Source organism: Nocardioides sp., assembly GCF_044226765.1.
GTDB lineage: Bacteria > Actinomycetota > Actinomycetes > Propionibacteriales > Nocardioidaceae > Nocardioides.
This window is the reverse complement of sequence record NZ_JBGAGJ010000016.1, coordinates 1-56,601: the sequence shown is the minus strand read 5'-3', so window position 1 is coordinate 56,601 and position 56,601 is coordinate 1. Positions and strand designations below refer to the sequence as shown.

At 72.5% G+C, this 56,601-nt stretch carries 54 protein-coding genes (1 of these 54 only partly in view); 12 read left to right on the top strand and 42 right to left on the bottom strand.

Features of this window, described 5'->3' with window-relative positions:
• The 6 genes from truB to rimP form a co-directional block, all read right to left on the bottom strand.
• Positions 1–185 carry the beginning of a tRNA pseudouridine(55) synthase TruB gene (truB, locus tag ACILRH_RS22210; RefSeq protein ID WP_395696254.1) on the bottom strand. Its footprint begins 676 nt before the window's first position, so 185 of the gene's 861 nt are visible here — the first part of the coding sequence; it begins with the start codon at positions 183–185; the stop codon falls past the left edge of the window.
• Entirely contained in the window at positions 182–700 is a 519-nt protein-coding gene (gene rbfA / locus ACILRH_RS22205; protein WP_395696253.1) for a 30S ribosome-binding factor RbfA, read from the bottom strand. Before rbfA ends, truB begins: the two co-directional genes overlap by 4 nt.
• 136 nt (positions 701–836) lie before the next feature.
• On the bottom strand, positions 837–3,617 hold the full coding sequence (gene infB, locus ACILRH_RS22200) for a translation initiation factor IF-2 (protein WP_395696252.1): 2,781 nt from the start codon (positions 3,615–3,617) through the stop codon (positions 837–839).
• 103 nt (positions 3,618–3,720) lie between these two features.
• On the bottom strand, positions 3,721–4,008 hold the full coding sequence (locus ACILRH_RS22195) for a YlxR family protein (protein ID WP_395696251.1): 288 nt from the start codon (positions 4,006–4,008) through the stop codon (positions 3,721–3,723).
• 133 nt (positions 4,009–4,141) lie between these two features.
• On the bottom strand, positions 4,142–5,107 hold the full coding sequence (nusA, locus tag ACILRH_RS22190; protein ID WP_395696250.1) for a transcription termination factor NusA: 966 nt from the start codon (positions 5,105–5,107) through the stop codon (positions 4,142–4,144).
• Positions 5,107–5,613, bottom strand: coding sequence for a ribosome maturation factor RimP (rimP, locus tag ACILRH_RS22185; protein WP_395696249.1), 507 nt, complete (start codon positions 5,611–5,613; stop codon positions 5,107–5,109). Before rimP ends, nusA begins: the two co-directional genes overlap by 1 nt.
• 87 nt (positions 5,614–5,700) lie before the next feature.
• Between rimP and ACILRH_RS22180 the strand changes: the two genes are divergently transcribed.
• Positions 5,701–6,129, top strand: coding sequence for a hypothetical protein (locus tag ACILRH_RS22180; RefSeq protein WP_395696248.1), 429 nt, complete (start codon positions 5,701–5,703; stop codon positions 6,127–6,129).
• Positions 6,126–6,581, top strand: coding sequence for a ferritin-like domain-containing protein (locus ACILRH_RS22175; RefSeq protein ID WP_395696247.1), 456 nt, complete (start codon positions 6,126–6,128; stop codon positions 6,579–6,581). Before ACILRH_RS22180 ends, ACILRH_RS22175 begins: the two co-directional genes overlap by 4 nt.
• A 149-nt stretch (positions 6,582–6,730) precedes the next feature.
• Here the strand turns inward: ACILRH_RS22175 and ACILRH_RS22170 are convergent, their stop codons facing one another.
• Positions 6,731–7,438 (bottom strand): HAD family hydrolase, encoded by a 708-nt coding sequence (locus ACILRH_RS22170; protein WP_395696246.1) that lies wholly within the window; start codon positions 7,436–7,438, stop codon positions 6,731–6,733.
• Positions 7,435–9,213 carry a proline--tRNA ligase gene (locus tag ACILRH_RS22165; protein WP_395696245.1) on the bottom strand — a complete coding sequence of 593 codons (1,779 nt, stop codon included), beginning with the start codon at positions 9,211–9,213 and terminating at the stop codon, positions 7,435–7,437. The genes ACILRH_RS22170 and ACILRH_RS22165 overlap by 4 nt, the downstream gene beginning before the upstream one ends.
• A 60-nt stretch (positions 9,214–9,273) precedes the next feature.
• On the opposite strand from ACILRH_RS22165, the gene ACILRH_RS22160 reads away from it, so the two are divergent.
• Entirely contained in the window at positions 9,274–10,203 is a 930-nt protein-coding gene (locus ACILRH_RS22160) for a hypothetical protein (RefSeq protein ID WP_395696244.1), read from the top strand.
• Positions 10,204–10,314: 111 nt separating this feature from the next.
• Here the strand turns inward: ACILRH_RS22160 and ACILRH_RS22155 are convergent, their stop codons facing one another.
• The 8 genes from ACILRH_RS22155 to ACILRH_RS22120 all read right to left on the bottom strand — a co-directional run bounded on the left by ACILRH_RS22155 (position 10,315) and on the right by ACILRH_RS22120 (position 18,822).
• On the bottom strand, positions 10,315–11,142 hold the full coding sequence (locus tag ACILRH_RS22155; RefSeq protein WP_395696243.1) for a hypothetical protein: 828 nt from the start codon (positions 11,140–11,142) through the stop codon (positions 10,315–10,317).
• On the bottom strand, positions 11,112–11,672 hold the full coding sequence (locus tag ACILRH_RS22150; protein ID WP_395696242.1) for a DUF6318 family protein: 561 nt from the start codon (positions 11,670–11,672) through the stop codon (positions 11,112–11,114). Before ACILRH_RS22150 ends, ACILRH_RS22155 begins: the two co-directional genes overlap by 31 nt.
• A gap of 148 nt (positions 11,673–11,820) precedes the next feature.
• Complete coding sequence (locus ACILRH_RS22145) at positions 11,821–12,666, bottom strand: GNAT family N-acetyltransferase (protein WP_395696241.1); 846 nt, start codon at positions 12,664–12,666, stop codon at positions 11,821–11,823.
• A 37-nt stretch (positions 12,667–12,703) separates the two neighbouring features.
• Positions 12,704–13,840, bottom strand: a complete 1,137-nt coding sequence (locus ACILRH_RS22140) for an alkaline phosphatase family protein (protein WP_395696240.1) — start codon at positions 13,838–13,840, stop codon at positions 12,704–12,706.
• Entirely contained in the window at positions 13,837–15,105 is a 1,269-nt protein-coding gene (locus tag ACILRH_RS22135; RefSeq protein ID WP_395696239.1) for an alkaline phosphatase family protein, read from the bottom strand. The genes ACILRH_RS22140 and ACILRH_RS22135 overlap by 4 nt, the downstream gene beginning before the upstream one ends.
• A gap of 85 nt (positions 15,106–15,190) precedes the next feature.
• Positions 15,191–16,342, bottom strand: a complete 1,152-nt coding sequence (gene ispG / locus ACILRH_RS22130; RefSeq protein WP_395696238.1) for a flavodoxin-dependent (E)-4-hydroxy-3-methylbut-2-enyl-diphosphate synthase — start codon at positions 16,340–16,342, stop codon at positions 15,191–15,193.
• Positions 16,343–16,352: 10 nt separating this feature from the next.
• Entirely contained in the window at positions 16,353–17,714 is a 1,362-nt protein-coding gene (locus tag ACILRH_RS22125; RefSeq protein WP_395696237.1) for a M50 family metallopeptidase, read from the bottom strand.
• A 10-nt stretch (positions 17,715–17,724) separates the two neighbouring features.
• Complete coding sequence (locus ACILRH_RS22120; RefSeq protein WP_395696236.1) at positions 17,725–18,822, bottom strand: 1-deoxy-D-xylulose-5-phosphate reductoisomerase; 1,098 nt, start codon at positions 18,820–18,822, stop codon at positions 17,725–17,727.
• Between the two features lie 111 nt (positions 18,823–18,933).
• Here ACILRH_RS22120 and gabT point away from each other — a divergent pair, with 111 nt between their 5' ends.
• From gabT to ACILRH_RS22105, 3 genes are all read left to right on the top strand, one after another.
• Positions 18,934–20,277: a 4-aminobutyrate--2-oxoglutarate transaminase gene (gabT, locus tag ACILRH_RS22115; RefSeq protein WP_395696235.1), complete on the top strand. Its 1,344-nt coding sequence runs from the start codon at positions 18,934–18,936 to the stop codon at positions 20,275–20,277.
• A gap of 270 nt (positions 20,278–20,547) precedes the next feature.
• Positions 20,548–21,816 (top strand): cation:proton antiporter, encoded by a 1,269-nt coding sequence (locus ACILRH_RS22110; RefSeq protein ID WP_395696234.1) that lies wholly within the window; start codon positions 20,548–20,550, stop codon positions 21,814–21,816.
• Positions 21,817–21,849: 33 nt separating this feature from the next.
• A complete protein-coding gene (locus tag ACILRH_RS22105; RefSeq protein ID WP_395696233.1) occupies positions 21,850–23,637 on the top strand; it encodes an amidohydrolase family protein in 1,788 nt (595 codons plus the stop codon).
• 30 nt (positions 23,638–23,667) lie between these two features.
• Here ACILRH_RS22105 and ACILRH_RS22100 read toward each other — a convergent pair whose 3' ends face one another.
• Together ACILRH_RS22100 and ACILRH_RS22095 are read right to left on the bottom strand one after the other, a co-directional pair.
• Positions 23,668–23,799, bottom strand: coding sequence for a hypothetical protein (locus ACILRH_RS22100; protein WP_395696232.1), 132 nt, complete (start codon positions 23,797–23,799; stop codon positions 23,668–23,670).
• A 532-nt stretch (positions 23,800–24,331) separates the two neighbouring features.
• Entirely contained in the window at positions 24,332–25,249 is a 918-nt protein-coding gene (locus tag ACILRH_RS22095; RefSeq protein ID WP_395696231.1) for a LysR family transcriptional regulator, read from the bottom strand.
• A 116-nt stretch (positions 25,250–25,365) separates the two neighbouring features.
• Here ACILRH_RS22095 and ACILRH_RS22090 point away from each other — a divergent pair, with 116 nt between their 5' ends.
• On the top strand, positions 25,366–25,992 hold the full coding sequence (locus ACILRH_RS22090; protein ID WP_395696230.1) for a hemerythrin domain-containing protein: 627 nt from the start codon (positions 25,366–25,368) through the stop codon (positions 25,990–25,992).
• Positions 25,993–25,997: 5 nt separating this feature from the next.
• Here the strand turns inward: ACILRH_RS22090 and ACILRH_RS22085 are convergent, their stop codons facing one another.
• The 5 genes from ACILRH_RS22085 to ACILRH_RS22065 all read right to left on the bottom strand — a co-directional run bounded on the left by ACILRH_RS22085 (position 25,998) and on the right by ACILRH_RS22065 (position 33,644).
• The gene (locus ACILRH_RS22085; protein ID WP_395696229.1) at positions 25,998–29,525 is read right to left on the bottom strand and encodes an ATP-binding cassette domain-containing protein; all 3,528 of its coding nucleotides are present in this window, start codon (positions 29,523–29,525) and stop codon (positions 25,998–26,000) included.
• Positions 29,526–29,636: 111 nt separating this feature from the next.
• The gene (locus ACILRH_RS22080) at positions 29,637–30,461 is read right to left on the bottom strand and encodes an ABC transporter permease (RefSeq protein WP_395696228.1); all 825 of its coding nucleotides are present in this window, start codon (positions 30,459–30,461) and stop codon (positions 29,637–29,639) included.
• Positions 30,461–31,309, bottom strand: a complete 849-nt coding sequence (locus tag ACILRH_RS22075; RefSeq protein WP_395696227.1) for an ABC transporter permease — start codon at positions 31,307–31,309, stop codon at positions 30,461–30,463. The genes ACILRH_RS22080 and ACILRH_RS22075 overlap by 1 nt, the downstream gene beginning before the upstream one ends.
• Before the next feature lie 47 nt (positions 31,310–31,356).
• Positions 31,357–32,583 (bottom strand): ABC transporter substrate-binding protein, encoded by a 1,227-nt coding sequence (locus tag ACILRH_RS22070; protein WP_395696226.1) that lies wholly within the window; start codon positions 32,581–32,583, stop codon positions 31,357–31,359.
• On the bottom strand, positions 32,580–33,644 hold the full coding sequence (locus ACILRH_RS22065) for an ABC transporter ATP-binding protein (protein WP_395696225.1): 1,065 nt from the start codon (positions 33,642–33,644) through the stop codon (positions 32,580–32,582). The genes ACILRH_RS22070 and ACILRH_RS22065 overlap by 4 nt, the downstream gene beginning before the upstream one ends.
• 136 nt (positions 33,645–33,780) lie before the next feature.
• Here ACILRH_RS22065 and ACILRH_RS22060 point away from each other — a divergent pair, with 136 nt between their 5' ends.
• The 3 genes from ACILRH_RS22060 to glsA all read left to right on the top strand — a co-directional run bounded on the left by ACILRH_RS22060 (position 33,781) and on the right by glsA (position 36,516).
• Positions 33,781–34,551: a FadR/GntR family transcriptional regulator gene (locus tag ACILRH_RS22060; protein WP_395696224.1), complete on the top strand. Its 771-nt coding sequence runs from the start codon at positions 33,781–33,783 to the stop codon at positions 34,549–34,551.
• Complete coding sequence (locus tag ACILRH_RS22055) at positions 34,548–35,234, top strand: cache domain-containing protein (protein ID WP_395696223.1); 687 nt, start codon at positions 34,548–34,550, stop codon at positions 35,232–35,234. Before ACILRH_RS22060 ends, ACILRH_RS22055 begins: the two co-directional genes overlap by 4 nt.
• Positions 35,235–35,478: 244 nt before the next feature.
• Entirely contained in the window at positions 35,479–36,516 is a 1,038-nt protein-coding gene (gene glsA / locus ACILRH_RS22050) for a glutaminase A (protein WP_395696222.1), read from the top strand.
• Here glsA and ACILRH_RS22045 read toward each other — a convergent pair.
• The 3 genes from ACILRH_RS22045 to ACILRH_RS22035 all read right to left on the bottom strand — a co-directional run bounded on the left by ACILRH_RS22045 (position 36,507) and on the right by ACILRH_RS22035 (position 39,926).
• Complete coding sequence (locus ACILRH_RS22045) at positions 36,507–36,941, bottom strand: hypothetical protein (protein WP_395696221.1); 435 nt, start codon at positions 36,939–36,941, stop codon at positions 36,507–36,509. The genes glsA and ACILRH_RS22045 overlap by 10 nt on opposite strands.
• A gap of 16 nt (positions 36,942–36,957) precedes the next feature.
• Positions 36,958–37,824 (bottom strand): alpha/beta fold hydrolase, encoded by an 867-nt coding sequence (locus ACILRH_RS22040; RefSeq protein WP_395696220.1) that lies wholly within the window; start codon positions 37,822–37,824, stop codon positions 36,958–36,960.
• Positions 37,825–37,898: 74 nt separating this feature from the next.
• On the bottom strand, positions 37,899–39,926 hold the full coding sequence (locus ACILRH_RS22035) for a hypothetical protein (RefSeq protein WP_395696219.1): 2,028 nt from the start codon (positions 39,924–39,926) through the stop codon (positions 37,899–37,901).
• Positions 39,927–40,063: 137 nt separating this feature from the next.
• Between ACILRH_RS22035 and ACILRH_RS22030 the strand changes: the two genes are divergently transcribed.
• Together ACILRH_RS22030 and ACILRH_RS22025 are read left to right on the top strand one after the other, a co-directional pair.
• Positions 40,064–41,419: a polysaccharide deacetylase family protein gene (locus ACILRH_RS22030; protein ID WP_395696218.1), complete on the top strand. Its 1,356-nt coding sequence runs from the start codon at positions 40,064–40,066 to the stop codon at positions 41,417–41,419.
• Positions 41,420–41,476: 57 nt separating this feature from the next.
• Positions 41,477–42,868, top strand: a complete 1,392-nt coding sequence (locus ACILRH_RS22025) for a polysaccharide deacetylase family protein (RefSeq protein WP_395696281.1) — start codon at positions 41,477–41,479, stop codon at positions 42,866–42,868.
• Here ACILRH_RS22025 and ACILRH_RS22020 read toward each other — a convergent pair.
• From ACILRH_RS22020 to ACILRH_RS21945, 16 genes are all read right to left on the bottom strand, one after another.
• Positions 42,846–43,628 carry an IclR family transcriptional regulator gene (locus tag ACILRH_RS22020; protein ID WP_395696217.1) on the bottom strand — a complete coding sequence of 261 codons (783 nt, stop codon included), beginning with the start codon at positions 43,626–43,628 and terminating at the stop codon, positions 42,846–42,848. The genes ACILRH_RS22025 and ACILRH_RS22020 overlap by 23 nt on opposite strands.
• 228 nt (positions 43,629–43,856) lie before the next feature.
• Positions 43,857–45,308: an aldehyde dehydrogenase gene (locus ACILRH_RS22015; protein ID WP_395696216.1), complete on the bottom strand. Its 1,452-nt coding sequence runs from the start codon at positions 45,306–45,308 to the stop codon at positions 43,857–43,859.
• Positions 45,298–45,546, bottom strand: coding sequence for a 2-hydroxymuconate tautomerase (locus ACILRH_RS22010; RefSeq protein WP_395696215.1), 249 nt, complete (start codon positions 45,544–45,546; stop codon positions 45,298–45,300). The genes ACILRH_RS22015 and ACILRH_RS22010 overlap by 11 nt, the downstream gene beginning before the upstream one ends.
• Complete coding sequence (locus ACILRH_RS22005; RefSeq protein ID WP_395696214.1) at positions 45,546–46,370, bottom strand: 2-keto-4-pentenoate hydratase; 825 nt, start codon at positions 46,368–46,370, stop codon at positions 45,546–45,548. The genes ACILRH_RS22010 and ACILRH_RS22005 overlap by 1 nt, the downstream gene beginning before the upstream one ends.
• A complete protein-coding gene (gene dmpG, locus ACILRH_RS22000; protein ID WP_395696213.1) occupies positions 46,370–47,506 on the bottom strand; it encodes a 4-hydroxy-2-oxovalerate aldolase in 1,137 nt (378 codons plus the stop codon). The genes ACILRH_RS22005 and dmpG overlap by 1 nt, the downstream gene beginning before the upstream one ends.
• Positions 47,507–47,509: 3 nt before the next feature.
• Positions 47,510–48,490 carry an acetaldehyde dehydrogenase (acetylating) gene (locus ACILRH_RS21995; protein ID WP_395696212.1) on the bottom strand — a complete coding sequence of 327 codons (981 nt, stop codon included), beginning with the start codon at positions 48,488–48,490 and terminating at the stop codon, positions 47,510–47,512.
• Positions 48,487–49,293, bottom strand: a complete 807-nt coding sequence (locus ACILRH_RS21990) for a 2-keto-4-pentenoate hydratase (protein ID WP_395696211.1) — start codon at positions 49,291–49,293, stop codon at positions 48,487–48,489. The genes ACILRH_RS21995 and ACILRH_RS21990 overlap by 4 nt, the downstream gene beginning before the upstream one ends.
• Positions 49,294–49,345: 52 nt before the next feature.
• Complete coding sequence (locus ACILRH_RS21985) at positions 49,346–50,203, bottom strand: IclR family transcriptional regulator (protein WP_395696210.1); 858 nt, start codon at positions 50,201–50,203, stop codon at positions 49,346–49,348.
• 49 nt (positions 50,204–50,252) lie between these two features.
• On the bottom strand, positions 50,253–51,353 hold the full coding sequence (locus tag ACILRH_RS21980; protein ID WP_395696209.1) for an NADH:ubiquinone reductase (Na(+)-transporting) subunit F: 1,101 nt from the start codon (positions 51,351–51,353) through the stop codon (positions 50,253–50,255).
• A 29-nt stretch (positions 51,354–51,382) separates the two neighbouring features.
• Entirely contained in the window at positions 51,383–51,745 is a 363-nt protein-coding gene (locus ACILRH_RS21975) for a phenol hydroxylase subunit P4 (RefSeq protein WP_395696208.1), read from the bottom strand.
• 1 nt (position 51,746) lies between these two features.
• Complete coding sequence (locus ACILRH_RS21970; protein WP_395696207.1) at positions 51,747–53,288, bottom strand: YHS domain-containing protein; 1,542 nt, start codon at positions 53,286–53,288, stop codon at positions 51,747–51,749.
• A gap of 22 nt (positions 53,289–53,310) precedes the next feature.
• Positions 53,311–53,601: an MmoB/DmpM family protein gene (locus ACILRH_RS21965; protein ID WP_395696206.1), complete on the bottom strand. Its 291-nt coding sequence runs from the start codon at positions 53,599–53,601 to the stop codon at positions 53,311–53,313.
• A gap of 1 nt (position 53,602) precedes the next feature.
• Positions 53,603–54,622, bottom strand: coding sequence for a hypothetical protein (locus tag ACILRH_RS21960; RefSeq protein WP_395696205.1), 1,020 nt, complete (start codon positions 54,620–54,622; stop codon positions 53,603–53,605).
• An 82-nt stretch (positions 54,623–54,704) separates the two neighbouring features.
• Entirely contained in the window at positions 54,705–55,136 is a 432-nt protein-coding gene (locus ACILRH_RS21955) for a hypothetical protein (RefSeq protein ID WP_395696204.1), read from the bottom strand.
• A complete protein-coding gene (locus tag ACILRH_RS21950; RefSeq protein WP_395696203.1) occupies positions 55,133–55,594 on the bottom strand; it encodes a heme-binding protein in 462 nt (153 codons plus the stop codon). The genes ACILRH_RS21955 and ACILRH_RS21950 overlap by 4 nt, the downstream gene beginning before the upstream one ends.
• A 35-nt stretch (positions 55,595–55,629) precedes the next feature.
• Positions 55,630–56,532 carry a catechol 2,3-dioxygenase gene (locus ACILRH_RS21945; RefSeq protein WP_395696202.1) on the bottom strand — a complete coding sequence of 301 codons (903 nt, stop codon included), beginning with the start codon at positions 56,530–56,532 and terminating at the stop codon, positions 55,630–55,632.
• Positions 56,533–56,601: the final 69 nt, after the last annotated feature.

The following is a 56,601-nucleotide window of genomic DNA, read 5'->3' as shown; positions in this document are numbered from 1 at the left end:
ACCAGGTGCCCGAGCAGCCGGGTCGCCCGGTTGACGCCGAGCACCAGCACCCCGGTCGCCATCGGGTCCAGCGTGCCGGCGTGCCCGACCTTGCGGGTGCCGAGCAGCCGCCGGGCCCGGGCGACGACGTCGTGCGAGGTCATCCCACCGGACTTGTCGACGACGACGAGGCCGGACCCCGTCACGTGTCCTGAGGAGCCGACGAAGGTGGCGTCTCGACGGGCTCGTCGTCGAGGTCGCCGTCGGGGTCGCCGTCGGGGTCGCGGTCGAGGCCGTCCTCGTCCTCGCGCGGCTTCTTGTACGGGTCGGGCTCGCCGGCGTACGCCGAGCCGCGCTCGGCCGCGAGGGCCTCGTCGCGCGCCTTGGCCTGGGCGAGCACCTCGTCGAGGTGCCGCGCGCTCTCCGGGAGCGCGTCGTGGATGAAGGTCAGGGTGGGCGCGTGCCGCATCCCGAGCTGCTTGGCCACCTCGGAGCGGATCAGGCCCTTGGCCGACTCCAGCGCCGCGGCCGACGCCTCGCGGGCGCCCTCCTCGTCGCCGAGGACGGTGTAGAAGACCGTCGCGATCTGGGTGTCACCGGAGACCCGGACGTCGGTGATCGTCACGAACCCGAGACGCGGGTCCTTGATCCGGCGCTCCAGCATCTCGGCGACGATCACCTGGATCCGGTCGGCGATCTTCCGGACACGGGGACTGGCCATGGTTCCTTCCTACCTCAGTTGGTGTTCCCGTGCCCCGGGCGGATGCCTCGCAAGGCGGAGGGCCGAAGGCGGCCTTCGAGCGAAGCGGGCCGTCGAGGCCCGACAACGCAGCGAGGCGCCGCCCGGGGTGCGGGAATCAGCTGCGCGGGATCTCCTTCATCTCGAAGGCCTCGATGACGTCGCCTTCCTTGATGTCCTGGAAGTTGCGCAGCACCAGACCGCACTCGAAGCCCTCGCGGACCTCGGACGCGTCGTCCTTCTCGCGCTTGAGCGACGCCAGGTCGAGGTTGTCGGCGACGACGGAGCCGTCGCGGATGACCCGCACCTTCGCGTTGCGCCGGATGACCCCGCTGGTGACCATGCAGCCGGCGATGTTGCCGATCTTGGACGAGCGGAAGATCGCCCGGATCTCCGCCTGGCCCAGGGTCGACTCCTCGAACTCCGGCTTGAGCATGCCCTTGAGCGCGGCCTCGATCTCCTCGATGGCCTGGTAGATCACGGTGTAGTACCGGATCTCCACGCCCTCGCGGTCGGCCAGCTCGGTCGCCTTGCCCTGCGGGCGGACGTTGAAGCCGATGATGATCGCGTCCGAGGCCGCCGCCAGGTCGACGTTGGTCTCGGTGATCGCACCGACACCGCGGTCGATGACCCGCAGGGTGACCTCGTCGCCGACGTCGATCTTCGCCAGCGCGTCCTCGAGCGCCTCGACCGAGCCGGACACGTCGCCCTTGAGGATGAGGTTGAGCTCCTGGCTCTCGCCCTTCTCCATGGAGGCCATGAAGTCCTCGAGCGTACGACGCACGCGCCGCTTCGCCTGCATGGCGGCCCGCTCGCGGGCCTCCCGCTTCTCGGCGATCTGGCGCGCCATCCGATCGTCCTCGACCACGATGAAGTTCTGGCCCGCGCCGGGGACGGCGGACAGGCCGAGCACCATCGCCGGCCGCGACGGACCGGCCACGTCGAGCTCGTTGCCGAACTCGTCGAGCATCGCGCGGACGCGGCCGTGGGCCGGACCGGCGACGATCGAGTCACCGACGTGCAGGGTGCCGCGCTGGACCAGGATGGTCGCGACCGGGCCGCGGCCGCGGTCCAGGTGCGCCTCGATGACCAGGCCCTGCGCCTCGCGGTCGGGGTTGGCGTGCAGGTCCAGCGACGCGTCGGCGGTCAGCACGATCGCCTCGAGCAGCTTGTCGAGGTTCAGCTCGGACTTGGCCGAGACGTCGACGAACATGGTGTCGCCGCCGTACTCCTCGGGCACCAGGCCGTACTCGGTCAGCTGGCCACGGACCTTGGTCGGGTCCGCCTCCGGCTTGTCGATCTTGTTGACCGCGACCACGATCGGCACACCGGCCGCCTTGGCGTGGTTGAGCGCCTCGACGGTCTGCGGCATCACGCCGTCGTCGGCCGCGACCACGAGGACCGCGATGTCCGAGGACTGCGAGCCACGGGCACGCATGGCGGTGAACGCCTCGTGACCCGGGGTGTCGATGAAGGTGATGCGGCGGTCCTCGCCGTCGACGTCGGTGTGCACCTGGTAGGCACCGATGTGCTGGGTGATGCCACCGGCCTCGCCCGCGACGACGTTGGCGTTGCGCAGCGCGTCGAGGAGCTTGGTCTTGCCGTGGTCGACGTGACCCATGACGGTGACGACCGGCGGACGCGGCTCGTAGTGCTCGCTGTCGTCCTCGTCGTCGCCGAACTCGATGTCGAAGGACTCGAGCAGCTCGCGGTCCTCGTCCTCCGGCGACACGACCTGGACGACGTAGTTGAGCTCCTCGCCGAGCAGCTCGAGGGTCTCGTCGTTGACGGACTCGGTTGCGGTGACCATCTCACCGAGGCTGAACAGCATCTGCACCAGCTGGGCCGGCTCGACGTTGATCCGCTCGGCGAAGTCGGTCAGGGACGCACCGCGCGGGAGCCGGACGGTCTCGCCGTTGCCCTTGCGGACGCGGATGCCGCCGATCGTCGGGGCCTCCATGGCCTCGAACTCCTGGCGACGCGCCCGCTTGGACTTGCGACCACGACGCGACGGGCCGCCGGGGCGACCGAAGGCACCCTGGGTCTGGCCACGCTGGCCGGGACGACCACCACCGGGGCGACCGCCACCGGACGGGCCGAAGCCGCCGGGACGACCCGGGGCACCGGCGCCGGCACCGGCGCCGCCACGGCCCGGCGCACCGCCACGGCCGGGCGCACCGCCACGGCCGGGCGCACCGGGACGACCCGGGCCGCCGGGACGACCGCCGGGACCCTGACCGAACGCGGCCGGGGACTTGGGCATCATCGCCGGGTTGGGGCGCGGCATGCCCGGACGTCCGCCCTGGCCGGCGGCCGGGGGCCGCGGCGGCCGGTTGTCGCCGCCACCTGTGGTGGGGGCGGGACGGTCGGTCGGGGCGGGCCTGCGGCCCATGCCCTGGCTCGACGCGAACGGGTTGTTGCCCGGGCGCGGCGCGCCGGGACGACCGACCGGCCGGGGCGCGGGCGCCTTCGGCGTCGGGCCGGCCGAGGCCGCGGGAGCGGCCGGGGCCTCCGGCTCGGCCGGCGGCTCCTCGGCCCGGGGGGCCGGCTTCGGGCCGGGCTTGGGGGCGGCGGGTGCCGCAGGGGCCTCGGCGGCGGGCGCCTCCGGGGCAGGAGCCTCGGGGGCCGCCTCGGGAGCCGGGGCCGGCTTCGCGGCGGCGGCCTTCTTGGCCGGGGCGGGCTTCGCCGCCGGCGCCGCAGGCGCCTCCGCCGGGGCGGCCGAGGCCTGCTCGGCCTTCAGCTTGTCGCCGTACTCCTTGCGGAACCGCATCTCCGCCGGGAGCTCGACGGTCGAGCTCGCCGACTTGACGAACTCCCCCATCTCCTTGAACTTCTCGAGAACGAACTTGCTCTCGACTCCGAACTCCTTGGCGAGCTCGTGAACTCGGGTCTTAGCCACGCTTCTCCTTCTGGCCGCAAGACCCGGTTCCAGTCCGTTGCTGGGGGTGACGTTGCGACCGTTAGTGGTTGTGCACGCTCATCGCGAAGTACTCATCGAGTGCTCATGAGCTGCTGCTCCAGTCTCTGTCGGTCAACGATCGGTCGGTTCCGGCTGCGTCGAGGTAGTCGCCCACCGGTGCGCTGGAGAGCCCGGTCGTGACCCGGAGGGCCCGGCCGAACGCCTTCCGGCGCACCGCGAGGTCGTAGCACTCGGTCGTGGGGTGCAGGTGCGCTCCACGGCCGGGTCCGGTGCCCTTCGGGTCGGGCACGACGGCCGGGTGGCCGTGCGTGTCCGAGCCGACGGTCACCCGCAACAACTCAGCCTTGGCGGCTCGTGTCCGGCATCCCACGCAGGTCCGGACAGGTCCCGCAGGAGCGGGTCGGTCCGGGCAGGCAGAAGGGATGTGTTCACGCGCCACTGGTCCGCAAGCCTACCCCGCAGGGGCCACTGATTTCGAACCGGGAGGCTCAGGCGTCACCCGGCTACTCGTCGTCGGACCGGATGTCGATCCGCCAGCCGGTGAGCCGCGCGGCGAGGCGGGCGTTCTGGCCCTCCTTGCCGATCGCGAGCGACAGCTGGAAGTCCGGGACGACGACCCGGGCCGACCGCGCGGCCGCGTCGACGACCTCCACGGAGGTGACACGGGCCGGCGAGAGCGCGTTGCCGACCAGCTCTGCGGGGTCGTCGGACCAGTCGACGATGTCGATCTTCTCGCCGTGCAGCTCGGCCATCACGGCCCGGACCCGCTGGCCCATCGGGCCGATGCACGCACCCTTCGCGTTGACCCCGGGCGCCGTCGAGCGCACCGCGAGCTTGGTGCGGTGCCCCGCCTCGCGGGCGAGCCCGGCGATCTCGACGGTGCCGTCGGCGATCTCGGGCACCTCGAGCGCGAAGAGCTTCTTGACCAGGTTCGGGTGCGAGCGCGACAGCGTGACCTGCGGCCCGCGCAGACCCTTGCGCACCGAGACGACCAGGCACTTGATCCGGGTGCCGTGCTCGTAGCGCTCACCCGGCACCCGCTCCCCCGGCGGCAGCATCGCCTCGAGCTTGCCGAGGTCGACCAGCACGTCGTCGGGGTTGCGGCCCTGCTGGATGATCCCGGAGACGATGTCGCCCTCCTTGCCGGAGAACTCACCGAAGCGGACGTCGTCCTCGGCGTCGCGGAGCCGCTGCAGCATGATCTGCTTCGCCGTGGTCGCGGCGATCCGGCCGAACCCCTCGGGCGTGTCGTCGTACTCACCGACGGTGTTGCCCTCCTCGTCGACCTCCGACGCGAGGACCGTCACGTGGCCGGTCTTGCGGTCCAGCTCGACGCGTGCGTGCTCCTGGGCGCCCGGGGTCTTGTGGTACGCCGTCAGCAGCGCCTGCTCGATCGCCTCGACGAGCACGTCGAAGGAGATCTCCTTCTCCCGCTCCAGCATCCGCAGGATGCTCATGTCGATGTCCATCAGGCCTCCTCGTCCGACGAGACGTCTCCGGCGGCACCGGGTCGGTTGAACTCCACCTGCACGAGCGCCTTCTTCACGTCGGCGTAGGCGACCTCGCGCCGCTGGCCGCTGACGTCGAGGGTGACCCGCTCGTCGTCCGACGCGACGATCCGGCCGGTCGCTGTCGCGCCGTCACCGGTCGTGACCTTGACCAGTCGCCCGGCGTTGCGGCGCCAGTGGCGCGGCAGGGTCAGCGGGCGGTCGACGCCGCGTGAGGTCACCTCGAGGGTGTAGGGCTGCTCGCCCATCACCTCCGACCCGTCCAGCACCCGGTTGACCTCCCGGGTCGCCTCGGCCACCTCGTCCAGCGTGACCCCACCGTCCTTGTCGACGGCGACCCGCAGGATCCGGCGCTTGCCGGCCGGGGTGATCTCGACGGCCTCGATGTCGAGGCCCAGGGCACGCAGGGGGTCGTCGAGCTCGGCCTCGATCCGTGCCCTGGTGGCGTCCTGGTTGGCGCTGCTCACGGGTGGGCGACCTCCTTGTGCTGTTGTTGATCGACCACCATAGCGGCTGGGGAGCGGGCCGCGCGGCCACTGGATAGGGTCGCCCTCGTGCCTGCCGTCCCCCGCCCCACGCGCCGCTCGGCGCTCGCCCTGGCGGCGGTCGGTCTGGTGGCGCTGACCGGGTGTGACGACGGCGGCGGCGACACCCCCGGCGCGACGCCGGCGCCCGATCCCGACGTCGACCTGGTCGATCGCGTGCGGGGCCGCCTGCGGCGCGCCGAGCGCCTCGCCGTCGCTGCCGGTGACCCCGGGTGGGCCCGGCTGCACGCCGCCCACATCGAGGCGCTCGACGGTCGGCCGGCCCGCTCCGGCCCGGCACCCGGCCCGGTGAGCGCCGCCGCGCTGCGGGCCCGGGAGGAGCGCCTGGCCGAGGAGCTCGCGAACGCCGCCGTGGCGGCGGCCAGCGGGGCCCTGGCCCGGCTCCTCGCCTCGATGAGCGCCGCCGTGTCCCAGCGGCTGGCCGCGGAGGCCACGTGAGCAGCGCAAGCCCCGAGGCGAGCACGCTGGACGCCCTCCAGACCACGCTGGCCGCCGAGCACGCGGCCGTCTACGCCTTCGGCGTGCTCGGCGGCCGCACCTCCAGCAGCGCCAGCCCCGACCTCTTCACCGCCGTCTCGTCGGCCTACGCCGCCCACCGAGCGCGCCGCGACCACCTGGTGCGCGAGCTCACCGAGGCCGGGGCCGAGCCGGTCGCCGCGGAGCCGGCGTACGACGTCGCCCGGCCGCTGGACACACCGACGCAGGTCGAGCAGGCGGCCCTGGCGCTGGAGCGGTCCTGCGCCACGACCTACGCCTACCTGGTGGCCAGCACCACCGGCGACCAGCGGCGGTGGGCGATCGACGCCCTGAGAGAGACAGCGGTCCGCGAGCTCGTCTTCCGGGGAACTCCCGAGACGTTCCCCGGAGCCGACGAGCACGCGGACCGCTGAGGCCTGGAGGCCATGAGCGGCCCCACCGGGATGTGGGGGGACTGGCGGGGAACCGCTCGTGCACAACTGTGCAACAGGCTCCCGCCGGGGCGCGACCTCTGCCCTCCCTCACGTTTTCGCATTGCACAAACGTGCAACGCAGGGGCCGATCAGGCCCAGTCGCGGACGATCCCGAGCACCTCGGCGAGGGTGTGCGCCACGGCGTCCGGCTCCCCCTCGGTGTGGCCCACCTGCTCCACCGGGATCCTGCTGTGCGGCACATGGACGGCTCGCAGCCCGGCGTGATGGGCTCCGTAGACGTCGTCGAAGAGTCGGTCCCCGACGTACACGCACCGGGCCGGGTCGGTGGCGCCGACGGCGTCCAGGGCGGCACGGAACGCGTGCGGCGACGGCTTCGTCCACGGGATCTCGCTGGTGTAGACATCACCGTCGATCAGGTGCAGGACGCCGTCGCGCCGGAAGATCTCCTCGTGGAAGGCCCGGGGCCAGATGGTGTTCGACAGCACGCCGACCTTGACGCCGTCCGCGCGGAGCGCCTCCCACAGCGGACCGACCTCGGGGTCGGTGAGCGTATGCGGCTCCCAGAACTCGTAGTAGGCCGTCAGCAGGTCCGGATCGTGGTCGAGCCCGGCCTCGGCGAACAGGTCCGCGACCGTCGCGCTCTGCTGGTGGTCGCGGGAGCGGCCCCAGATCGCCTGGTTGGCCGCGTGCAGCCGCGCCTGGGACACCTCGACGGGGTGGTCGACGTTGACGACGGCCTGGGCGAGGGCCAGTGACTCGGCGTGGAAGTCGATGTCGTGCCAGGCCGTGAGCGTGCCGCCCCAGTCGAAGACGACGGCGTCGACGCCCCGGCTCATGCCCGCACGAGGCGCACGACGTGGTCGACGACCTGGTCGGCCGGGACCTCCTCGCGCTCGCCGGTGCGCCGGTCCTTGACCTCGACGGTTCCCTCGGCGAGGCCGCGGCCCACGACCACGATCGTCGGGACGCCGATGAGCTCGGCGTCCTTGAACTTCACCCCCGGGCTCACCTTCGCCCGGTCGTCGTAGAGCACCTCGATGCCCTGGCGGTCGAGCTCGTGCACGATCCGGTCGGCGGCGGCGTGGACGTGCTCGTCCTTGCCCGTGGCCACCACGTGGACGTCGGCCGGCGCGACCTCGCGGGGCCAGGCGAGCCCGAGCTCGTCGTGGGTGTTCTCCGCGATCGCGGCGACCGCCCTCGACGGCCCGATGCCGTAGGAGCCCATGGTGACCGTCACGAGCTTGCCGTTCTCGTCGAGCACCTGCAGGCCGAGCGCGTCGGCGTACTTGCGGCCGAGCTGGAAGATGTGGCCCATCTCGATGCCCCGGGCCGCGTGGAGGGTGCCGTCCCGGCCCTCGGTGCGGCACACCGGGCAGGGGTCGCCCTCACGGACCTCCGCGGCCTCGATGGTGCCGTCGGGGGTGAAGTCACGGCCCGCGACCAGGTCGAGCACGTGGCTGCCGTCGACGTCGGCGCCGGTGACCCAGCGGGTGCCCTGGGCGACGCGGGGGTCGACCAGGTAGCGGATGCCGGACTCGTTCTTCTCCCCCAGCACGCCTGGGCCGATGTAGCCCTTGACCAGGCTCGGGTGCTTGACGAACTCGGCCTCGTCGAAGGGCTCCACCTCGATCGGCTCGAGCTGGCCCTCGAGCCGCTTCTGGTCGACCTCGCGGTCCCCCGGCAGGCCGATCGCGATCGGCTCGCGGGTGCCGTCGGGATGCTTGAGCGTCACCAGCACGTTCTTGAGGGTGTCGCCGGCCGTCCACGGGCGGTCCGCCCGCGGGAACGTCGCGTTGAGGTGGTCGACCAGGGTCTGGATGGTCGGGGTGTCGGGAGTCTGCTCCGCGTGCGCGGCCGGCACGTCGTCGTACGCCATCGGTGCGGGCGCCGGCACCTCCACCGCCTCGACGTTGGCGGCGTAGTCGCAGGTCGTACACCGCACGTACGTGTCCTCGCCGACCTCGGCCTTGGCGAGGAACTCCTCGGAGCGGGAGCCGCCCATCGCCCCGGAGGTGGCCTTGACGATGACGTACTCGAACCCGAGCCGGTCGAAGATCCGGATGTAGGCGTCACGGTGGCGCTGGTAGCTCGCCTCGAGCCCGGCGTCGTCGACGTCGAAGGAGTAGGAGTCCTTCATCACGAACTCGCGGCCGCGCAGCAGGCCGGCGCGGGGCCGCGCCTCGTCGCGGTACTTGGTCTGGATCTGGTAGAGCGCGAGCGGCAGGTCCTTGTAGGAGCTGTAGAGGTCCTTCACCAGGAGCGTGAACATCTCCTCGTGGGTGGGGCCGAGCAGGTAGTCGGCGTCCTTGCGGTCCTTGAGGCGGAAGATGCCGTCGCCGTACTCGGTCCACCGGTTGGTCGCCTCGTAGGGCTCGCGCGGCAGCAGCGCCGGGAAGAGCACCTCCTGCGCCCCGATGCCGTCCATCTCCTCACGGATCACGTCCTCGATGCGGCGCAGCACCTTCAGCCCCAGCGGCAGCCAGGAGTAGATGCCGGGCGCAGCGCGGCGGATGTAGCCCGCCCGGACCAGGAGCCGGTGCGACGGCACCTCGGCGTCCGCCGGGTCGTCCCGGAGGGTCCGCACGAACAGGCTCGACATCCGCATGATCATGGAGGGAAGGCTACTTGTCGGCCACCGCAACCTTCCTCCGGGTTATGGCGTCCTGGGAGCATGAAGACAGCGATCCTCTCGGCCCTGCTCACGATGGCGGCGCCCACCGTGACACTCCACCCCGCCCAGCTCGACCGTGGACCCGACGTCTCCGGACCGCACGTCGAGGGCCGCGTGCTCGTCGACGGCTCCACCCGCATCTCCTTCCGCGACCCCGTGGTGACCCTGCTCGGGACGTCGCGGGACCACCGGTACGTCGTGCACCTGATGACCCGGGCCGGGAACCGCGAGCGGGTGATCGCCGTCGGGGGCGGCGCACCACGGAGGGTCCTGCTGCGGGGAGTCCAGCCCGCGGAGGCGATCCTGAGCGACGATGGTCGAGACCTCCTCGCGGCACGGTGGCGGCCCGGCACGGGCACCACCACGGTGCGGGTGCTGTCCGCACGGACCGGCCGGCCCGTCGCCCATCGACAGCTGCGGGGTGCGGTGTCGCTGCTGGACGCCGACGCGAGCCGCGTGGTGCTCGGCGGCTGGCGACCGGCGCGCACCCTGGTGTGGAACTACAGATCCGGCTCCGCCCGGCTGGTCAACCACCACTCGGGCTACCTTGCCTCCCTGGCGGCCGGCCGACTCGCGTCCTACACGGGTGACCCCTACGACGGCGGCTGCTCGGTCCTGACGACCCTGGGGGGACAGCAGCTGTCGCGGTCCTGCTCCGAGCGGGTGGTCGCGATCTCGCCGTCCGGCCGCCGCGTCGCCACGGTCGGCCTCCTCTCCGACGGACCGGGCTCCTCTGCGACAAGCGTGCGCCGCGCCTCCGGCAGGCTGCTGGTGACCTACCGCGCGCCGTACGTCTTCGGCACGATCTCGTGGCAGGACGACCGCACGCTGCTGCTCGACACCCTCACCACGCGACGTGCCACCGTCGTGCGGTGCGTGCTCGACACCTGCGAGCGGGCCTCCGCGTCCCGGCCGAGCCCGATCAACTGAGCCCTCAGGGGAGCGGGCCTGCAGGTTTACCCGGTCGACCGGGTATCCCGTTGCTTGTCGGCCAACACTTCGGCCGACAAGCAACGGGACAAGCCGACAAGTCCGCGGCTGCTACTGGCCGACGAGGACCGGGCGGGCGGTGACCACGCGAAGGGCGTCGGGGCGCCCCGGAATCGTGACGGTGCCGGCCACGTCGCGCCACGGCCCGCCGTCCACCCGGAACCGCGCCGCGTAGGTCGTGTCGACGCTCGGCGCCACCCGGCCGGCGCGCAGGTAGCGGTGGGTGATCTCCAGGTCCGGGTACGCCGAGCCGGGGCTGGTCGTCGACCGCGTCGCACCATCCCCGAACCGCCACCCGAACTGCGACGGCCAGATCCGCAGCTCCACCCGCCGCCCCAGCAGCGTCACGGTCCGGCTCAGCTCGGCGCCGTCGGTGAAGAAGTTGGTGTCGAAGTTGACCAGCGTCCGCCCGTTCGGTGGCTGCACCCGCAGCTCGGACGGCGGCAGCGGGAGCCGCCGGAAGGCCGCCAGCACCAGGCCGGGGGTCACCTGCGGCGGCGCCGCTGCCGCCGGGGCGGAGTCGACCGGGCAGTTAAAGCCTCGATCAACGAACTCGCCTTCAGCGTTGAAGTAGCTCGTGGCCTCCATGATGTCGCCGTTGTCACAAAGTGCGGGTTCACCGCAAGTCTGCGACCCGCCGCGCGCACAGACGGTCGTGGCATCGGCATAAGCGATCGCGTTCGCAGGATCTGCCACTGTGTCTTGCGTTGACGACCCGCCCTGTGTGTCGGTGATCGACACGAAGAGGCCAGTTGCGTTGGGATTCACGTCTGCACCGTCATCACTCCAGACGGGAGCGGCCGACAGCGCGAGGGCGACCACCACCGCGGCCAGCAGAGCCATCGCCTTCATAGCGTCACCAGTGAACGGACGAGCCACGCACCGTTCGTCGGCTCTAGGTACATTCGCACGTCGGTGAGCCCACCTGGGTAGGTCTGGTCGTGGTGCTCGCCAGGTCGATCGACCCTCTGAGAGGTCGTCTTCACTCGATACTCGGTGGAGGCCCAGCGTTTCCCTTGCTCAGTGACGAACACCGTCTGGAACTTGGCGGGTCGGCCGACTCCCCCAATGATCCGGCCGCCTCCCTCGTACGAGCTCTGAATGAACTTGATGGCGGCGTCGCAGCCGATGCACTTGTCGCCCAGCAACCGCAGGCCGGCCACATCCCCCGTCGCCTGGGCGTAGTTGACCATCTCCCAGTAGAACCGCACGAACGCCTCCGCGGAGGCGGCGTCGGTGCCCCGGGCCGCGGCCGGCATGGTCGGCGCGGAGGGGCTGGGCGAGGTGGTGGGTGAGGTCGAGGTGCTCGACGGGGGCGCCACCCGCGGCTCGGGGTCGCTGCCCGAACAGGCAGTGACCCCGAGCACGAGTGCACCCACCACGGCGATGACCACCCGAGTTCCGGTCACGCGCCCGATCATTCCCCGGGCCGCGCGCGAGCGAAACCGGCACCCGCCCGCCTGTGGACAACGCCGCGGGGTCGTCGAGACACCCGACGTGACCCTCAGCCGGCCCCGTCAGGCGCCAGTTCTGGTGCCTCGACGGCGATGGGCCGCCTCAGAACATCACGGTCGCGAAGCGGGCGGTCTCGCGGAAGCCGACCTTCTCGTAGACGGCGCGGGCGGAGGTGTTCCAGTCGTTGACGTAGAGCGACACCGTGGGGGCGATCTCGCGGCGGACGATGTCCACGACCGCGGCCATGCCCGCGGTGGCCAGGCCCTGGTTGCGGTGGGAGGGCGGCACGAAGACGCCCTGGATCTGGGCGGCGTACGGCGTCGCGCAGGCCACCTCGGCCTTGAACACCAGCCGGCCCCGGTCGTAGCGGGCGAACGACCAGCCCCGGCTGACCAGCTGGTTGACCCGGGCCCGGTAGAGCTCGGCTCCCCCGCCCCACTCCGGCGAGATGCCGACCTCCTCGGTGTACATCGCCACGCACGCGGGGTAGAGCTCGTGGACGTCGGAGGGCAGCGAGCGCCGCACGCCCCGGTCGGGCGCGACGGCGGGCAGGCCGCTGATCTCCAGGTGCGGCTGCTCCCACCGCAGCTCACGAGGGCGGCCCCACGTGCCGGCGACGCCGTTCCAGAACGCCCGCACCGCCTCCTGCGGGCCGACGATGGTCGAGACGGTGCGGCCCCGGGTCAACGCCCGCTCGGCGAACGCGGCGGCGTCGTCGGGCGTCGCCTGCACCGGCACCAGGTTCGCGCCGACGTGGCACGCGGCCACCAGCTCGCCGTCGACGAAGCGGCCCCACATCTCACCACCGAGCCAGCGCGGCTCGAGGTTGGTGGTCGTCGCGCGGTAGTCGACGAAGGCGTTCACGACCGGGTCCCGGCGCGCCAGCACCAGGAACTCGTCGAGGTCGGCGGAGCCCAGGGGGCGGACGCCGTGACGGGTCGTGAGCACGGCCCGAGCCTACGGCCCCACGGCGGGGTCGGCGGCGCTACTGCACACGCCAGCCGTTGTAGACGTCGAGCCCGAAGGTGTCGACGCCGGGGTCGCGCGCGTAGCCGAGCTTGGGCAGGCCGAAGATCTCCTCGATCGAGCCGAGCAGGGAGTAGTGGTTGTAGGGCGTCGTGCTCCACGTGCCCGGCCGGATGAACCGCGAGACGAGCAGCGCACCGATCCGGCCGCCCCCTGGGCCGAGGATCCCCGGCATCGGCGAGTTGACCGAGGTGGCCGGGCCGCAGCAGGCGGTCGCGTCGGCCTGCGGGCCGTCGGACTCGTCGGCGGTGACGACCAGCAGCCCGTCGCGCCGGTACGCCGGCGACCGCAGGATCCGCGGCACCCACTTCTTCATCCAGGCGTTCACCGCCCGCAGCCCGCCCGGGCTGCCGTCCGCGCACGGCGCGTCGTGGCCGTCGTGGCACAGGTCCGGGGTGATGTAGACCAGGTTCGGCGTGGTGGCGGCGCGCCGCAGGTCCGCGGGCAGCCGGTCGAGCGCCACGACGTGGGCTCGGCAGTAGCGCTCGCGGTCGATGATCGCGCGGAAGTAGACGAACGGGTTGTGCCGCACCGCGTAGCCGTTCTGCGCGGTGGCGTGCTGGGTCGGGTCCCGCCGGTCGACGGCCGGGTGCTGGCAGGGCCGCTGCATGTCCTCGAGGTACCCCTTCCAGGTCCGGCCGGCGGTGCTGAGCTGCCGCGGCAGCGTCCGCACGTCGGCCGGGAAGACGCATCCGGCGCCCACCGCCTGGCCCGGGGCCGCGGTGCCGACCCGCGCGAAGGTGGAGAAGGTCTGGCAGTCCGCTTGCATCGCCGGGTTGGGTCCCTGGCCCGAGATCTGGGCGACGTAGTTGGGCTGCGACTGGTGGGCGGTGCCGTAGTAGCTGTTCAGCAGCACGCCCCGGCTCCGCAGGGTGCGGGCGAGGTACGGCGCCGCCGAGTGCGCGCCCCAGGTCTCGGCGTAGCCCTTGTTCTCGATGTTGATCACGAAGACGTGGCGCACGGGCGGCACCCAGCGCGGCCGCGCCGATGCTGACGCCGCGGGTGCCGCGACGGGGCCTGCGTCCTCGGCGGTCGCCGTGGGCACGGCGAGCCCGGCGGTCACCAGCGCGACGGCCGCGACGAGCCGGGCGATCACCGCGGCACCCGCATGCCGAGGTCGCGGGCGAGGTGCTTGAGCGCCGCCCAGTCGTCGGACTTCGACTCGTCGGGTGCGCACCCCGCCGGCGTGACCGCGGGGACGTCGTACGTCGGCGAGGCGGTGCGCGGCCCGTGGGAGAAGTCGAGCGCCTCCGCGATGTTGCGGGCGTTGCGGTCGCGGGGCGTCAACGGCTTCAGGCCCCACCGCCACTCGATCATCTTCAGGACCGACGTGTGGTCGTAGACCTGATGGGACACGTGGCCCCGGCGCGCGAGCGGCGAGATCATCAGGGCCGGGACCCGGAACCCCCGCAGGGCCGTCGCCCGCGAGACGTCCGGCGCCCGTCCCGGCCTGACGTGGTCGAAGAACCCGCCCCACTCGTCGTAGTTGATGACCAGCACGGTCCTCTCCCAGCCCGGTCCGGAGCGGACCGCGTCGTACACCTGGTTGAGGAACGCCTGGCCCGCCCGGATGTCGGCCAGCGGGTGGTCGTCGTTGGAGCGGCCGTCCTCCTCGTCGAGGAAGCGGGGGTCGACGAAGGAGACCGCCGGCAGGGTGCCGGCCGCCGCGTCGAGGAGGAAGGTGGCGAACGGCGTCGAGATGTCGAGGTGCTTCTCGTACCAGAGCGCGGTGAAGGGGATGTCGCTGAAGTAGTACTTCCCGCTGACGCCGGCGGCCGCGAGCCGGTCCCAGATCGTCGTGAGTGTCGAGCGGTCGGTGTTGTTGTGCAGGCGGTCGGTCCGCGCGGCGTGCTGGTAGAAGCGGTTGGGGTAGGTCTCGGCCATGACCGCGGAGAAGTACCGGTCGAAGACGGTCCAGTCGCGGGCCGCCCCGCGGTAGAACGCCAGATCGGCGTCGGTGTAGTAGCCGATCGCCATCAGGTCGTTCTTCCCCGACCGTAGGAAGCCGTCGCAGCGGCCGCCGTTGAGCTGGATCCGGCCACCCTCGTAGGAGTGGTCGGGGTCCTCGAACCCGCAGCCGTCGTACGCCGTCAGGTGGTGGGTCCGGTGCCGGCGACCCTTGCGGTCGACGTAGCTGAGCCCGGCCTGCCGGCCGTCGGCGCCGGGCAGCCAGCCGAGGTAGTGGTCGAAGGACCGGTTCTCCATCATCACGAGGACGACGTGCTCGATCCCGGACTCGTGCGGGGCGGGGAGCGGCGGTACGCCGGCGGTGGCGGGCCACCAGCGCGCCGCGCCGGCAGCAGCGGCGGCGACGCCGGAGACCGACGCGGCGCCGAGGAGGTTCCTGCGGGAGAGGGGCACGGTCGGAGTCTGCGCTGCGCGGCAGCTCCCGAAACCGGTGCGACCCGGTGTTCGCCCGATGTTCAGACCGGGTTCGGCGTCGGGTCTAGGAGATGGTGACCTGCGCGGACGAGCCGTCGACCGACTCCATGCCCTCGGCGATCCGCATCGCCTCCTCGATGAGGGTCTCCACGATCTGCGACTCAGGCACGGTCTTGATCACCTCGCCCTTGACGAAGATCTGCCCCTTGCCGTTGCCGGAGGCGACACCGAGGTCGGCCTCGCGGGCCTCGCCCGGACCGTTGACGACGCAGCCCATCACCGCGACGCGAAGCGGGACCTCCATGCCCTCCAGGCCCGCGGTCACCTCGTCGGCGAGCTTGTAGACGTCCACCTGGGCGCGGCCGCACGACGGGCAGGAGACGATCTCGAGCCGCCGGGGGCGCAGGTTGAGGGACTCCAGGATCTGCAGCCCGACCTTGACCTCCTCGACCGGCGGGGCCGAGAGCGAGACGCGGATGGTGTCGCCGATGCCCTTCGAGAGCAGGGCGCCGAACGCCGTCGCGGACTTGATGGTGCCCTGGAAGGCCGGCCCGGCCTCGGTGACACCGAGGTGCAGCGGCCAGTCGCCGCGCTCGGCGAGCATCTCGTACGCGCGCACCATCACGACCGGGTCGTTGTGCTTGACCGAGATCTTGAAGTCGTGGAAGTCGTGCTCCTCGAAGAGGCTGGCCTCCCACACCGCCGACTCGACGAGGGCCTCGGGGGTCGCCTTGCCGTACTTCTCGAGCAGCCGCTTGTCGAGGGAGCCGGCGTTCACGCCGATCCGGATCGAGGTGCCGCGGTCCTTCGCGGCGGCCGCGATCTCCTTGACCTGGTCGTCGAACTGCCGGATGTTGCCGGGGTTGACGCGCACGGCGGCGCAGCCGGCGTCGATCGCGGCGAAGACGTACTTGGGCTGGAAGTGGATGTCGGCGATCACCGGGATCTGCGAGTGCTGCGCGATCTCGGGCAGCGCGTCGGCGTCGTCCTGGCTGGGGCACGCGACGCGCACGATGTCGCAGCCCGCCGCGGTGAGCTCGGCGATCTGCTGCAGCGTCGTGTTGACGTCCGCCGTCAGGGTCGTCGTCATCGACTGAACGGAGATGGGGAAGTCACTCCCCACGCCGACCTTGCCGACCTTGATCTGACGGGTCTTGCGACGGGGGGCGAGCACCGGCGGCGGGGCCGCGGGCATGCCCAGGCTGATCTCGGTCATGCGTTCGATCCTAGGACTCGAGGTGAATCGGGACGACGAGGTCCCCGACGATCAGCACCACGCCCATGACGAGGAGCACAGCAGCCACGCAGTAGGCGATCGGCAGCAGCTTGGCGACGTCCACGTAGCCCGGGTCCGGCCGGCCGCGCAGGCGCGCGAACCCGCGCCGCAGTGCCTCCCACAGCGCCCCCGCGATGTGGCCGCCGTCGAGGGGCAGCAGCGGGATGAAGTTGAACAGCCCGATGAACAGGTTGAACGCCGCGACCAGGCCCAGCAGGAAGACCGCCTTCTCGGCGACCGGGAAGCCCTGCTGGGAGACCGCCTCGCCGGCGATCCGGCCGCCGCCGACGATGCTGACCGGACTGTCGGCCGCGCGGTCCTGGACGCCCGCGATCGCCTCGGCGACGCCCCACACCTTGACTGGGAGGGTCGCCAGCGCCCGCACGCTCTGCTCGGCCATCCCGCCCATCTGCTGCAGGGTGTAGATCGGTCCGCCCGTCTCGATCACCACGTGCGTCGTGGGGGTGACGCCGAGGAAGCCGACCTGGCGCAGCGTCTGGTCGGTCTGCGACGTGGGCCGCGCCTCCACCGTCGTGCTGGTGGTGCCGGTCAGCTGCCGGCCGTCGCGCTCGTAGCCGATGACGGCGGTGCCGTCGTCGTTGCCGCGGATCAGCCCGCGCAGCTGGTCCCAGCCGGTCACCGGGGTGCCGTTGAAGCTGGTGATCACGTCGCCGGGCCGCAGGCCGGCCTCGGCCGCCGGGCTGACCGGGTCGGTGTCGGTGCAGGTAGTGCGGTTGTCGGCGTACGGGATGACGCACTGGGAGACCTCGTCGATGACCGGCTGCCCGGCGTCGGCCTCGGCGGTGCGCTGGCCGTAGAAGGCGAAGATGCCCCAGAAGATGAAGAACGCGATGAGGATGTTGACCGTCGGACCACCGGCCATCACGACGACCTTCTTCCACCAGGTCATCTTGTAGAAGAGGCGGTCGCTGTCCTCGGGCCGGATGGTCTCCCACTCGGCGGCTCGGGCGTCGGAGACCAGCTGGGTGAACAGCCCGGTGTTGGACTTGCGGACCATGACGACCTGCTGGCCGTCGGCGTCGGTCGTGACCTCGTCGGCAAGCTCGGCCGCACCCGGCGGCAGCATCCCGACGATCTTGACGAATCCGCCCAGCGGCACCGCCTTGACGCCGTACTCGGTCTCACCGACCTGCTTGCTCCAGACGGTCGGGCCGAAGCCGATGAAGTACTGGGTGACCTTCCCGCCGAACCTCTTGGCGGGGATCATGTGGCCGAGCTCGTGCAGGCCGATCGAGGCCAGGATGGCGAGCACGAACAGCAGCACGCCCACGACGTAGAAGACGGTGCTCACGCTCTCCCTTTCACGGGGCCTGCTCGATCAGCTGTCGGGCCGTGTCGCGGGCCCACGCGTCCGCGTCGAGGATGTCCTCGAGCGTCACCTCCGAGGGTACGTCGTGGCGGCTGAGAACCGCCTGAACCACCTCCACGATCCCGGTGAACGCCAGCCGGCCGTCGCGGAAGGCGGCCACGCACTCCTCGTTCGCGGCGTTGTAGACCGCCGGCGCGGTGCCGCCCCGCTCCCCCGCCGCCCGGGCGAGCGCGACCGCGGGGAAGGCCCCGTCGTCGAGGGGGAAGAACTCCCAGGTCTCCGGGCGTGTCCAGTCCACGCTCGGGGCGGCGTCGGGCACCCGGTCGGGCCAGGACAGGCCGAGCGCGATCGGGATCAGCATGGTCGGGGGGCTGGCCTGCACGAGCGTGGAACCGTCGACGAACTCGACCATCGAGTGCACGACGCTCGTCGGGTGCACCACGACCTCGATCCGGTCGAACGGGATCCCGAAGAGCAGGTGCGCCTCGATCACCTCCAGCCCCTTGTTGACCAGGGTGGCCGAGTTGATGGTGATGACGGGGCCCATGTCCCAGGTCGGGTGCGCCAGCGCATCGGCCGGCGTCACGTCGGCGAGCTCGGCCCGCGTCCGGCCGCGGAACGGTCCGCCGCTCGCGGTCAGCACGAGCCGGCGTACCTCCGCAGGCGTCCCGGCGCGCAGGCACTGCGCCAGGGCGCTGTGCTCGGAGTCGACCGGCACGATCTGTCCGGGCTTCGCCCGCTCGAGCACCAGCGGGCCGCCCATGATGAGCGACTCCTTGTTCGCCAGCGCGAGCGTCGTGCCGGCGTCCAGCGCCGCCAGGGTCGGGCGCAGCCCGACCGCCCCGGTGATCCCGTTGAGCACGACGTCGCAGTCCCGCGAGGCCGCCTCGACGCTCGCGTCCTCCCCGAGCCCGGACCACAGCGCGGGGTACGACGCCGACCACTCGGCCACCTGCTGCTCGAACAGCTGCGGGTTCGACCCGCCCGCCGTCAGCCCGACCACCCGGAACCGGTCCGGGTTGGCGCGCACCAGGTCGAGCGCCTGGGTGCCGATGGACCCGGTGCTGCCGAGGATGACGACGTCTCTCACCGACCCAGTGTCCCGTACGCCTCCCGGTCCACTGAATCCGCTGCTCCTGCAACGGATTCGTCAGCGCCACGCCCTCCCGAGAACGGAACCGGTTGGTCTACGCTCCTCGGCATGACCGATTCTGCTGTCGGCGGCCCCACGCTCCCCCAGGAGCGCCGCCTCGTCACCGCGATCCCCGGCCCGGCCTCCCTGGAGCGGCTGGACCGCAAGAAGGCGTACGTCGCCGACGGCGTCGGCACCACCCTGCCCGTCTTCGTGGTGGCGGCGGGCGGCGGCGTCCTCGTCGACGTCGACGGCAACTCGCTGATCGACCTCGGCTCCGGCATCGCGGTCACCTCGGTCGGCAACGCGGCGCCGGCGGTGACCCGCAACGTGCACGCACAGGTGGACGCGTTCACGCACACCTGCTTCATGGTGACGCCGTACGACGGCTACGTGGACGTGTGCGCCGCCCTGGCCGAGCTCACGCCCGGTGACCACGCGAAGAAGACCGCGCTGTTCAACTCCGGTGCGGAGGCGGTCGAGAACGCGGTGAAGATCGCCCGCGTCGCGACCGGCAAGGACGCGGTCGTCGTCTTCGACCACGCCTACCACGGGCGCACCAACCTGACGATGGCGATGACGGCCAAGAACATGCCGTACAAGAACGGCTTCGGGCCGTTCGCCGGCGAGGTCTACCGCGCGCCGATGTCCTACCCGCTGCGCGACGGCCTGTCCGGCGAGGACGCCGCCCGCCGCGCGATCGACGTGATCGACAAGCAGGTCGGCGCCGCCAACCTCGCGTGCATCGTCATCGAGCCGATCCAGGGCGAGGGCGGCTTCGTCGTGCCCGCTCCCGGCTTCCTGCCCGCCCTCGCGGCGTGGGCCGCGGCGAACGACGTCGTCTTCATCGCCGACGAGATCCAGTCCGGCTTCTGCCGCACCGGTGACTGGTTCGCCAGCGACCACGAGGGTGTGGTGCCCGACATGATCACCACCGCCAAGGGCATCGCCGGTGGCCTCCCGCTCGCAGGCGTGACCGGACGCGCCGAGCTGATGGACTCCGTCCACGTCGGCGGCCTGGGCGGCACGTACGGCGGCAACCCGGTCGCCTGCGCCGCGGCCCTCGGCGCGATCGAGGAGATGAAGGACGGCGCGCTCCACGTGCGGGCCCGCGAGCTCGGCGACCGGATGCACGCGCGCCTCGAGGCCATCGCGGTCGACCACGACGTGATCGCCGAGATCCGCGGACGCGGAGCGATGATGGCGATCGAGCTGTGCGCGCCGGGCACGACCGACCCGGACCCGGCGCGGACAGCGGCCGTCGCGGCGTACTGCCACCAGCACGGCGTCGTGACCCTCACCTGCGGCACCTGGGGCAACGTCTTCCGCTTCCTGCCGCCGCTGTCGATCAGCGACGCGCTGCTCGACGAGGCGTTCGACGTCGTCGCGGAGGCGTTCGCCGCCACGGCGTAGCCGCCGGCTGCCGGGTGCGGCTGTCGGTTACCGGCCGCTGCGGCCGCACCAGCCGCCGCAGCTTCATCATGGTCTGCTGCTGGACCTGCACTTTCCACGGCCTGCCCACCATGGGAGGTGCAGGTTCGCCTGCATCCCGTGATGAAACTGCGACGGCCGGGGACCACAGGTGCGAGCCCGGCCCCGCCGCACGCTCGACCGGTGCAGACCAGTCGGCCGCCGGGCGCAGGTCACACCTTGGGCCACCCGGAGAACGGGTACCCCGACCCGGTGACGTCCGATCTCGTCTACCTCGTCGCCGGCGGCTGCCTGCTGCTGGCCGTGGTGCTGCCCGAGCTGCTCGACCGGTGGGCGGTGTCGGCGCCGATGGTGCTGGTCGGCGTCGGGCTGCTGATCGGGCTCACGCCGCTGCCCGACGGGATGCCCCTGGACCCCCAGTCCAACCGCGCCACCATCGAGCACGTCACCGAGCTGGCCGTGCTGGTCGCGCTCATGGGCGTCGGGCTCGCCCTGGACCGCCCGCTGGAGGTGCGACGGCTGGCCTCCTGGCGGCGGTGGGGTGCCACCTGGCGGCTGCTCGGCATCAGCATGCCGCTGGCGATCGCGGCGGTGGCGCTGCTCGCCTGGGCGCTCGGGGTCCCACCCGCCGTCGCCCTGCTCCTCGGCGCCGCGCTCGCACCGACCGACCCGGTCCTCGCCTCCGACGTCCAGGTCGCGGGGCCGCAGACCGGCGACCTCGAGGTCGACGAGGACGACGAGGTCCGCTTCACCCTGACCTCGGAGGCCGGGCTCAACGACGGCCTCGCCTTTCCTTTCGTGTACGCCGCCATCCTGCTCGCCACCGAGGGCGCGGTGTCCGGCTGGGCGCTGGAGTGGGTCGGCTGGTACCTCGTCGGCAAGGTCGTGCTCGGCGTGGTCGCCGGCATCGTCGTGGGACGCCTGCTCGCCTGGGCGGCGTTCCGGTCGCGGACCCGGTCGCTCCGGCTCGCCGAGCGGGGTGAGTCGCTCGTCGCACTGGCGGCGCTGGTGTCGGCGTACGGCGTCGGCGAGGTGGTCGGCGGCTACGGGTTCCTCTCCGTCTTCGCCTGCGCGATGACCTTCCGCTCCGCCGAGCGCAGCCACGACTACCACGCCGCGATGCACGAGGTGACCGAGCGGCTCGAGCGCCTGCTCACCCTGTTCGTGCTGCTGGTGCTCGGGATCGCGCTCACCCGCGGGCTCCTCGCCAGCCTGGACTGGCGAGGCGTCGTCGTCGCGGTGCTGCTGGTCGCGGCGATCCGTCCGGTCGCCGGCCTGGTCGGCCTCCGCGGCTGCCTGGAGGACGACGAGCGCCGTGCCGTGGCCTTCTTCGGGGTCCGCGGCGTGGGGTCGATCTACTACCTCGCCTACGCCGGCGGCCACGCCGAGTCGCTCGCCTCGGACTGGCTGTGGTCGACGGTGACGTTCACGATCGTGCTGTCGGTCTTCGTCCACGGCGCGCTGGCGGCGCCGGTCATGCGCCGGGTCGGTGCCGAGGTCCCGGTCCGGACGAGGTCTTGACGCGCGTCAACTAGAACCGGTTCCATCCAGGTCATGAGCTTCGACGCGATCATCAAGGGCGGCCGCTGGTTCGACGGGACCGGCGCCCCCTCCGCGGTCCGCAACCTCGGGGTGCGCGACGGGCGGGTGGTCGCCGTGACGACCGAGGACCTGGACGAGACCGGGTGCCCCGAGGTCGTCGACGCCGCCGGCAGGTGGGTGCTGCCCGGCATGGTCGACATCCACACCCACTACGACGTCGAGGTGCTCGACGGCCCGGGCCTGCCCGAGTCGGTGCGCCACGGCGTCACCACCATCCTCGTCGGCTCCTGCTCGCTCTCCACGATCCACGTCGGCGGGGTCGATGCCGGCGACCTCTTCGGCCGGGTCGAGGCGATCCCACGCCAGCACGTGATCCGTGCGGTCGACCAGCACCGCACCTGGTCCAGCGCCGGCGAGTACGCCGACGCCCTCGAGTCACTGCCGCTGGGGCCCAACGTCGCGGCCTTCATCGGCCACTCCGACATGCGCACGGCCACGATGGGGCTGGACCGGGCCACCCGCAAGGACGTGCGGCCGACCCGCCGCGAGCAGGCCCGGATGGAGCGGATGCTCGACGAGGCCCTGGACGCCGGCTTCGTCGGGATGTCGGCCCAGCAGCTGCTCTTCGACAAGCTGGACGGCGACCTGTGCCGCTCGCGCACGCTGCCGTCGACGTACGCGAAGGGCAAGGAGATGCGCGGGCTGCGCGCCATCCTGCGGCGCCGCCGCCGAGCGCTACAGGCCGGCCCCGACGCCAGCCACCCCCACACCATCGTGGTCCAGGCGCTCCACTCGATCGGCTGGCTGGGTCGCCCCGCGCTGCGCACCAGCCTGCTGTCGGCGGCGGACCTCAAGGCGATCCCGTTCATCATTCACCTGATGCGGCCGCTCGCCTGGCTGGTCAACCGTCTCGGCGCCGACTTCCGCTGGCAGCACCTGCCGGTGCCGTTCGAGGTCTACGCCGACGGCATCGACCTGGTGATCTTCGAGGAGTTCGGCTCCGGCGCGGCCGCCCTGCACCTGCAGGAGAAGATCGCGCGCGACGAGCTGATGCGCGACCCGGCGTACCGCCAGCAGTTCCGCAAGGAGTACGAGCGCAAGTACGACCCCCGTGTGTGGCAGCGCGACTTCTTCGACGCGGAGATCGTCGAGTGCCCCGACGCGAGTGTGGTCGGGAAGTCCTTCGGCCAGGTCGGCGTCGAGCGCGGCGGCAAGCACCCGGTCGACGCCTTCTTGGACCTGGTGCTCGAGCACGGCACCGCGATCCGGTGGCGCACCACCATCAGCAACCACCGGCCCGCCGTGCTCAAGAAGCTCGCCCAGGACCCGGGCATCCAGCTCGGCTTCTCCGACGCCGGCGCCCACCTGCGCAACATGGCCTTCTACAACTTCGGGCTCCGCCTGCTCAAGCACGTGCACGACGCCGAGCAGGCGGGCCGCCCGTTCATGTCGGTCGAGCAGGCCGTGCACCGGCTGACCGGCGAGCTCGGCGAGTGGTACCGGATCGACGCCGGGTTCCTGCGCCAGGGCGACCGCGCCGACCTGGTCGTCATCGACCCCGAGCACCTCGACGCCACCCTGGAGGAGTACCGCGAGGCGCCGGTGGAGCAGTACGGCGGCCTCTCGCGCATGGTCAACCGCAACGACGCGGCCGTGCCCGCGGTCTTCGTGAGCGGGCGGCGGGTGGTCGCCGACGGCGAGCCCACCTCGCTGCTGGGCCACGAGCGCACCGGTCAGTTCCTGCGCGCCGAGCGGGCCGGTGCCGCCGTACCGGCTCCGTCCGCGGCACGCAGCGCCTGACTCGCAGCGCCTGACCTCAACGCCTGACCCTCAGCGCCGTGCGCGGCGCTCGCGGACCTTGGCCACCGCGGCCTTGATCCGCGCCTGGTTCTGCGGCTTGCGGGACTCGTCGTAGAGCTTCTTGCCGATCCCGATCAGGGCGGCGGTGCGCATCAACCTCATGGCGCTCCCGTACCACCCGGGCGCTCCCGGCATGCGGCCCCGGCTGAACCCAGGCGCGCCCGCGGGACGTCATACGACCCGGCTGCCCCAGCAACCACCCCGCATGACATCCCAGGCCCGCCCCCAGGACGTCATACGACCCGGCTGCCCCAGCAACCACCCCGCATGACATCCCAGCCCCGCCCCCAGGACGTCATACGACCCCGCTGCCCCAGCAACCACCCCGCATGACGCCCCAGGCCCGCCCCCAGGACGTCATACGACCCCGCTGCTCCAGCAACCACCCCGCATGACGCCCCAGGCCCGCCCACAGGACGTCATACGACCCGGCTGTCCGGGCGACCACCCCGTATGACGCCCCAGGCCCGCCCCCAGGACGTCATACGACCCGGCTGCCCCAGCAACCACCCCGCATGACGCCCCAGGCCCGCCCACAGGACGTCATACGACCCGGCTGTCCGGGCGACCACCCCGTATGACGCCCCGCGGCCCGGGTGCAGGGAGGACCGGGGCCGGGCCGACCGGCGGGTCGTCAGGCTCCTCGGCCACCGTCACCGCCACCGCTCCCGCCGGAAGCGGCGGCGCGCGCGGACTCGACGAACGCGGCGACGAGGGGCCGGGTGTCGGTGGCGCGCCAGCACACGGCCAGGACGGCGGGGCCGAGGCCCCGGACCGGCCGCGTGACGAGGCCGTCGGGGAGGCGGGTCAGCATCAGGGCGGGCGACGCCGCCACCGCCAGCCCGGCGCGGACGGCCGCCCACGAGTCCTCGAAGCCGCTGATCCTTGCCCCCACCCGCGCGGGCCGACCGACGCGGTAGTCCGCCAGCGTCCAGTAGTCGCGGACCCGCGCGTCCATCTCGTCGATCCACACGAACGGCTCGTCGGCGAGGTCGGCCGCACCGACCTCGGCCTCGGCCGCGAGCGGGTGGTCGGCCGGCAGCACCGCGAGGCGCTGGTCCTCCAGCAGCGGTACGACGGCGAGCCCGTCGGGCGCCGGCAGCCAGGCGAGCGCCACGTCGGTCTCGCCGGATGCCAGGCCGGTGCTGGCGTCCTTGAAGTCGACGTTGCGCAGCGCCACGTCGACCTCCGGGTGCGCCGAGCGGAAGGACCGCACCACGTCGGTGACCAGGTCGAGACCGGAGACACCGCGCATCCCGACCGTGAGGCCGAGGCGCTCCCCGCCCGCGGCCGCCGCCCGGGTCTCGGCGAGCGCCTGGCCCACCGACAGCAGGATCCCCGGCGTGTGCCGCAGCAGCGTCCGCCCGGCCTCGGTGAGGGCGACCGACCGCGTCGTCCGGTCGAAGAGCGGCGCCCCGACCCGGCGCTCGAGGTCGCGGACCTGCGCGCTCAGCGCCTGCTGGGTGAGGTGCAGGCGCGCGGCGGCGCGCGTGAAGTTCAGCTCCTGGGCGAGCACCTCGAAGGCCCGCAGGTGCCGCAGCTCCACGTCCACAAGCACGGATTGTAGGTCCGATCGACAGCCGGTGTTTCAGCCTCCGGCACACCGTCGCCGACGGTTGGTCCAGCCCGGCCGGCGACCCGACCGGCGGTCCACCCGAGGAGGAACCCATGAGCCCGACCCGCGTCGACCTGACCGTGATGGAGACCATCCACGACGCCTTCCGCCGCGATCTCGACCTGCTGACCCGTGCGGCCGCGGGGGCCGGTGCCGATCCCGACGCCGGCGAGCGCGTCCGCCTCGGGTGGCACGTGCTCGCCGAGCAGCTGCACCATCACCACACGGTCGAGGACGAGCAGCTCTGGCCGTTGGTACGACGCAGCTGGCGCCGCTCCCCCGACGCCCTCCAGGTGCTCGATGCCATGGAGGACGAGCACGAGCTGGTCGACCCGGCACTGGCTGCCGTCGGCGACGCGGTCCGGGAGGAGCGCTCGCCCGCGCAGGCGCTGGACCACCTGCACACCGTGGTCCGCGACCACCTCGCGCACGAGGAGGCCGAGGCCATGCCGCTGATCGTCGCCGCCGTCACCCCCCGCGACTGGGACGCGTTCGGTGCTGCGCAGGCCCGCAGCCTCGGGCTCCGGGGCGCCGCGGAGTTCTTCCCGTGGCTGCTCCAGGGTCAGGACGACGTGCGCACCGAGAAGGTCCTCGGCGTCCTGCCTCGTCCGTTGCGCTGGGCCTACCGGCGACGCTGGCAGCCGCAGTGGGCCGCTCGTCACCAGGTGCTGGTCGGCTGAGGGCGTCAGCCGGCCAGGCGGCCCCACTCACCCGCGAGCTCGTCCCACGGACCCACCGCGGCGACGCGGCCGTCTACGAGGACCACGACCCGGTCGGCCTGGGCGAGCGCCGCGCGCTTGGAGGTGGCGCCGATGACGGTCGCGCCCTGCCGGCGCAGCGCGGTCCAGAGCTCGATCTCGGTCGCCGCGTCGAGCGCGGACGACACGTCGTCGGCGAGCAGCAGCTCGGCGTCGCAGGCGAGCCCTCGGGCCAGGGCCAGACGCTGCACCTGGCCGCCGGACAGCCGGACGCCGCGGTGCCCGACCAGCGCGTCCGGCCCACCGGCCGCGGCGACGTCCGGGCCGAGCCGGGCGGTCTCCAGCGCCGGCTCGACGACCCGGTCCGCGTGGTCGAGACGCACGTTGTCGGCGAAGGTCCCCGAGAGCACCCGCGGGACCTGGGCCACGTGGGCGACCCGGCCCGGCCGCAGGAACGTCTGCGGGTCGTCGGCCGGTACGCCGTTCCACCGGACCTGCCCCGTGCTCGAGACGAGGCCGGCGAGCGCGGCGAGCAGGCTCGACTTCCCCGACCCGACCTGGCCGAGCAGCAGCACGAGCTCGCTGCGGCCCACGGTGAGGTCGACGTCGCTGACCCCGACCGTGCCGTCGTCGTGGATCGCGCTGAGGCCGACGACCTCCAGGGTGCGCAGCGGGTCGCGGACGCCCGGCTCGGGCAGTGGGGCGGTTCCGGCGACGAGGTCGACGTCCGCCGGCGGGTGCATGAGGTCACCGCCGCCGGCGAGCCGGCTCGTGGTCTGCATCCAGGCTCGCGTGCCGGGGGCCTCGGTGATGACCGCGCCGGCCACGCGGCCGAACCAGTCGAAGCCGTTGACCGCGCCCGCCACCAGCAGCGCCGTCGCCAGGCCCCAGGCGCCGGCGACGTGGAGCGCCCACGCCGCGACCACGCCGCACTGGACCATCACGATCGGGACGCCGTCCAGCAGCGCCTGCACGCGGTGCTCGCGCACCGCCGCCGAGACCCGGCCGCCGTCGACCTCCCGCAGGTGGCCGTGGACGCTCGGCGTGGACGCGGCGAGCTTGACCGTGCGGATGGAGTCGAGTGCCGAGACCAGCGACCGGCCGAACCGGGCCCGCGCCGCGGCCGACGCCGCCGCCGAGCGCCCCGCCACCCGGCGACCGAAGGAGGAGGCCAGGGACGAGGCCGCCATCACGGCGAGCAGCACCGCGCCGGCGACCAGGCTCTGCGCGAGGACCGCGGTGATCGCGGCGATCGCCAGCCCGTTGACGAAGTCGACCCAGCGGTCGGCGTACCGCGCCAGCCGGTCCGCGTCCATGGTGCGTGCGACCACCTCGCCCGGTGGGGTGCGCTCGAGGCGGTGCTGGGCCGTCTGCCCGGCGAGCACCGTCGTGCGGACCCGGAGCATCACCGCCACCCACCACCGCGGGTAGAGGCGGAACGCGACCGACATCAGCAGCGGCGAGACCATGAGCGAGGCGACCAGGGCGACGGTGAGCGGCAGCGGCTCGTGGCCCGCCTGCAGCGTCACGACCAGGTGACCCCAGATCCAGCCCGAGACCGCTCCCAGGGCACCGGTGAGCGCCGAGCCCAGGAAGAGCCCGATGCTCACCAGACCCCAGCGCGGCTCGATGACCAGTGCGGACCAGGTCGCGCGGAGCAGACCCGGGACCCGGCGCATCGGCGGTGGCGGCGGCGGGGTGCCGGTCCGCCGGGCGGTGCCGACCTGGGTGGCGAGCCCACCTCCGACGGCGGCCGGGAGCGGCGCGGCGCCGGCGCCGTCCTCGGCGGAGGCCTCGAGCAGCGTGCGGAACGGGCCGCCCTCGGCGGCGAGCAGCGAGCGGGGACCGCGCTGGACGACGCGGCCACCCTCCAGCACCGCGACCTGCTCGGCGCGCTCGGTCGTGGAGAGCCGGTGGGCGACCAGCAGGCCGGTGCGCCCCGACAGCAGCCGGTCGGCCGCCCGGACCACGTGCGCCTCGGTGACCGGGTCCATCCGGGCGGTCGCCTCGTCGAGCACGACGACGCGGACGTCGCGCACGAGCAGCCGCGCGAAGGCGACCAGCTGCTCCTCCCCCGACGACAGCGTGGTGCCACCCGGGCCCAGGAGCGTGTCGAGCCCGTCGGGCAGGCCGGCGACCCAGTCGTCGAGGCCGAGCTCGTCGACCGCGTCCTCGACCGTCGTCCGCGGGACGGGCTCGAAGAGCGTGATGTTCTCGGCGAGCGTGCCGGCCAGGATCTCGGTGCGCTGGGTGACCACCCCGACCGCGGAGCGCAGCACCTGCAGGTCGAGGTCGAGCACGTCGATCCCGCCGAGGAGGACCGAGCCGGGCTCGGGCTCCACGCCGCGCGAGAGCAGTGTGGCGAGCGTCGACTTGCCCGAGCCGGTGCGGCCGACGAGCGCGCAGGTGGTGCCGGCCGCGACGTGCAGGTCGACGTGCTCGAGCGCGAAGCGGCCCTCGACGTAGGCGAAGTGGAGGTCGCGGAAGTCGACGGCGAGCGGACCGTCGGGCAGCGCGCCACCGCCGACGGGCTCGCGCTCCGCGCCGAGCAGACCGCGCAGGCGCACCACGGCACCCAGACCGGCCTGGAGGTCCGGCAGGTGCCGGGCCAGCTGGTCGACCTGGCCGACGAACGTCGTGGTGACCAGGTAGAGGGTGACCAGCGCGGAGGTGCCGAGCTGGCCGTTGCTCACCAGGGCCACCCCGACGAGCGCGGTCGCCGCCAGCACGCCGTGCAGCAGGGCTCCGGTGCGCCGGGTGACCCGGGCCTCCAGCTCGAGCACGGCGGCGAAGCGCTCGTGGACCAGCGCCGCCAGCTCGGTCGTGCGGCGCAGCACGTGGGCCTGGCCGAGGCTGGCGCGCAGGTCGTCGCGGCCGGCCACGCCCTCCTCCATCGCGGCGGCGTGCTCGGTCCAGGTCGCCTCCTCGACCACCTTGCGCGTCGCGATGTCGGGCAGCACCCGCCGGACGCTCGCGAAGGCGGCGACCCCGGCGAGCGGGAAGAGGATGAACGCCGGCCACCAGGTCAGGCCGGCGACCAGCCAGAGCGGGCCCGAGGCCAGGAGGGTCCGGATGGCCTGCCAGGCGCTCTGGCGCAACAGGGTGCCGACCTCGTGGGTGTCGTCGTCGACGCGGTCGAGGACCTCGCCCACGGCCTGCTCGGTCAGTGCCTCCAGCGGCTGGTGCATGGCGGCGTCGAGGAGGTCGGCGCGCAGCCGGCCCTCCGCACGGTCGACCACGCCGGCCCAGAGGGTGCGCGCCCCGGTGTCGAGCGTCGCCGCACCGACCACGCACAGTGCGAGCAGCCCGACCAGCGCCCAGCTCGCGTCCTCGGCCAGCAGCCCGGCCACCAGGGAGCCGAGGGCGGTCCCGATCGCGCCGACCCCGCAGGCGACCAGCGAGACCGCGGCCGTGCGGCCGCGCAGGCGGCGCCAGTCGACCGTGCTCGCGGGCGCGGGCGGACGGCCCGGGAGGGTCCCCGGACGGTCGTCGGTGTCGAGCTGCGCGAGAGTCATGGCGAGGACCCACGCTATGTCGGGGCACCGACGGTCGTCGCCCCAATATCCCCGCGCGTCCCACGCCCGACGCCCGTCGGGCGCCGTGGTCCGGCACGGCGGGGTGGAGGGCTACGGCGAGGCCGTCAGCCCCTCCGCCTGCGAGCCGGAGAGCTTCTGGGCGAGGTAGATCGGGACCGCGGAGACGATCACGAGGACGGCCGCCACGACGTTGACGATCGGCGCCTGGTTGGGCCGGAACAGGTTCTGGAAGATCCAGAGCGGCAGCGTCTGGTCGTGGCTGCTCGCGGTGAAGGTCGTCACCACGATCTCGTCGAACGACAGTCCGAACGACAGCAGGGCGCCGGCCAGCAGTGCCGAGCGCAGCATCGGGAAGGTCACCAGCCGGAACGTCGTCCAGCGTCCGGCGCCGAGGTCCATGGACGCCTGCTCGAAGTTGCCGCCGAGGCGCTGGAACCGGGCCTGGACGTTGTTGAAGATCGTCACGATGCAGAACGTCGCGTGCGCGATGATCACCGTCCAGAGGCTGAGCTGGATCCCGAGGATCGTGCGGAACCCGTTCTGGAAGGCCAGACCGGTCACCACCCCGGGCAGGGCGATCGGCAGGATGATCAGCAGCGACACGACGTTGCGCCCGAAGAACCGGGTGCGCCGCAGCGCCATCGCGGCCAGCGTGCCCAGCATCAGCGCGACGGCCGTCGCGGCGCACGCCACCTTGACACTCGTCCACAGCGCCGAGCGGGCGCCCTGGCTCTCCCAGGCGAGCTGCCACCAGTGCAGCGTGTAGCCCGGCGGCGGGAACCCGAAGGTGTTGTCGATGTTGAACGAGTTGACGACGACCAGCGTGAGCGGGACGTAGACGAAGACCAGCACCAGGGCCGTGATCCCCAGCAGGCTCCGGCGCAGGCCGGGCGAGATGACCGTCGGGCGCGCCATCACAGGCTCTCCAGTGCGCCGGTACGGCGGGCCGCGGCGAGGTAGCCGAGCATCACCACGATCGGGATGGTCGCGACCGCCGCCGCGAACGGCAGGTTGTTGGCCGCGCCCTGGTTGTCGTAGACCACGTTGCCGAGCAGCTGCGTGGTGCCACCCACGATCTTGACCGCGATGTAGTCGCCCATGGTCAGGGAGAAGGTGAAGATCGAGCCCGCGACGAAGCCCGGGAAGGCCATCGGCAGCACCACCCGGCGCAGCGTGTGCACGGAGCCGGCGCCGAGGTCGGCGGACGCCTCGAAGAGCGAGTCGGGCACCCGCTCCAGGGCGGCGTACACGGGCAGGATCATGTAGGGCAGCCAGAGGTAGGCCAGCGTGACGGTCGTGGCCGCCAGGCCGTAGCCCGGGGTGCTGAGCCCGAAGGGGTTCAGGATCCACTCGATCGGTCCGTCGGCGGAGAACATGCCCCGCCAGGCGTACGCCTTGACCAGGTACGACGCCCACAGCGGCATGAGGACGGCGATGACCAGCAGCCGCTGGGCCCGGGGCGAGGCGATCTTGGCCATGTACAGCGCGATGGGGAACGCCAGCACGGCATCGATCACCGTGACCAGCGCCGCCAGGCCGATCGTGCGGACGGTGATGGTGCGGTAGACGTCGACGGTGAAGAGCGTGCGGAAGTTCTCCAGCGTCCAGACCCGGTCGATGGTCCCGGTGAAGTCGTTCTGGGTCCACAGCGACGTGATGAGGAGCGCCCCCAGGGCCCCCAGGTAGGCCGCTCCCAGCCACAGCATCGGTGGCGTGAGGAGCAGGCCCACCCGGAGGCCCGGGCGGCGGTCGAGGATCGACAAGGTCGGGTCAGTCCTTCGTCGAGACGGTGGTCAGAGGATGGTCGGGGTCAGCCCTTGACCTCGGTCCAGGCCGTCGTCCAGTCGCCGTAGTCGGTGCACTGCACGTCGGTGCGGCCGTCGAGGCACTGGGAGATCGGCGTGGTCCAGTAGTGGATCTGGTCGGCGTACGCCGCGTCCTCGGCGTGGTAGGTCTCGCAGAACTTCTTGTCCGAGGTCAGCGTGCAGGCCTTGGTGTTGGCGGGAGCCTCACCGAAGTACTCCGCCACCTGGGCCTGGGCCTGCGGGCTGGTGATGTAGTCCATCCAGAGGTACCCGCAGTTGGGGTTCTGCGCCTGCGAGCTGATCATCCAGGTGTCCGACCAGCCGGTCGAGCCCTCCTTCGGCAGGATCGCGTCGACCGGGGCACCCTCGCCCTGGGCCACCGCGTTGATGACCTCCCACGTGGTGCCGATGACGGAGTCACCGCTCTTGAAGGCCTGGACCTCCTTGAGGTAGTCCGACCAGTACTCCGACACGTTCTCCTTCTGCTTCTTCAGCAGGTCGACCGCTGCGGCGAGCTGGTCCTGGTCCAGGGCGTAGGGGTCCTTGATGCCCAGGTCCGGCTGCGTCGCCATCAGGTAGAGCGCGGCGTCGGCGATGTAGATCGGCGAGTCGTAGGCGGTCACCTTGCCGGCGTAGTCCGACGCGCCGTCGAAGACCGCGCCCCAGCTGGTCGGCGCCGGCTTGACGACGTCGGTGTTGTACATCAGCAGGTTCGCACCCCAGCCGTGCGGGACGCCGTACATCTGACCGTCGACGGAGTTCCACGGACGGTCCTTGAGGAACGGCGCGATGTCGGCGTAGTTCGTCAGCAGGTCGGTGTTGACCGGCGCGACGTCACCGGCGGCGATCAGGCGCAGGGTCGCGTCACCGGAGGCCGACACGACGTCGTACTCGCCGGACTTCATCAGCTGGACGGCCTCGTCGGAGGTGCCGAAGTACTTCACATTCGCCTGGCAGCCGGTCTCCTTCTCGAACGGCGTCACCCAGTCGACCGACTTGTCGGTGGAGCCGTCCTCGGCGTAGCCGGGCCAGGCCAGGATGTTGACCTGGCCCTCGGGGTCGCCGATCGAGTCCTGCATCGGGACGTCGGGCGCGGTGAAGCCGCCCTGCTTCGCGTCGGCGGAGCCGCCACCGCTGCTGTCACCCGAGCTGGTGCCGCAGGCCGTCGCCGCCAGGGCGAGCACCCCGGCGCACGCCACGGCGGCCAGCCGCCTGGAACCGAACTTGCTCATGCTGTCTCCTCCTCAGGGGATGTCTCCTGCGTCGAGGGACCCAGGGACACCAGGTGGTCACGCCGCCAGGTCACCACGACGCGTTGATCACGCCGCTCGACCGCGGCGTCGATGGAGGTGTCGGTGTTGGGGTGCGACACCGTCACCGTCGGACCGTCGTCGAGGTCGACGACGCTGCTGGTGGTCGCTCCGAGGTAGACCACCTCGCGGACGACGCCGTGCGCGACGCACAGCCCCGTGGTGTCCGCGGGCGCTTGACCGGCGAGCCGCACCTTCTCGGGCCGGACGGCGAAGGTGCCGTCCTCGCCCACGAGCCGGCGTGCGTCCTCGCCGCGGAACAGGTTGGAGGTGCCGACGAACTCGGCCACGAACGAGCTGGTCGGCTGCTCGTAGAGCTCGACCGGTGTGGCCAGCTGCTCGATCCGGCCCTCGTTGAACACCGCGACCCGGTCGCTCATCGTGAGCGCCTCCTCCTGGTCGTGGGTGACGAACACGAACGTGATGCCGACCTCGCGCTGGATCTCCTTCAGCTCGATCTGCATCTCCCGGCGCAGCTTGAGGTCCAGGGCGCCCAGCGGCTCGTCGAGCAGCAGCACCTTGGGCCGGTTGACCAGCGCACGGGCCAGCGCGACGCGCTGCCGCTGGCCTCCGGAGAGCTGGTGCGGCCGGCGCCCGCCGTACTCGGCCAGCCGGACGGTGGCCAGCGCCTCCTCGGCCCGCTGCCGGCGCTCGGCCCGGCCGACCTTCTTGACCCGCAGGCCGTACTCGACGTTCTCGAGCACGCTCATGTGCGGGAAGATCGCGTAGTCCTGGAACACCGTGTTGACGTCCCGGGCGAACGGCGGCTTGCGGGTGACGTCCTCGTCGCCGAGCACGATGGTGCCGGCGGTCGGCTCCTCGAAGCCGGCGACGAGCCGGAGCACGGTCGTCTTGCCCGAGCCCGACGGTCCCAGCATCGAGAAGAACTCGCCGTCGGCGATGTCGAGGTCCAGGTCGTCGACCGCCCGCACCTGGCCGAAGTGCTTGGCGAGGCCGCGCAGGGAGATGGCCGTGGCCGTCAATCGGACTCCTCGAGGTGCAGGGACGGATGCTCGGGCGGAGGGACTTCCCAAACGGGTGTGGCTCCATAAGATATGGAACCGGACATTAGATGAATAGCCCCCGCTTGGTAACACTTCTGTTGCGAAGGAGCCCGCCATGGCCGACGTACGCCGGCACGGCAGCCGCGCCCGCAGCGCGATCTTCGCCCCGCTCTCCGACGTCGGGCGGGCCGGCCAGGTGGAGCAGCGGCTGACCGAGGCGATCCGCTCCGGGGTGCTGGCCGAGGGCGAGCGGCTGCCCAGCGAGCCCGAGCTCGCGGCGATGCTGGGCGTCGCGGTGGTGACGGTCCGCGAGGCGCTGGTGGGCCTGCGCGCCCAGGGCCTGGTGACCACCAGCCGCGGCCGGGGCGGCGGCACGTTCGTGGCGGCCGGGGCAGCGGCCGACGAGGAGGCCCTGGCCGAGCGGCTCGGCTCGATGTCGCGGGCCGAGCTGCAGGACCGGGGCACCCAGTACCTCCTCCTGCTCGCCGGCTGCGCCGAGCTCGCCGCGGAGCGCGCCGACCCCGGTGAGGCCGACTCGCTGCGCAGCCTGCTCCCGGCGGGCGAGGACCAGGTCGGCGCGTGGCGGCACGCCGACGCCGAGCTGTGGCTCTCGGTGGCGGCGCTCACCCAGTCCGCGCGGACCACGCGGGAAGTCGTGCGCCTCGAGGCGGACTTCGGCATGATCGTCCGCATCCCCTTGAGCGACCCGGACGTCCGGGCCCGCACCGTCGCCGCCCACGAGCGCCTGATCGACGCCATCGAGGCCGGTGACACCGACGCCGCCCGCCGGAGCGCACGCGCCCACCTGCAGGCGACGCTCGACCGGGTCGCCCGGACCCAGGCCGAGGTCCACGACCGCCACCGGATGCCCAGGAGCGCCTCATGACCACCACCACGCTGCCCGTCGCGATGGCCCGGTGCGCGGACGCGGTGACGACCTACTTCGAGGCACTGTTCACCTCGCTCGGGACCATCGTGGACGCGGTCGGCGGCGCGTTCACCGGGCCGCGCTCGCTGACGGCGGAGGCGCTGAGCGACCGCGTGCACCCGCTGGCCACCCGCACCCTGGCCCAGCACCCGGTCGTCGGCGGCGGCTTCGTCGCCACGCCGGGCTGGCTCTCCGACCGCGACCTGTTCCTCGCGTGGTGGCAGGGCGAGGACCGCACCCTCCTCGCCGAGCGCGGCGTGCCGCTGGGCCACCACGTCTTCGACTACACCCGTCACGAGTGGTTCCGCCGGCCACAGGAGACCGGTGCCCGCCACGTCACCGGGCCGTACGTCGACTACGTGTGCACCGACGAGTACGTCCTCACCGCCACCGCCCCCGTCCTGGTCGGCGGGGAGATGGCCGGGGTCGCCGGGGCCGACACCCAGCTGGAGACCTTCGAGCGACTGATGCGCGAGCCGCTCCACGACGGCGGCGACGTCGTCCTGGTCAACCCGCACGACCGCGTGGTCGTGGCCGCCGACCCGCTGCTGCGGTCGGGTCAGAAGATCTCGCCGTCGTCGTACGCCGAGACGCACCCGCTGCCCGGCCTGCCGTTCCGCGTGCTCGCCGGGGCCCGCTGACCCCGTCTGGTCAGCGGACGACCGCGGCGGTGGGCTCGGCGACGAACGCCGCCGAGGTCTACGCGCTCCTGGCCTCCCGCGGCTGGACCACCCGGCAGTACGCCGACCAGCTGCACGACCTGTGGTGCCTGGCGCGGCTGGAGCAGTGAGCGACGCCGACGGTTCGGCCGGACTCGCCTGCGCCGGCGCAGCCCACGTGCCACGCTGCCGTACGCGCCCCGCCGCCACACCGAACGGAGACCGCATGACCCCGCTCTCGATGCACGAGGAGCTGCCCTTCGACGAGGCGACCACGCCGCCGCACGTGTCGACCGGGGACCTGCCGGTGGCCGCCGACGTCCGGGCGCTGGTGACCGAGGCCTACGAGCGCTACCGCCACCACGGCAGCGGCGACGTCGCGGACTACATCCCGGCGCTGGCGCAGGCCGATCCGGACCTCTTCGGGATCGCCGTGGTCGGGCCGTGGGGTCGCTCGTTCGAGATCGGCGACGTGACCGCGGGATTCTCGATCCAGAGCGTCTCGAAGCCCTTCGTCTTCGCCCTGGTCTGCGACACCCTCGGCTACGAGGCGGCCCGGGTGCGCCTGGGCGTCAACAGCACCGGCTTCCCCTTCGACTCGCTGATGGCGATCGAGCTCAACGCCCAGCGCACGATGAACCCGCTGGTCAACGCGGGCGCGCTCGCCACCACGAGCCTGGTGCCCGGCGCGACGGCCGGGGAGAAGTGGGAGGCGATCCGGCAGCGGCTGTCGGCCTTCGCCGGACGCGAGCTGCTGGTCGACGACGAGGTCTACGCGTCCGAGTCGGCCACCAACCTGCGCAACCAGGGCATCGCGCACCTGCTGCGCAGCTACGACCGTCTCTTCTTCGACCCCGACGAGACGACCGACCTCTACACGCGCCAGTGCTCCCTCGAGGTCACCGTGCACGACCTCGCGGTGATGGCCGCGACGCTGGCCAACGGCGGGGTGAACCCGGTGACCCAGGAGACCGTGATCGGCCCCGGGGTCTGCCGCCGCGTGCTGGCCGTGATGGCCAGCGCAGGCCTCTACGAGCTCTCCGGTGACTGGCTCTACCAGATCGGGGTGCCGGGCAAGAGCGGCGTGAGCGGCGGGATCATCACCGTCGCGCCCGGCAAGGGCGGGCTCGCGACGTACTCCCCTCCCCTGGACGAGGCCGGCAACAGCGTCCGCGGCCAGCTGGCGACCAAGTACCTCTCCGAGCGACTGGGCCTCAACCTCTTCGCCTCGGCGCCCTCCGACGGGCCGCCGGTTCAGTTCTGACGCCGGGCGAACTCGCCGTCGGGGGTCTCCACCCGCACCGGGTCGCCACCCTCGGAGAGCACGATCGTCCGGTCGCCGAAGCGCGCCCGGCCGCCGTCCACCTCGATCCGGCGCGGCTCCTCGCCGTGGCGGCCCGCACGCCACGAGCCCCGGCGGCCGTACCACCACACGGCGCCGTCGTCGTCCTGGTGGAAGTAGTCGGTCGTGTAGTGGTCGTCGAGCTCCCAGGTCAGCGCCGAGGCGTTGACGCCGTCGATGGCATAGGTCTCGTCGACGTAGATCAGGACGAGCTCCCCGGCCGGACCGTCGAAGACACGCGCATCTCCGGGCACCAGGGCGATCCAGGAGTCGGACGCCGGGTCCGGCGCCGGGGTCACCGGCGCGGAGGAGCAGCCCGCGAGGACCAGCAGGAGCAGGACGGCCACGGCGCGCACGGCGGGGTCAGGCCTCCTCGAGCACGGCACGCAGCCGGGCGGCGAAGGCGGCCGGGTCGTTCCCCGGCGCCCAGTCCCCGGCCATGAACCCGCCGTGGTCCCCGGGGAACGCGACCGGCTCCACCCCGAGCAGGGTCGCCAGGGCCAGGCCACCACGGTGCGGCATCGTGCCCGTGCTCGAGGCGCCGACGGCCGGCAGGATCCGGACCCCCGAGGCGCGCAGCGCCGTCCCGTCGGGACGGTACGGCGGCATCCGCAGGTTGCGGCCGAGCAGGGCGTCGTCGCGCCGGCCGGCGTCCTCGGCGGAGAAGCCGAAGTCGGCCGGGTCCGGGTCCGGACGGTCGAGGTAGTCCTCCGGGAAGGTTCCCTCGTGCACGACCAACCCGACGAACTTCGCCATCGCCGCCCCGTGGCCGCGGGCGTCGTAGGTGTCCGCGACGTCGGCCATCAGCCGCTCGACGACGTCGCGGTCCTCGAGCAGGTCGACGAGCGGTGGCTCGTGCGCCACCACCGTGCCGAGGTCGTCGGGGTGGGCGAGCGCCCAGGGCAGCACCACGACCGCCGCCCCGCTGGAGGCGAGGACGTCGACCGGACCCAGACCGGTCGCCTCCACCACCCGGTGGGCGTCGTCGGCGTGCACCTCGAAGGAGAGCCCCGTGTCGTCGTCGAGCACGCTCCGGCCGCTGACGCGGGGGTCGAACGTGACCACGGTCCGGTCCGCCAGGTGCGGCACCAGCTGGGCGAACCCGTCGGCGGCCATCGGCGACCCGAAGACCAGGAGCGGGCGGTGTGGTCCAGCGGTCGACGGCTCGCGGACGTCGTAGGTCAGGACGGCTCCGGGGACCTCGACGGTCCGGGTGGTCGGTGCGGGCATCGCGTCTCCTCGGCTGGTGCGGTCTGCGCAGGCAGACCGCGGCGGCCGCCGGGAGTCATCGTCCGCCGACGGCGTCACGGCAGCTGGGGCGCCCCGATCAGCGGCGCGCGGACCGGCGGCGCCATGCCGAGGAACGCCACCAGGCCGCGGCCGAACGGGTTGGCCTGCGCCGGGACCTTCTTCCAGTTGTTGGTCAGCCAGACGTTGCCCGACGGGTCGATCTCCACGCCGGTGTTGCGCTGCAGTCCGTCGAACGAGTAGCCCCCGGCCGGGGAGATCGGGTCGCCCGGGTGGCCGGTCGGGCAGGTGGCGACCCGGGCGCCGCACAGGCGCGACACGCGCTGGCCGCCGAAGTTCGCGACCCACACGTTGTCGTCCCCGTCGACGGCGATGCCCCACGGGATGGTGAGGCCGGCGCCGGCGTACTTGGTGAGGTGACCGCGCGGTCCGACCTGGACGACCGAGCCGTAGTGGGTCCCGGTGGGCGTCGGGAGTCCCTCACCGGACTTGCAGGGGCTGGGGATGAGCCCGGAGTTCGAGACCCAGGTGTTGCCCAGCCGGTCGCTCGCGATGCCGAGCGGCAGCGAGAAGATGCTGCCGTTGCCGTACGGCGACCCCGGCAGCGCCTTCCCGCGCGGGGTGAAGCCGAAGACCTGCTGTCCCTGGTTGGCGGTGACGAAGACGTTGCCGTCGGCGTTCACCGCGACGTCGAACGCCCGCCCGATCCCGCGCCGGACCAGCCGCGACTTGTCGGGGTCGCCGCCCTCGTAGCGGACCAGGGTGCTGTTGCCGCAGCTGGCGATCCAGATGTTGCCCGACCGGTCAGAGACCGTCCCCTGCGGCCAGCTGAGCGGGCCCTGCTGGTAGCCCTGGTCCGGCGAGACCGGCCGCCCGTCGGGTCGCAGCTCGGTGACGCTGTCGGAGGTGGGCGGTGTCGTGCACTTGTCGCCGCTGAAGCCGAAGTTGCCGGCCCACAGGTGCCCGTCGGGGTCGAAGCCGATGCCGAAGCCCGCCCCGTTGATGCCGCCGCCGGTGTACTCCTCCAGCGGCCGGCCGGGAGCGAACGGGTCGAGCTTGAAGATGCCGAGCCCCGGACAGACGTTCTTCAGCCGCACGGCCCACTGGGCGTTGTTGATGACCCAGACCGCGCCGTGCTCGTCGAAGGCGACGTTGCCGGGCCCGTTGAACTGGCGCCCCTTGCCGACGAACTGCAGGGCCAGGACCCAGTCCTGGGGCGCGCGGCGCAGCACCGGACGGTACGCCGGGTGGCGCGGCACCTGCGCGAAGACGCCGGCGGGGTCCCCGGTCGGGTTCTTCGGCAGCGCCGACATCGCCTCCCACGTCGTGCGCGGCCGCGTCCCCCACGCGTCGGTGGCCGCGGTGAGGAACGCGCCGCAGTCGTTGGTCCGGGTCGCGCACCCGGCGACGATGCTCGCCAGCGCGTCGAAGGTGGGCAGCGTCTGGGTGGCCGTGCCGTTCGGCGAGCGGAGCAGGAACGGGGCGCGGCGTCCGGTGCGGAGGTCGACGAGGTTGCGGGTCATCAGCATCGCGTTGCCCAGCCCGGGCTCGGCGCCTCCGAGCCACCCGTGGCGAGCGAACTGGGCCAGGGCGTAGCCGGCCGCGACGGTCGTCGCCTCGTTGACCACGACGTGGCCCGACGCCCGCTCCCCGAGCGCCGAGGCGAGGACCACCATGTCCGGCACGCGCCGTCCGTGGGTCCGCCCGTGGGTCACGGTCAGGTAGAGCTCACCGCCGCCGGTGCGTGGCACCGGCAGCACGAACCGGCCGCGCCGGTCGGACACGGTGATCCGCAGCTCGCGGGCATGACCCGGACGATCACCGGCCCGCAGCAGCCGGACCTCGGCCCCGCGCACCGGACGGCCCGCGACCTCGACCCGGCCCTGGATGGCCCCTGCGCTCCGCACGAGCGTGCCGCCGTCCGCGCTGGCGGCCGGCTTGCGTGCCGGCGCGGTGGTCTCGGCGCCCGCGGACCCGCCCGGCTGGAGCAGGAGGGCGGTGGCCAGGCCGAGGCCGACCAGGCCGGCGAGCGCGGCCCGGCGCAGCCGGGCGCGATGCGGACGAGCGGTGGGTGTGGTCGTCATCCGGGCAGGTCCCATCTCGAGGTGCGACACCCGAGACGCGACCCCCGCATCGTAGATCCCGACCACCACACGGGCATCCTGTTCGGGTGGGGAGCGCGCGACGGCAACCGGACGGCCCAGGCCCGCGTCCCAGGGGCATGAGGGTGCGGATCCTGGTCACGGCGTCGCTCGCCGCGCTCCTGCTGCCCACGGGCCCGGCGACGGCCGCCCCACCCGGGCACGCGCACGGCCACCCGCACCGTTCGCACCCGGTCGTGCCGTGCTCGCGCGGGCTGGTCGCCCTCACCTTCGACGACGGACCGGTCACGACGGTCACCCCGCGGCTCGTGCGCGTGCTGCGGCGGCTGCAGGTCCCGGCGACGTTCTTCATGGTCGGCAGCCGCGTGGCCGAGCACCCCGAGGTCGTCCGGCTGGTGGACCGCGCCGGCTTCACGATCGGCAACCACACCTGGGCGCACACCGACCTGACCACCCAGACACCGCGACAGGTCCACCATGCGCTGGCCTCGACCCGCCGTGCCCTGGTGGCGGCGGGGGTCGAGCCGAGCGACCTCGCGCGGCCGCCGTACGGCGCCATCGACGCACCGGCCCGGCGGGAGATGAGCGACCTGGGGCTGGTCCCCGTGCTCTGGACGATCGACTCGCGGGACTGGACCGGCCTGTCCTCGGGGCAGATCCGCGACGGCGTCGTCGGCGACGTCCACCCGCACCGCACGAACGTCGTGCTGCAGCACGACGGGGTGGACAACTCCCCCGCGACGCTGCGCGCGGTCCCCCAGGAGGTCGCGCTGCTGCGCCAGCGCGGCTACTGCTTCGCCGCCCTCGACGCAGCCGGCCGACCGACCCCGCCGGTGCCGCTGGCCACCGTCGAGGCCGACCGCTCCCGGATCACCGAGGGCGATCGGGTCCGGCTGGTCGTCCGTCTCGACGAGCCCACGAGCCGTGCCGTCACCGTGCGCACCACGGCCGGGACGGTGCGAATCCCCGCGGGACGGCAGGCCGCCGCCCTCTGGCTGCGGGCTCCCCAGGACCAGGTCGACGAGCCCGTCGAGGAGCTCACCACGACGGTCACCGGCGGCAGCGGCATCCGACCCGCGCCCACACCGCAGGCGCCGGTCCAGGTGGTCGACGACGACCCGGCCCCGGTCGTGAGCCTCGACGACGCGAGCGTCACGGCCTCGCCCCTGCTGGCGACGCCCGCGCCGGTGCGGGTGCGGTTGGACCGGCCGAGCAGCCGGGACCTGCCCGTCGTCGTGCGGACCCCCCTCGGGGCGGTGACCGTCGTGGTCCCCGCCCTGGCCGTCGAGGCGAGCGCGACGGTGACCGTGCCGGTCGGCCGGCCGACGCAGCCGGTCCAGGAGCTGCCGCTGCGGGCCGGTGACGCCACGGCCACGCTGACGGTGCGACCGCCCGCGCAGACCTGGCGCGAAGCGGCCGACGAGGCGGTGGCCGCGATCGACTGGCCCCAGATCGCGCAGCCCCGGCTCTTCTGATCCGGGCAATCGCCCCCGCGCCGGCCCGCGTCCACGGATGATGACGCCGTGGGAGCGATGCGGGGCGTCGGGCTGGCTCGGTGGGTGGCGGCGGCCGTCGTCGCCGGGTCGCTCGTGGCGCCGGTGGGCCCGGCGCTCGGTGACCCCGGTGGCGCCACGGGCCGGACCGGCGGGGTGAGCCCGTGCTCGCGCGGCCTGGTGGCGCTGACCTTCGACGACGGCCCGTCCAGCGCCGTCACCCCGGCGCTGGTGCGCCTGCTCGAGCGCAAGCACGTGCCGGCGACCTTCTTCCTGGTCGGCAGCCGGATCGCCTCCGCACCCGACCCGGCCCGGGCGGAGGCCCGCGGCGGGTTCGTGATCGGCAACCACACCTGGCTCCACACCGACCTGACCACCCAGACCGACGCCCAGATCCGCGGCGCGCTCGCCTCGACCAGGCGCCTGATGGTGCGTGAGCACCTCCACCCGACCTGGCTGATGCGCCCTCCGTACGGTGCGATCGACGACCGGGTGCGCGCGGTGGTGCGCTCGATGGGCTACACGCCGGTGCTGTGGACGATCGACTCGCGCGACTGGACGGGGCTCTCATCGCAGCAGATCCGCGACGGCGTCGTCGGCGCGGTCCGACCCCACGCCACCAACATCGTGCTGCAGCACGACGGGGTGACGAACTCGCCCGCCACCCTGCGGGCGGTGCCCGGCGAGATCGCCGACCTGCGCGCCCGCGGCTACTGCTTCGCCGCCCTCGACGGCCGGGGCCGCCCCACCCCGCCGGTGCCGCTCGCGCGGGTCAGTGCCGACCAGCCTTCGGTGCCCGAGGGCGGACGGGTGCGGCTCACCGTGCGGCTCGACCAGCCGACCTCACGCCCCACGTCCGCCCGGCTCGAGCTCGACGCCCCGCCCCGGCCCGGCGGCGCGGTCACGCTCTCCGCGCGCACGGTCCGGTTCGGCGTCGGTCAGCAGGAGGCGCACGTGTGGCTGCGGTCGAGCCAGGACCCGGTCGACGAGCACGGCGGAGCGGTCACGGTCCGGGTCGGGGCCGGCAGGGGACTGCGGGCGTCGGTCGCCGGCGTGCGGGTCTCGCTCGGCGACGACGACCCGAGCCCGGTCGCCGACCTGGCCGACACCACGGTGCGGGCCGCCGCCGACAGCGTCACGGACGTCGGGGTGCCGGTGCGGCTCGACCACCCGTCCGACCGCCCCGTCCGGGTGGTCGTGCGCAGCGAGCTCGGGCGGGCGGTCGGCGTGGTGCCGCCCTCGTCCCGGACCGGCTGGGTGGTGCTCGCGGTGCCGCCCGAGGAGCCCGGGACGCCGACCCGTGTCCTGGACGTGCGGCTCGTCCGCGCCGTCAACGCCCGCGCCGGCCAGGACGCCCACCTGACCGTCGAGCCGCCCGCCGAGCCGCCCGCCGAGCCGCCCCCCGGGGTCAGCCGCCCAGCCGGCGGCTGAGCCGCGCGGCGGCGACCATCACCACGCGGGCGTGCCGGTCGACGTTGCCGAGCACGTCGGAGGTGGGTCCGGCGACCGAGACCGCCGCGACGGCGACGCCACTGGTGTCGATGATCGGAGCCGCCACGGACGCCAGGCCGGGCAGGTTCTCGGAGTACGAGACCGCGGACCCGCGGCGACGTACGTCGGCCAGGCAGTCCTCCCACCGCTCGGCCGACGCGATCGTGTGCTCGGTGAGCACCGGGAAGCCGGCCGCCACGCGGGCCTGGCTCACCTCGGGGTTGAACGCCGCGATCGCCTTGCCGGCGCTCGTGGTGTGCAGCGGCACCCGGCGGCCGCGCTCCCCGAGCATCGAGATCCCCGACAGCGACGAGAGCCGCTCGACGAACACCACGTCGGGACCGTCGGCGATCGACAGGTGCGTGGTCAGCCGGGTGCGCAGCCGCACCTCCTCCAGCATCGGCAGCGCGAGGTGGCGCAGCGGGGTGCGGTCCTGCACGAGCTGACCGAGCTCCCACAGGTGGAGGCCGAGCCGGTAGTGGCCGGTGGCCGGCACCCGCTCGGCCAGCCCGCGGGCACACAGCGCCGTCAGCAGGCGGTGGGCCGTGCTCTTGGCCACGCCCAGGCGGCGGGCGACGTCGGTGACGCCCAGCTCCTCGGCGGTCGTGAAGCAGTCCAGCACGTCGAGCGCGGCGAGCACCGACTGGAGCTGGGGTGGGCCCGGTGCACGGTCGGCCGCCCCCGGACGGACCGAGGTCATGGCGTCATGGTCGTGACCGGTCCACCCTGCGACCAGGGGCGAACGGCCCGAGTCGCTCCGAGATCCCCTCCGCCCCGAGGGTGGACGGGCAGTTCCTGACGTTGTCAGGGGTTGCAACCCCCGACAACGTCCGGAAGAGCCTGACAACCCCGGATGAATCCCCGGTCAGCCGGGGATTCATCCACTCGCTCCCCCACCCTCGGGACCGGCGGCGGGGGACGGCACAGGTCAGCCGCGGTCGATCTGCATCACCACGGCCTTGGGCTCGGTGAAGAACTCGCGGCTGAAGGTGCCGCCCTCCCGACCGACGCCCGAGTCGCCGACGCCGCCGAACGGCGTGCGGAGGTCGCGGATGAAGAAGCAGTTCACCCACACGGTGCCGGCCCGGAGCCTCGAGGAGACCCGGTGGGCGCGCGAGAGGTTCTCGGTGAAGACCATCGCGTTGAGACCGTACCGGGTGTCGTTGGCCAGCTCGACGACCTCGTCCTCGGTGTGGAACTTGTTCACCACCACGACGGGACCGAAGATCTCCTGGCAGTACTGCGAGGCCTCGAGCGGGAGGTCGACCACGATCGTCGGCTTCACCGCCCAGGCGCCGTCCTCGACCAGGCCGCCGGTGAGGATCTTGCCGCCCTCCTCCTCGACGGTGTCGACGTAACCCTTGACCTTGCGGAAGTGCTCCTCGCTGGCCAGGCACGAGAACTGCGTGGCCGAGTCGGTCGGGTCGCCGTACCGCAGCGCCTCGGCCGCCGCGCGGAACCGGTCGAGGAACTCGTCGTAGAGCCCGTCCTGGACGAACAGGCGTGAGCCGGCGAGGCAGACCTGGCCGGCGTTGCGGAAGATGGCCTCGACGGCCCAGTGCACCGCGTTGTCGAGGTCGGCGTCGTCGAAGACGATGTTGGCGCCCTTGCCGCCGAGCTCGAGGGAGACCGGCGCGAGGTGCGAGGCCGCTGCCTCCATGACGACCTTGCCCGTGCCGGACTCGCCGGTGAAGGTCACCCGGTCGACGCGCGGGTCCTGCGTCAGGGCGGACCCGGCCGGCACGCCGTACCCGTTGAGCACGTTGAGGACACCGGGCGGGAACCCCGCCTCGACCGCGAGCCGGCCCAGGTGCACGACCGAGGTGGGCGTGTCCTCGGCCGGCTTGATCACGACCGTGTTGCCCCACGCGATCGCGGGGGCGATCTTCCAGGTGGCCATCATCAGCGGGAAGTTCCACGGCGAGATCGCGACGACCACGCCGGCCGGCCCGTACTCGACGTACGTGTGGTGGCCGGTGTCCATCGGCATCACCTCGGCGGTGCTGTCGCGCTGGTGGTCGGCGAAGAACCGGAAGTTCAGCACCGACCGGGCGACGTCGTGCAGGGCCTGGGCGTGCGGCTTCCCCATGTCGGTCGTGTCGAGGCCGGCCAGGATCTCGGCGTCGCGCTCCATCAGGTCGGCGAGCCGGTGGATCAGGGCCGCGCGCTCGTGGCGGCCCAGTCGCGGCCACGGGCCCTCGTCGAAGGCGCGCCGGGCGGCAGCGACGGCGCGGTCCGCGTCGGCGGCGCTCCCCTGCGCGACCTCGGCCCACTTCCGGCGGGTCCACGGGTTCACGGTGTCGAAGCGCGCGCCGTCCAGGGACTCGACCTCGACGTTGTCGATCACGTGACCGAAGAACGGGTACTGCTCAGCGGACATCGCTGACCTCCCTCTCAGGGACGGGTGGGATCTCGGAGACCTCGGCGAGGGTCACGCGCTCGGCGATCGTGACGTCGCCCGCGGCGAAGTGGGTCGCCGGCACCTCGCGGAGCACGACGCGCACGGAGTCTCGCGGGGCGCCGACGGCCTCGACGGCCGCGGACGTGAGCCCGGAGATGAGGGCGCGCAGCTGCTGGGGGCTGCGGCCCTCGACGAGGGTGACCTCGATGAACGGCATCACGACCCCCCGTCGGGCGCCGCGCCGTCGGGCGACGGGCCGCCGTGGAGGTGCACCGAGCCGAGGTGGGTGAAGTGGCAGGCCACCGAGGAGCCGGGCGGCGCGGGCACGGCGTCGGTCATGCCTCCGGTGAGCACGATCCAGCCGGCCTCGATCGCCAGGCCGCGGGCGGCCAGCTCGTTGGCGGCGAGGGCGAGCGCCTCGGCGGGGTGGCCGAGCACGGCCGCGCCGGTGGCGGAGTCCACGATCGCTCCGTCGACCTCGAGCAGGACGCCCTCCAGGGCGAGGTCGAGGCCCTCGGGCGGCAGGCCCGTGCTGCCGGTCACGAACGCCCCCGAGGAGGCGTTGTCGGCGACCACGTCGCCGGCGCGGAACCGGAAGTCGGCGTACCGGCTGTCGATGACCTCCGCGCCGCCGTAGACACGGGCCACGGCCGCCATCGCCTCGACCGGACCGACACCGGGGCCGGCGAGGCGGGCGCCCATCTCGAACACGATCTCCGGCTCGATCCGCGGGTGGATGAGCTTGTCCTGCGGCACCGGGAGTCCGGCGGGCAGGAGCATCGCGTCGGTCAGCCACGCCACGAACGGCATGTGCACGCCCATCCGCTCCTGCTTGGCGCGGCTGGTGAGCCCCAGCTTCACCCCGATCAGGCGCTCTCCTCGGTCGAGCCGGCGCTGCAGCGTGCGGTCCTGGATGCGGTAGCCGGTCTCGACGTCCAGGCCGTCCCACTCGTCGGTGAACGGCGGCCGGTCGCGCCGCTCGGCCTCGCAGGCGAGCAGCTCGTCGGCGACGCTCTCCTCGGTCCAGGTGGTGCCGGTCATCAGCGCACCCCCACCGCGGCCAGGTCGCCCAGCTCGCGCTCCTCGGCGAGCTGCAGGGCGATGTCGATGATCATGTCCTCCTGACCGCCCACGTAGCCGGCCTCGCCGACGCGCTGGAGGATCTCGTGGGCGGGCACGCCGTACCGCTCCGCCGCCCGTTCGGCGTGCAGCAGGAAGCTGGAGTAGACGCCGGCGTACCCCTGGGTGATCGAGGCCCGGTCCATCCACGGCAGCCGCGGGATGAACGGGCGGACGACGTCCTCGGCCGCGCTGAGCACCTCGCCCAGGTCCACACCGGTGCGGATGCCCATCCGCTCGAACGTCGCCGCGAGCACCTCCGTGGGCGAGTTGCCGGCGCCGGCCCCCAGCGCGCACAGCGCGCCGTCGATCTGGCGGGCCCCGGCCTGGTAGGCGAGCACCGAGTTCGCGATGCCCATGCTCAGGTTCTGGTGCCCGTGGAACCCGACCTGCGCCTGCTCGCCGACCTCGGCGAGGACCGCCGCGATCCGCTCCTGGGCGTCGGTGAGCACCAGAGCACCGGCCGAGTCCACGACGTGGACGCACTGGGCGCCGGCGTCGACCATGATCCGGGCCTGCTCGGCGAGCTTCTCCGGGCTGGCTCGGTGGCTCAGCATCAGGAAGCCGACGGTCTCCATGCCGAGCCGGCGGGCCTCGCCGAAGTGCTGGATCGACACGTCGGCCTCGGTGCAGTGCGTGGCGATGCGGGCCACGGACGCGCCGCAGTCGTGCGCCCTCTGCAGGTGCTTCACGGTGCCGAGCCCCGGCAGCATGAGGATGGCGATCTTCGCCTGCGTCGCCTCGTCGACGGCCGCCCGGATCAGCTGGAACTCGTCGACCAGCGAGAAGCCGTAGTTGAACGTCGAGCCGCCCAGGCCGTCGCCGTGGCTGACCTCGATGACCTGCACGCCGGCAGCGTCGAGCGCGTGCACGACGCCGCGGACCTGCTCCTCGGTGAACTGGTGGCTCATCGCGTGGGAGCCGTCGCGCAGCGTGGAGTCGGTGATCCGCAGGTCGGCCGGCCCACCGCCGCCCGGGGTGAGGTCACGCACGTCGGTCTCGGTCAGCACCTCGGTGACCGTCGGCGCCTGCTCGGGGGTGATGGTCATGTCGCCCATGGCTCACACACCTGCCTTCTCGTCGATCTCGGCCTTCCACGTCGGGTCCACGCCCAGCTTGTGCGCCATCATCAGGTCGCCCACCCGCGCCGCGGCGGCGGTGATGATGTCGAGGTTGCCGGCGTAGTCGGGCAGGTAGTCACCGCGACCCTTCACCTCGATCGGCACGAAGACGCGGGCCATGCCCTTCCAGGTGTCTCGGGCGTGGTCGAACTGGGGCGTCGCGCGCAGGTGGTAGCCCGGCACGTACTCCTGCACGGTCGCCTCCATCGCGTGGATGGACTCCAGGACCCGGTCCTGCAGCTCGCCCGGCTCCCCGGCCTCAGCTGGGATCGCGCAGAAGACCGAGTTGCGCATCATCAGCGGCGGCTCGACCGGGTTGAGGATGATGATCGCCCGGCCCGTCTCCGCACCGCCCACCTTCGACACCGCGTCCGCGGTGGTCTCGGTGAACTCGTCGATGTTGGCCCGGGTGCCGGGTCCGGCCGAGCGCGACGAGACCGAGGCGACGATCTCGGCGTACGGCACGTCGACCACGGAGCTGACGGCCTTGACCATCGGGATGGTGGCCTGGCCACCGCAGGTGATCATGTTGACGTTCGGGGCGTCGAGGTTGAACTCGAGGTTGACCGGCGGGCACAGGTAGGGCCCGATCGCGGCGGGCGTCAGGTCGACCGCGAGGATGCCCGCCTCCGCGTAGCGGGGCGCGTTCGCCTCGTGCGCCTTGGCGGAGGTGCACTCGAAGACCACGTCGGGCAGCTCGTCCTGGGCGAGCAGCCAGTCCACGCCCTCGGCGCTCGCCTCGAGCCCGAGCCGCTTGGCGCGGGCCAGCCCGTCGGACGTCGGGTCGACCCCGATCATCCAGCGCGGCTCGATGATCTCGCTGCGGCGGATCAGCTTGAACATCAGGTCGCTGCCGATGTTGCCGGGGCCGACGATGGCGGCTCCGACCTTGCCCGGCGTACGACGGGGCGCAGTGCTCATGCGGCGTTCTCCTCTCGTGCGAACCGGGCGGTGACGCTGCCCAGCCCGGTGAACGTGGCGGTGAAGGTGTCCCCCGGTGCCACCGGCACCATCGCGGTGACGGCGCCCGGCAGGACGACCCAGCCCGCCTCCAGTGTGGTCCCCAGGGCGCCGACGGTGTTGGCGAGCCACACCAGGGAGCTCAGCGGCGAGCCGAGCACGGCACCGCCGGCGCCGGTGCCGACCACCTGGCCGTTGCGTCGGAACACGCAGCCGCCGAGCCGCAGGTCCACCTCGTGCAGCGGCGTCGGCGTGCTGCCGAGGACGAGACCACCGCTCGAGGCGTTGTCGGCGACCGTGTCGACGATCGAGATCCGCCAGTCCGCGATCCGCGAGTCGACGATCTCCAGCGCCGGCAGCACGAAGTCGACGGCGGCGATCGCCTCGTGGGCGGTGACGCCGGGTCCGCGCAGCGGCTTCTTCAGGACGAACGCGACCTCGGGCTCGACCCGTGGCTGCAGGAACCGGCCGGCCAGCGGGATCGGTGCGTGCTCGAGGTGGAAGAAGTCGTCGAGCAGGTGGCCGAAGTCGGGCTGGCGCACGCCGAGCAGGTTCTGCATCGCCGCGCTCGTCAGCCCGACCTTCATCCCCTTGACGGTTCGGCCGTCGCTGACCATCGCCCGGATCTGCGCGAGCTGGATCTCGTAGGCGTCCTCGATCGTCAGGCCGTCGAAGGTCTCGATCAGGGGCGCGACGGGGCGGCCGTCGGCGTAGGCGCCGAGCAGCAGCTCGGCAGCGCGGCCGCGGGTGTCCTCGGTGGTCACGTGGTCCTTCCTCTCAGGGTCTGCCTCGCCGGTCCCGGCGCGACGGGTGCTGTCACGGGAGCTGGGCGGCGATCTGGCGCGACGCCGTGGCCAGCAGGACGCGCAGACGGTCCATGTCGCTCACGATCTGGTCGGTCGGCCCGAAGGCCGAGATGCTGGCCACCGCGACCTTGCGCTGCATGACGGGGACGGCGATGGACGTCATCCCCTCGAAGGACTCGCCGTGGGAGACGGCGAACCCCTGGCGCCGCACGTCCGCCATGGCCCGGCTCCACGCGGTCTCGGTGCGGATCGTGCGCCGCGCGTACGGCGGGAAGCCCGCCGTGCGGCGCGCCTGGTCGACCGCGGGGTTGAAGGCGGCGATCACCTTGCCCGAGCTGGTGCAGTGCAGGGGCAGCCGGCGGCCGACGTGGCCAAGCACCTGGCCCCCCTCACCGGTCTCGATGCGCTCGATGAACACCAGGTCGGCACCGTCGGGCACGCTGAAGTTGACTGTGTAGCCGGTCGCGGCGGCGATCGCCCGCAGGTGCGGCAGCGCGGTGTGCCGGAAGGTGTTGCGGGCCTGGGCGAGGTGGCCGAGCTCGTAGAGGTGGATGCCGAGCCGGTACTTCCCGGTCTCGCGGTCCTGCTCCACGAACCCGCGCGTGGCCAGCGTCTGCAGCAGGCGGTGCGCGGTCGACTTGCCGATGCCGAGCCGCCGGGCGACGTCGGAGACACCGAGGGAGCCGTCGATCGCGAAGCACTCCAGGACGTCGAGCGCGGTGCCGACCGAGCGGAGGCTGCCGGACGCCTGGTCGCTGTCGGAGCGCAACCCCTTGGGGACCGACGAGACCGTGTTGTCGTCGGCCGCGGCGCGGCCGACCCGGCCGGTCGGGCGCGCGGAGGCCACGGTGCTCGTCGCCCCGTTCATCGCCCCGTTCATCGCCCCGTTCATCGCCCGGCTCACCCCCCCCCGGCGCTCATCGCTTGATCAGCGGCGACTTCACGCCTCCGGCGGCCTTGTCGGCCTCGTTGAAGAAGTCCTCGCGGTGGATGTCGCGGGGGAACAGTCGCTTGCCCATCATCGTCCTGAGCGCGGCCTCGACCATGGCCGGCGGGCCGCACAGGTAGCCGGCACACCCGGTGAGGGTCTCATGGTCCTCGGCGAGGACGTCGGTGACGGTGCCGTAGGCGTAGGCCGCCGGATCGTCCCCGCTGGCCGCCACGTCGTCCGCCGTCTCCTCGGAGAGGCACGGGCGGTAGGTGAACCGATCCGGGTGCTCCTTCGCGAGCCGACGGAAGACGTCGACGTCGTAGAGCCAGGCCCGGGTGCGGCCGCCGGCGTAGAGGGTCAGCGGACCGGCGTACGCGTCGGCCTCCAACGCGTGCAGCACCATCGACTTCAGGGGCGCGGTGCCGGTGCCGCCGCCCACCAGGATGGCGTGCCGGTCGTCGGCGGTGTGCAGCACGAAGCGGCCGTAGGGACCGGAGACGGCCACCTGGTCGCCCACGGCCAGCGACCCGAACACCCAGTCGTCGGTGCCACGGCCGCCGGGGACCCGGCGGACGTGGAACTCCAGGCGTCGCGACTCCCCCGGCGCCGAGCCGATCGACCAGGTGCGGTCCACCGACGGCTTGCCGTCGGCGGCGGGCACGGTGAACTTGAGGTACTGCCCGGCGTTGAACCCGATGTCGCGGTCCAGCTCGACCACGAGGCGACGGGTCTGCTCGGCGATGTCGGAGAGCTCGACCACCGTCGCCGTGTAGTCCTGGACCGGGAAGACCTCGATCGACTCGTCGACGTCGATGTCCGCCTCGATCACCACGTCCGAGCGCGGCGTGGCGCAGCAGGGCAGCAGCTTGCCCTCGTCGCGCTCGAAGTCCATGAGCGCGAAGGCGCTGGACGCACCGTGGTCGACGTCCCCGTCGAGCACCTCCGCCTTGCAGGTGGCGCAGGTCCCGTGGGTGCAGGAGTGCGGCAGCCAGACCCCGTTGCGCAGGCAGGCGTCGAGGATCGTCTGGCCCTCGGCGCACTCGACCTCACGACCCAGCGGCTCGACCGTGACCGTGTACGACGTCATGGCTGACGCACTCCTCCTCGGTGTCGGTGCTACTTCTTGACCATCCGGATGACCGACTTGTGGCCCACCCCGAGCGACTCCAGGCTGGCGCCCTCGTCCGGGTTCCACGGCGCGTCGTCGAGCCCCCACTCGAAGTCCGCCGGGGTCCACGAGGCGGACCAGTCCGGGTCCTCCTCGTGGTAGGGGACCAGCAGGGCGGCCCAGAAGTCCCCGAACGACATCGCCTTCGGGGCCCGGAAGCAGGCCGCCGCGACGAACCACGGGTTGCCGTCGTACCAGACGTGGACCAGCTGGTCGTCGCCGTAGAGCGCCTGCGCGGACCGCGACGGGAAGTCGTACTCCCCGATGCTGCGGATCTCGGGACGCTCGATCACCGTGTTGAAGCCGCTCACGTCAGTCCTCCCCCAGCTCGGAGTGGTCGGCCTGGTCGTGCCAGCGCAGCCAGTTCTGGTGGTCCGGCGAGCCGAGGTACTCCCCGCCGTCGCCGGGCTGCATGCCGTACCACGCCATGACGTCGCCGAGGTCGGCGCCGCCGCAGTTGCCCTGGTAGATCTGGTGCACCGGCAGCCAGGCCTGGCGGTACTTCACCGGCTCGTGCTCGAAGATGTTCTGGCAGCCGTCGGAGCAGAAGTTGTAGCGCTCACCCTCGAAGACCACCGACCGCTGGCAGATGGTGAACGGCGAGTCGGCCTCGGTGAAGCCCATCGGGATCTGGCAGACCTGGCACAGCTGCGGCAGACCGCGGACGAAGTGCCGCCCACCGTTGGCGACGTTCTTCTTCTCCTTGTCCCACAGCGTCCGGTAGGTCGGGAACGTGTCGGGGTACTGCTCCTCGAGCCAGTCCAGGGTCTCATCGCTCGGGACCGACGTCGTGAACGCCGCCGCGTGGCTGAACTGGTAGAGGATCCAGTACGCCTGGTGGGACAGGTGCTCCTTCTCCTGGATCGCCTTGTCCACGTCGCGCGGAGGCCTGATGCCGTAGTAGGCGAGGTCCTGGAAGAGCCCGCCGAGCATCTGCTGCTCGAAGTAGAGCTCGAAGGCGTCCTTCCAGCTCATCACCTTGCGCGGCAGCATGTAGTCGAGCATCTGGGCGACCAGCGCGGTGACGCGGTACCCGCGCCAGAACCACTTGTCGATCCAGTGCTGCACGATCGGCACGTTGTCGGGGTCCTGCTCGAGCAGGAACTTGATCGCCTCGAGGCCCAGCGTCATGTGCCGCGACTCGTCGGACTGCGCCGAGAACCCGAAGGTCATCGTGGGCAGGTCGCCGTTGAACGACGCCCCGGACATGAACGGCACGAAGAGCAGGTTGGTCAGCAGGTACTCGAACGAGAACCCGATCGCGATGAGGAACTCGAAGGGGCCGGCCGACAGCGCGTCGTCGAAGAACGACTTCGGCACCGAGAGGTACCAGACCCGGTCGTGCATGTGCAGGTAGGAGTGGAAGCCCGAGTAGTACTTGTTGTAGTTGCTCAGCGTGTGGATCTCGGTCTGCGCGTGGCGGATCTCGTCCAGGCTCTGGCACAGCGACGCGAACCGCGGCCCCGGTCCGTTGAGGTGCCGGCTGAGGTAGGCGAAGTTGCGGTGGGCCTGGTACTCCAGGGGGCTGACGCCCTGGAGGAACAGCTTCATCGCGTTGAGGTACGACGCGTCGGTGAGGCTGAGGTGGCCCTGGCTCTGCGCGAACCCGTCGAGCACGGCGTACAGCCGCCGGTCCTTCTCGGCCTGGTACTTGGTGTAGGCGTCGACGGTCAGGCGGAAGGGGTCCTCCCACTTGCTCCAGTCGTGGATCTTGATCCCCTCGAACGTCGTGTAGGGGAACATCTCCTCGGCCGGGACGTACGACGGGTCCCAGTCGAGATCGCGGGTGAGCGCCGAGTAGCGCTCCTTCATCGACAGCTTGCGCGTCCTGGCCTTGTCGGGCGTGAGCGTCATCGCCGGTGTCTCCTTCTCGGTCTCAGTGGTCCCAGGCGATGACGATCTCGTCGTCATCCCATTCCTTGATGTGGCCGAAGTAGCTGATGATCGCGAGCTGGAACTCGTGGGTCTCCCACTCGCGGCCCAGCCGCTCCTCGACCGACTCCCTCGTGATGACCAGGCGGCCCGGCGCGGTGACGCGCACCATGCCCGGCATGTGGTTCACCGTCGCGTCCGCGTTGGTCGCCTCGATCGCCTCGATGACGGCGCGGTTCTGCTCGCTCTCCTGGATGTCGACCCCGACGGGCCGGCTTGCTGCGTCGACGGTCATCTCACTCGTCCTCCGTGGTGATCCCGAGTCCTGCGAGGTGGCTGCGGGTCGCAGCGACGGCCGCGGTGAGCGCCTCACCGCACCCGGCGCCCACCAGGGCGTCCGCCTTGACGGCCAGGGGTCGCAAGGCCGTGTCGGCGGCGAGGAGGGCGTCCTCGACCGTCCCGCGCAGCGTCGCCAGGTTGTCGGCGCCGTGCTCGGGGTCGGCGACCCACGTCTTGTAGAGCGCGTCGAGCCAGCGGCGCTGGTCGGTGAACCAGCCCGAGAGGTGCTGGGAGACCAGGCTGTAGGAGCCGGCGCCACCGGTGATCGCGGCGTCGTCGAGGTGGGCGTAGAGCAGGGCGTAGAGCACCTGGTCGGTCACGTCGAGGCGGACCATCGCCAGGCCCCAGTCGCGCTCCACCAGCGTCTCCTCGGTGAGCCGGCGCAGCGGCTGCAGAGCGTCGTCGTCGAGCCAGCGCTCCTTCGCGGCCGCCAGCGAGTCGGCGGTGCCGCCGCCGAAGGAGATGCCCGCCCGGGACAGCAGCTGGGCGTTGCCGATCCGGTCGAACGCGGCGTACGCCGCGCACTGGGTGATCGTGGTGCCCCACCCGAAGCGGGCGGCGTGGCTGCTGACCATCTGTGCCGCTGCCTCGTAGTGCCGCATCGGCAGCACGACCTCGGCGAAGAGCGCGCGCCACTCCTCCGGAAGCCGGTCGAACAGCCCGCGCTTCTCCAGGTAGGTCAGCGTCGACGCGAACGACTCGTGCAGGTCGGCGCGCGAGGTGACGTAGGGCGCGTAGTAGAAGCCCCGCGGGTCGGTGAAGGCGTACGCGTCGGCCAGCTTGAGCAGCGAGTAGTCGGGGCTGTAGATCTCCAGCTCCGGGCCCCACAGCGGCCGGAAGTGGTAGTTGGCGGTGGCCTGGAGGTCGATCGTGCCCTCCTCGTAGCGAGATGCGGGCCGGTCGCCGTAGCGGTCGATGAGGTGCTGGAACGTCTTGCGTTGTGGCTCGATGACCTGGGTTCGGAGCTCGAACTGCACGGTCACTCCCCCTTTCAGGTGGGGTCTGCGGATGGGCAGGACTTACGGGGACCGAGAGGTCCAGCGGGTCTGGCGGCTGGGGTCAGACGGTGGGGACCGGGTGGTGCGGGAGGCCGGACTCGACCAGGAGCCGGACCAGCAGGTCGGGCAGGGCGTCGGGCCCGTCGAGCTCCACCGGGAGCTCGGACTCGAAGCCGTCACCGACCAGCCGGCCGTACGCCGTGCCGTCCTCGAAGGTCGTGGACACGCGGGCGGCACGCCCGCGGTAGCCCACCGAGAAGGCGAGCTCCTGCGGGAGGGTCTCGTCGCTGAGCGTGAGGTGGTCGTCGCTCGCCGACAGGACCGCGTTGGCCTCGCAGACCAGCTGCTCGGCCAGCGAGCGGACCGCGACCTGGCGGTCCGCGCCGGTGCTGGTGGCGATGCGCTGGCTGATCCGCGTCAGCGGCATCGGCGTGACCTCGGGGTCGCCCTCGGCGCCGACCAGGTCGGCCACCCGCATCATGAAGGGAGTCATGGCTCTTGGTCCTCTCGGTCTGCCGGAAGGTCGGCCGCTGCCGCACCGGCCTCGGCGATCTCCCGGTCCTGCTCCGCGCTGCCGCCCGAGACGCCGACCGCGCCGACGACCTCACCCCCGACGCGGACCGGCACCCCGCCGCCGAACACCACCAGGCGGTCACGGTGGACGATGCCCTCGCGCAACGACGGCTCGTCCTTGATCAGGTCGAACCACGCGTGGGTGGGTAGGCCACCGAAGGCGGCGACGGTGTAGGCCTTGTCGACCGCGATGTCGTAGGACAGCAGTGCCGCGCCGTCCATGCGTGCCGAGGCGAGCACGTCGCCCGCGGTGTCCGCGACGCACACGTTCACGGGCACGCCGATCCGGGCCGCGTGGGCCACCGCCGCGTCGAGCACCGCCCGGGCCCCGGCGTACGTCAGCGTGCGCCGCAGGGTCGTGGTGGGCGGGATCGACATGGCGGTGGCCTCCTCGCTCGTGGGTCAGCGATGGATCACGTGTAGACGGCGGTGAAGCGCTCGTTCAGCTCGCGGGCGTGGTAGAAGATGCCCTTCGCGATCTGGTCGGGCGTCCACTTGTTGATCGGCCGGTCGCGGTAGGCCGGGTAGCCGCCGGCGAAGACCTCGTTGCGGTTGCCGGACGGGTCGAAGAAGTAGATGGTCTGGCCGCGGGTGATGCCGTGCCGGGTGGGACCGATGTCGATCGGCACGTCGTCCATCGTCATGATGTCCGCCGCCCGCCCGACCTCGTTCCAGTCCTGCAGCTTGAACGCGAAGTGGTGCAGCTTGGCCTGCTCGCCCTCGAGGACCGCGATCTGGTGGATCTGGTTGTTGCTCGTCATCCACGAGGCGATGAAGTGCGCGTCGTCGTCGTTGAGGTCGGTCTGCACGCGCTCGGTCGGGAAGTAGTCGAAGACCTCGCGGAACATGTTCTCCATCAGCCGCACGTCCTCGGCGAGGATCAGCGCGTGGTCGAGCGCGGGGACGCCGACGCCGACCAGGTGCCGCGGGAAGGCGTCCGGGTTGTGGGTGCCGACCTCGGTGCCGATCACCGTCTGGCCGTGGTAGACCTCGAGCACGTGCTCCGACGGGGTGATGAACCGGATGCCGTCGCTCACCTCGGGGTTCTCGCCGGCGCTCATCCGCTCGACCGTCAGCCCGAACTGCTGGGCCTTCTTCTCGATGACGTCGAGGTCGGCCTCGTACTCCACCTTGAACCCGAACTTGACGACCCCGACGCCGCCTTCCTCCAGGACGACCGAGTGGTGGTCCCACTCGTCCCAGCCCTTGTAGTAGACCCGTCCGTCCTGCTCGAGGGTCTGGTAGAGACCCATCGTGTTGGCGTAGTGGTCCTTGGCCTCCGCCAGGTCGGTGACCCGGACGTGGGCGTAGCCCATCCGCATGATCCCCACTGATCTCACTCCTTGGGTTGAGGCGCCGAGGCTGCGGCTTGCAGCCGGGACTTT

Excerpts from the sequence above, each read along its gene's own strand:
- ACILRH_RS22060 (WP_395696224.1), top strand. The coding sequence starts at position 33,781 with ATGGCCGACGTACGCCGGCACGGCAGCCGCGCCCGCAGCGCGATCTTC.
- ACILRH_RS21980 (WP_395696209.1), bottom strand. The coding sequence starts at position 51,353 with ATGACGTCGTACACGGTCACGGTCGAGCCGCTGGGTCGTGAGGTCGAG.
- gabT (WP_395696235.1), top strand. The coding sequence starts at position 18,934 with ATGACCGATTCTGCTGTCGGCGGCCCCACGCTCCCCCAGGAGCGCCGC.
- ACILRH_RS21950 (WP_395696203.1), bottom strand. The coding sequence starts at position 55,594 with ATGTCGATCCCGCCCACCACGACCCTGCGGCGCACGCTGACGTACGCC.
- ACILRH_RS22005 (WP_395696214.1), bottom strand. The coding sequence starts at position 46,370 with ATGACCGGCACCACCTGGACCGAGGAGAGCGTCGCCGACGAGCTGCTC.
- ACILRH_RS22105 (WP_395696233.1), top strand. The coding sequence starts at position 21,850 with ATGAGCTTCGACGCGATCATCAAGGGCGGCCGCTGGTTCGACGGGACC.
- ACILRH_RS22015 (WP_395696216.1), bottom strand. The coding sequence starts at position 45,308 with ATGTCCGCTGAGCAGTACCCGTTCTTCGGTCACGTGATCGACAACGTC.
- ispG (WP_395696238.1), bottom strand. The coding sequence starts at position 16,342 with ATGACCGAGATCAGCCTGGGCATGCCCGCGGCCCCGCCGCCGGTGCTC.
- dmpG (WP_395696213.1), bottom strand. The coding sequence starts at position 47,506 with ATGGGCGACATGACCATCACCCCCGAGCAGGCGCCGACGGTCACCGAG.
- ACILRH_RS21965 (WP_395696206.1), bottom strand. The coding sequence starts at position 53,601 with ATGACCGTCGACGCAGCAAGCCGGCCCGTCGGGGTCGACATCCAGGAG.
- ACILRH_RS21995 (WP_395696212.1), bottom strand. The coding sequence starts at position 48,490 with ATGAGCACTGCGCCCCGTCGTACGCCGGGCAAGGTCGGAGCCGCCATC.
- rbfA (WP_395696253.1), bottom strand. The coding sequence starts at position 700 with ATGGCCAGTCCCCGTGTCCGGAAGATCGCCGACCGGATCCAGGTGATC.
- ACILRH_RS22170 (WP_395696246.1), bottom strand. The coding sequence starts at position 7,438 with ATGAGCCGGGGCGTCGACGCCGTCGTCTTCGACTGGGGCGGCACGCTC.
- ACILRH_RS22085 (WP_395696229.1), bottom strand. The coding sequence starts at position 29,525 with ATGACTCTCGCGCAGCTCGACACCGACGACCGTCCGGGGACCCTCCCG.
- ACILRH_RS22090 (WP_395696230.1), top strand. The coding sequence starts at position 25,366 with ATGAGCCCGACCCGCGTCGACCTGACCGTGATGGAGACCATCCACGAC.
- ACILRH_RS21985 (WP_395696210.1), bottom strand. The coding sequence starts at position 50,203 with ATGAACGGGGCGACGAGCACCGTGGCCTCCGCGCGCCCGACCGGCCGG.
- ACILRH_RS22165 (WP_395696245.1), bottom strand. The coding sequence starts at position 9,213 with ATGATCATGCGGATGTCGAGCCTGTTCGTGCGGACCCTCCGGGACGAC.
- ACILRH_RS22100 (WP_395696232.1), bottom strand. The coding sequence starts at position 23,799 with ATGAGGTTGATGCGCACCGCCGCCCTGATCGGGATCGGCAAGAAGCTC.
- ACILRH_RS22160 (WP_395696244.1), top strand. The coding sequence starts at position 9,274 with ATGAAGACAGCGATCCTCTCGGCCCTGCTCACGATGGCGGCGCCCACC.
- glsA (WP_395696222.1), top strand. The coding sequence starts at position 35,479 with ATGACCCCGCTCTCGATGCACGAGGAGCTGCCCTTCGACGAGGCGACC.
- ACILRH_RS22025 (WP_395696281.1), top strand. The coding sequence starts at position 41,477 with ATGCGGGGCGTCGGGCTGGCTCGGTGGGTGGCGGCGGCCGTCGTCGCC.
- ACILRH_RS22040 (WP_395696220.1), bottom strand. The coding sequence starts at position 37,824 with ATGCCCGCACCGACCACCCGGACCGTCGAGGTCCCCGGAGCCGTCCTG.
- ACILRH_RS21970 (WP_395696207.1), bottom strand. The coding sequence starts at position 53,288 with ATGACGCTCACGCCCGACAAGGCCAGGACGCGCAAGCTGTCGATGAAG.
- ACILRH_RS22080 (WP_395696228.1), bottom strand. The coding sequence starts at position 30,461 with ATGGCGCGCCCGACGGTCATCTCGCCCGGCCTGCGCCGGAGCCTGCTG.
- ACILRH_RS21945 (WP_395696202.1), bottom strand. The coding sequence starts at position 56,532 with ATGGGCTACGCCCACGTCCGGGTCACCGACCTGGCGGAGGCCAAGGAC.
- nusA (WP_395696250.1), bottom strand. The coding sequence starts at position 5,107 with ATGGACATCGACATGAGCATCCTGCGGATGCTGGAGCGGGAGAAGGAG.
- ACILRH_RS22010 (WP_395696215.1), bottom strand. The coding sequence starts at position 45,546 with ATGCCGTTCATCGAGGTCACCCTCGTCGAGGGCCGCAGCCCCCAGCAG.
- ACILRH_RS21955 (WP_395696204.1), bottom strand. The coding sequence starts at position 55,136 with ATGACTCCCTTCATGATGCGGGTGGCCGACCTGGTCGGCGCCGAGGGC.
- ACILRH_RS22055 (WP_395696223.1), top strand. The coding sequence starts at position 34,548 with ATGACCACCACCACGCTGCCCGTCGCGATGGCCCGGTGCGCGGACGCG.
- ACILRH_RS22020 (WP_395696217.1), bottom strand. The coding sequence starts at position 43,628 with ATGACCTCGGTCCGTCCGGGGGCGGCCGACCGTGCACCGGGCCCACCC.
- ACILRH_RS22030 (WP_395696218.1), top strand. The coding sequence starts at position 40,064 with ATGAGGGTGCGGATCCTGGTCACGGCGTCGCTCGCCGCGCTCCTGCTG.
- ACILRH_RS22035 (WP_395696219.1), bottom strand. The coding sequence starts at position 39,926 with ATGACGACCACACCCACCGCTCGTCCGCATCGCGCCCGGCTGCGCCGG.
- ACILRH_RS22070 (WP_395696226.1), bottom strand. The coding sequence starts at position 32,583 with ATGAGCAAGTTCGGTTCCAGGCGGCTGGCCGCCGTGGCGTGCGCCGGG.